Genomic DNA, 57,671 nt, shown 5'->3' on the forward strand with positions numbered 1-57,671 from the left:
GACGGGATACACCCCAGTCACGCAGGCGGTAATTGATGGTGACCTTACCTTTACCTTTTGACTGTAGTTCAGAAGAGATCGCTTTGAAGGCCATGTCGAAATCAAGGTCATCAAAGTCACCGGAATTAACCAGTACACCTTTTTCGGTGTAGGCTTCGGTGCTCAAGTCATATTCAGCATTGTCATCCGCCGGACGGATAACCTGTTGGATATTCAGCCCATATTTTGTCGCGAATTCATAATCACGCTGGTCGTGGGCAGGTACCGCCATTACAGCGCCTGAACCGTAATCCATCAGGACGAAGTTAGCCGTCCATACAGGTACTTTCTTGCCGGTCAGCGGATGCGTGGCGTCAATTCCCAGAGAGAAACCTTTCTTCTCCATGGTGGCCATATCTGCTTCAGCGACTTTCATGTTCTTGCATTCGTCGATGAAAGTGGCCAGTTCAGGATTGTTGGCAGCTGCTTGCTGAGCCAGAGGGTGTGCCGGAGCAACCGCTACGTAAGTAACACCCATGAGTGTATCAGGACGGGTAGTAAACACTTCCATCGGGCCAAAGCCGTCAACGTCGAAGCTCAGTTCAACACCCTGTGAGCGACCAATCCAGTTACGCTGCATAGTGCGTACCTGTTCAGGCCATTCTTCCAGCTGATCAAGGTCTTCCAGCAGTTCGTCCGCGTAATCGGTGATTTTCAGGAACCACTGAGGAATCTTCTTACGCTCAACCAGTGCGCCGGAGCGCCAGCCGCGGCCGTCAATTACCTGTTCGTTGGCCAGTACTGTCTGGTCAATCGGATCCCAGTTAACTTCAGCTTCTTTTTTGTAAACAACACCTTTTTCCATCAGACGGGTAAAGAACCACTGTTCCCAGCGATAGTATTCCGGATGGCAGGTAGCAACTTCGCGATTCCAGTCGTAACCAAAGCCCATCTGGTTTAGCTGGTTACGCATGTAATCGATGTTTTCATACGTCCAGCCAGCAGGCGCGACGTTGTTTTTCAGAGCAGCATTTTCCGCCGGCAGACCGAAAGCGTCCCAGCCCATTGGCTGTAGCACGTTCTTGCCTTGCATGCGCTGGTAACGGGATACTACGTCACCTATGGTGTAGTTGCGCACGTGACCCATGTGTAGTCGGCCACTTGGGTAAGGGAACATAGACAGGCAGTAGAATTTCTCTTTGCTGGTGTCTTCGGTGGCTTTGAAACTGTCGTTTTTAACCCAGTATTGCTGAACTTCGGGCTCGATCTGCTGTGGGATATATTGTTCGTTCATCTTTGCTCAGTAATAAGAAAACCGACTTTTTAACAAGGTCGGTTTTCATCTCAATTGGAAAGTTTCTGCATTGGCGCATAGCATACAATATAAGGCAACTGACAGATAGATAGACGGCGCAGATATCCCAAGGATGAGAAAACAAATCTGCGATTAAGGTTTTCTGTCAGCTTGGAGCCTCAGGAAAGGGCAGAAACAGGAGGATTTATGAGCGACAAACCTAGAGGTAAAACTGACTTATCAGATCAGTATGACCGGGTAATGAAGCGTTTGCGTAACCAACTGGAAACGGCAGAGTATCAGTCCTGGGATTTTCTTCAGGCACGGATAGAGGAGGCTGTTGAATTAGAGCTGACTGCGGAAGAGATGACCCGTGATGAAATGGACTTGCTGGCTGCCTACATTAAGAGGGATTTAAAAAAACTTGGCTTTTATGCCCACGAGACAGGCGAAGGCATCGCAGCATGGCTGAATTTTGATCTGAACATTCTGGAACATCAGATTGGCGTGCGACTGATGGATTTAGCCGACCGTACCCGGATAGGCCTGCAGGAGCTTGAACAACGTTCTCTGCAGGATGAAACTTATCTGGCGGGTGAAACAGCAGGGGCAGGCACTTTGCGTTGTCTGGCGTGTGGTGAAGACACCCGGTTAACGCGAACGAATATAATTATGCCTTGTGAGGCCTGCGGTGGAGAGCGCTTTGCCAGAAATTCAGCTTCCTGGGAAGGTAAGTCAGAAAGCTGAAGTCTAAGGCAAAAGAGTAGTGGCGTGGTTAGCGGTTTTTATGTCTGAAACTGAATAAAATACTCAGTAGTAGCAGTATACCGATGAAAAACTGCAGAGGTTTATCGCCATATTGCTGATATGGCGTTGTACCCTGCATCAGTGGTACTTCCGCATACAAAGCGTCAGTCTCAAATTGCGGCAGCTCAGCATCAATTTTGCCGTCAGGCCGCATGACGGCAGTCAGGCCGTTATTGGTTGCCCTAATCAGCCAGCGTCCATTTTCAAGTGCACGCATACGAGCTATCTGTAAGTGTTGCTGAGGCGCAATTGAATCGCCGAACCAGGCATCATTACTGACGGTGAGCATAACGTTACTGCGTACGGCATAGTTCCGCACCAGTTCCGGATAAGCAATTTCATAACAAATAAAGGGCGCCATAGCGGCATCCTTTACTTGTAATAATGACTGTTCAGCAGGGCCAAGGCTGAATTGTGACATTGGCAGATTGAAGAAGTCGATAGTGCCGCGTAACCATTTCTCCAGCGGCACATACTCACCGAAAGGGACCAGTCGCTGTTTGTGGTAACTGCCTTCTCCGTTGGCGAGTAAAGTAATGCTGTTGTAATAGGCGAGATTATTTTCCCGTAACGGATTGTTGAATACAGAAGGCATGCCGCTAACTAAAGTCCGCTGCTGGGATTCTAGCTGTTCAATATAAGGCGCGAGCATTCGTACGGCGTCAGGGTAAAAAGTAGGTACGGCCGTTTCTGGCCAGATGACCATATCAATCTCTTCATCGGTCTGACTAAGGTCGACATAACGTTGCAAAATTTCAGGTAATTGACTGCGCTGCCATTTAAGCTGTTGGGGGATGCTTGCCTGAACCAGATAAACTTTTGTGGTGCCGGTCTGTGTGGTCCAGTTTTGCGGTACTTTATCCAGCAATAACCAGGGTGCTGTAAACAGGACGATTAGTGCGAGTGCCGGCAATGGACGACGGTAGCAGCGTATTATGCCTATTGTGGCGACTCCCAGTGCAACTGTGTACAGACTGAGTAGCCAGACGCCGCCAAAAGGAGCGAATATCGACAAAGGTGTATCGGTAAGTGCGTAGCCCATATAGAGCCATGGAAAGCCTGTAAACAGCCAGCTACGCAGCCATTCAAAGCTAACCCAAATAGCTATAAACCCAATGCCTCGGTAGAAATAGCGTCGGTATAGCCAGGTCTGAACCAGCATAAACAGCGCCATGCCGGCGACAAATACAAAGGTTAGCAGTCCGGCTAGCCAAACGGGCGCATTGCCATGTTCATGAATGCTGACAAACACCCAGGATACGCCGACACCGTAAAGGCCGAGACCGTAACACCAGCCTATCAGGGCAGCGCCTCTGACGCTGCTTTCATGGAGAAGGGCGAATAGCAGAGCGGCGGAAACCGGTGCCAGATACCAGAAATCAAAAGGTGCTAACGCTAGTGGCGCTATACCGCCGGCGATGACGGCTAAAATTATCCGGAGCCAGATGAAAGCAGTTTTTTGTGGCATTGCGCAGCTATCCGTCAGGTATCAGAAAAACACTAATTGCTTGCCCGGGTCACCTGTAGCAAACGGATACGGCGGTTTTCAGCGCTGAGTACCTTAAAGGTAAATTCATCAATACTGACCACTTCATCCTTATGCGGCAGATGCCCGAACTGCTGAGTAACAAGGCCACCGACGGTGTCAAAATCGTCATCAGGCAGGCCGATATCGAAAAACTCGTTAAAGTCTTCAATCGGCGTCAGAGCTTTAACTATGTAGCCGTTTTCATCAAACGGCTTGATGTTACTTTCATCATCTTCGCTGTCGTGTTCGTCTTCAATTTCACCAACGATCTGCTCGAGAACATCTTCAATGGTGATCAGACCGGAAACGCCAGCATACTCATCAACAACCATTGCCATGTGGTTACGATTGGCACGGAATTCCTGAAGTAAAACATTTAAACGCTTACTTTCCGGAATGATAGTGGGTTTACGAAGGTGCTGGGTGATATCAAAGTTTTCCAGACCGTCTGAATCCAGGATTAGTGGCAGTAAATCTTTAGCCAGCAGTATGCCTAGCAGATCGTCTGGGTTTTCCCCGATAACCGGGAAACGGGAGTGAGCGCTGGAGATGATGATCGGGAGGAATTCTTTTGGCGTCTGGTCGGCTTCAACGACTACCATTTGTGAGCGTGGGATCATTACATCCCGTACTTTCTGGTCCGACACCTGCATTGCACCTTCGATGATGCTGTAAGCTTCCTGATCCAGAATGTTGTCGTCAGCAGCATCTTTGAGGTCTGCTAACAGATCTTCGCGGGTTTTCGGCTCATCAGAAAAAGCTTGAGTGAGTTTACCTAGCCAGTTTTTCTGTGTGCCATTGTCCGTTCGGTCTTCGCTCATGGTTTCCTTATGGATCTTCGTTGTCGTATGGGTTGCTGATCTCTAACTGAGCCAGCAGTTTGATCTCTAATGCTTCCATTTCTTCAGCATCAGCGTCATTTATATGGTCGAATCCTAACAGATGCAAGCATCCGTGAATGACCATGTGTGCCCAGTGATGCATCAGTGGTTTGTTTTGCTCAGTTGCTTCACTGCTTACAATGGGTGCACAGATGACCAGGTCACCCAGTAAATCCAGTTCGATCCCGTCTGGCACTTCGAATGGAAAGGAGAGTACGTTAGTCGGTTTGTCTTTACCGCGGTAATCATTATTCAGTTGCTGACTTTCGGCATTGTCGACGATGCGAATGGATAATTCCGCAGAATCACGATAGTCACCGATTGCCAAAGCAGCCCAGCGGGTCAGTTCAGCTTCATCAGGAAGGTTAACGTCTTCAATCTGACACTGACGGTCAACGTAGTAAGTCATACTTTAATTTCCGGAATTGTGTTGCAGGTCGAAGTCGTCATAGGCTTCAACAATGTGCTGAACCAGTGGGTGACGTACAACGTCCTTAGCCAGGAAACGGGTAAAGCCGATTCCTTCAACATCTCGAAGCACCTGTTGAGCGTGTATCAGGCCGGAGCGAACGCCTTTTGGCAAATCGATCTGAGTTGTGTCGCCGGTAATAACTGCAGTAGAGCCAAAACCGATACGGGTCAGGAACATTTTCATCTGTTCACGGGTGGTGTTCTGGCTTTCATCCAGAATCACAAAAGATCCGTTCAATGTCCGGCCACGCATATAAGCCAGCGGTGCAACTTCAATGACGTTACGTTCAATCAGTTTAGTTACCCGCTCGATACCCAGCATTTCGTAAAGGGCGTCATACAGCGGGCGTAGGTAAGGGTCTACTTTCTGGCTCAGGTCACCAGGTAAAAAGCCGAGTTTCTCACCGGCTTCAACCGCCGGACGTACCAGCAGTATACGGCTGACTTCGTCACGTTCTAACGCTTCACAGGCACAGGCAACTGCCAGATAAGTTTTACCTGTACCGGCAGGACCTATTCCGAAGTTAATGTCGTGACGCAAAATAGAGCGTAAGTATTCTTGCTGATTGGGCCCTCGTGGGCGAATCAGTGCTTTACGGGTACGGATTGAAATATCCGGCTGATAAACATCAGCAGGTTCCGTACGTGCTTTAATCTGTTCAACACCGGACTGGGATAGCAGAAGGTGGACCTGTTCAGCGGTAATATCCTCGCCGTCCTGGGATTCCTGGTACAGCTGAGAAATGACCTGTTCGCCGGCTTTAATCGAGCTGGCATCACCTGCCAGCTTAAAAATATTACCGCGATTGCTGATTTCGATACCCAGACGCTCGGCCATCAGTTTGAGATGCTCATCCAGCTGACCACAAAGGTTAGCCAGATGTTGCGGGTCGTTTGGGTGAAGACTGAAGCTAAGGGAGTCAGCAGTGTTCAATGAGGATTCCTCAGGCATCTTTTGCAAAGTTATTCAGTTCAGAGCTAACCAACTGGCCCAGCAGAGAATTGGAGTAGGCCTCAACAATTTCCACGTCGGCAAAATGGCCAATCAGATCCGGGTTATCGCAACGGAAGTTAACCACGCGGTTATTTTCAGTACGGCCGGATAGCATGCCCGGATCGCGTTTTGAGTAGTCGGTTACCAGGATGCGTTCTACGGTACCGACCATACGACGGCTGATCTGCATGGCTTGCTGGGAAATACGCTCTTGCAAAATACTCAGGCGCTGTTTTTTAGTTTCGTCGGTCACATCATCAGGTAGATCCGAGGCCGGAGTGCCCGGGCGACGGCTGTATATGAAGCTGAACGAATGGTCGAAACCCATCTGAGCAATCAAATTCATGGTTGCTTCGAAGTCAGCGTCGGTTTCACCTGGGAAGCCGATAATAAAGTCTGATGAGAAAGAAATATTAGGACGTAATGCTTTAATACGGCGTAATTTTGACTTGTACTCAATCGCTGTATGGCCACGTTTCATCGCCATCAGAATTCGATCGGAGCCGCTTTGTACAGGCAAATGCAAATGGCTTACAAGTTCAGGTACTTCCGCGTAAACATCAATCAGGCTTTCTGTAAATTCGACCGGATGAGACGTAGTGAAACGAATACGGTCGATACCGTCTACCGCTGCAACACAACGGATAAGTTCGGCCAGGTCTGCAAAGTCACCGTCATGGGTGTTACCGCGATAAGCGTTTACATTCTGACCCAGCAGGTTGACTTCACGCACACCCTGTTCAGCCAGTTCAACAACTTCTGTCAGAACATCGTCCATTGGTCGGCTAACTTCTTCGCCGCGGGTATAGGGCACTACACAGAAAGTACAGTACTTGCTACAGCCTTCCATGACAGAAACGAAAGCTTCAGCACCGTCAACTTTTGGCGCAGGCAGGTGGTCAAACTTCTCGATTTCCGGGAAGCTTATATCAACAATGCCTTTCTTGTTGTCATGGGTAAGATCAATCATTTCAGGCAAACGGTGTAATGTTTGCGGGCCGAAAATCATATCGACGTAAGGCGCACGCTTAAGAATCGCCTCACCTTCCTGGCTTGCAACACAGCCACCAACACCTATTTTCAGTTCCGGCTTGCCAGCTTTAAGCTTGCGCCAGCGGCCAAGTTGGTGGAAAACTTTTTCCTGTGCTTTTTCCCGGATAGAACAGGTGTTAAGTAGCAGAACGTCTGCTTCTTCCTGGTTATCTGTCAGTTCCAGTTCGTGGCTTTCGCCCAGAAGGTCGGCCATACGCGCTGAATCGTATTCGTTCATCTGACAGCCATGGGTTTTAATGAATAGCTTCTTCGCCATTACACACCTGTTGTAACGTTGGGATTGATCAAAGGGGCAGAAATTATACGCTAAGGTCGATAGGGTGCCTAGTTATTAATCAGCAAGATCGCATCTCTATGAATAATCATCACAGAATAGCTATCCCGTTACTTACTCTTGTATTTTAGTGCGCTGCCCGTATATTTGCTGCCTGAAATTTTTGCGATCAACTTTTGATCTTCCTGTAGTAACTGTCCGGTAACGGGCTGGCAGAGTTAAATAATGGAAAAAGACGCGATTTACCGGATTAAATTTCTCAATCAGGATGAAGTCTACGAGGTCTATGCCAAACATCTTTATCAAAGTGATTTGTGGGGCTTTCTGGAAGTGGAAGAGTTTGTCTTTGGCAGTCAGACTCAAATGGTTGTTGATCCCTCGGAAGAAAAGCTGAAACAGCAATTTGAAGATGTTGAACGCAGCTATATACCTATGCAGTCAATCATTCGAATTGATGAAGTAAAACATAATGGTGTGGCTAAAATTACGCCGGCCCGTGGCGGCAATGTTTCTGCCTTTCCAATGATGCCGCCAAAAAATAAGTAAATTAACGACTTAGCTTATATTCTCTAGTCTGATCTGAAGCAATTTATCAGGCCTTATAGCATCGACTGTAACGGCTGTTTAAATTAATCTGTCGTGATGGGTAGTCCCGCGTTGAGCGCGTCTTGTCCATTAGCTATGATGGTTGAAGCGGCTGTGCAACGCTAATAATGGGCTATAGAAAGGCCAGCGTCTGCTCACAGCTGACCGACTAATTTCAGGTACATTTTGCAGTAGGACGGTTTGTTGAGAGTTCTTATTCTCAAAGGACAAAACCGGTGCAGATGTACGCTTCGGGCGGGGAAAGGATTGAATACTCCAGATAACAGTCGTCCCAGTATAATTGCTTACCTGCAGGTATATCTGATGCCTGCGGCTGCCTATTTTATGCTGGCGCAGTTAACTGTGCTGCTGACGGCGCCTCCCGGTGAGCCGTCTATAATCTGGCCGCCGGCTGGCCTGGCTATCGTTATTCTCATGCTAATGGGTAAATCTGCGTTACCCAGCCTGTTTGCCGGAATGCTCGCGCACCAGTTGTACTTCTGGTTTCAGGGATCGCCTGACACACCTACTTACCTTAAGTTTATTTTAGGCGGGACTATTAGCCTTGGGGTGATGCTTCAGGCGGTAATTGCTGTGCGTTTAGTGAACCGTCATGTAGGACCGGATGATCCGCTTATAGACGACCGCTCGATTCTGCGTTTTTTACTGATAGTCGGCCCCCTGAGTTCACTGATTGCCTGTTCGACTGCTGTTGTCTGCTTTGCTTTGTTCAAAACAATACCAATAGCTGAACTGGGTGCCGTATGGCTGACCTGGTGGCTGGGTGACAGTATAGGCGCGATGATAGTCACTCCATTACTGCTGTCGTTAATAAAAATAAGCCCTGTGGGGCATTTTAATCGTCGGGTAAGTGTGGGGATTCCCATGTTGGGCCTGTTACTGGTGATTGGTTTATTGTTTGTTTATACCGGCGAGCGGGAAGAAGATGAGCGGAATCAGTTGTTTACCCGTCAGGCCGGAACTTTACATTTACAGTTGGTAGGTGCCTTTCAGGAGAGTTTCCAGCTGTTGAATATGACCCGCTCTTTTCTGGAAAGTGGGGGCTATGTATCGAAAGATGAATTTGCCACTTTTGGGCAAGGGCTGCTTGATCAGAGCAAAGGCATCCAGGCACTTGAGTGGATTCCTCGGGTGGCCAGCTTTAATCGTATATCCTTTGAAAATGCCAATGACGGGCCGGGAGATATTAAGGTTTTCAATGGCGATAAAGTTGAACGGGCGTCTGAAAAGCCAGTTTATTATCCGGTTAAATATGTTCAGCCGCTGATCGGTAATGAACGTGCCTATGGATATGATGTTTCTTCTAATCCGATGGCTAAAGATGCTCAGGATTATGCTTTTCTCTACAACAGCATTGGTGCGACCGCCCCGATTCGTTTGATACAGGAGTCAGGTCAGCAGGCCGGGCTGGTTGTGTATCTGTCGATGAGCCAGAAAGGCAAAGAGCATATCTGGGATAATCATCTTGGCTTTGTGGCGATGGTATATCGGGCAGAGGATTTTATTACCAGTCATTTACTTGGTCCAAATTCTGGACTGTCCCGTCAGATTTATGTCCGGATTTCAGATGTAACCGATGAAGTACCAAAGGAGCTTTATCGTTCGCCGCGTTTTGCTGAAAGTATTATGGATCCGGATGATCAGCGACGTATAAAACGCTTATTTTTGCTGGGTGGCCGGCAATGGGAGTTTGAATATCTGGCTGCTAATGAAACCCTATACAAAGACGGCGTTTCTTCCAGCTGGCTGATCCTGTCGGCAGGCATGTTGTTTGCTTCGCTTATTTGCGGTTGGTTGCTGACCCTGACAGGCCGTACTGTCAGAGTTGGCGAGTTGGTGAACGAAAAAACCGCTAATTTGCAGCATGAAATAGAAGAACGCCGTTCAGCTGAACTTGCCTTGCGGAAGCTTTCCAAAGCGGTTGAGTACAGTCCTTACATGGTGGTGATTTCCCGTTTGGATGGCATCGTCGAGTACGCCAGCCCGAAAGTACTGGAAGTAACAGGGTTCTCTGAAGAAGAGGTGGTCGGGCAGCCGATTAATATGCTGCATTACGATCAGGGTCAGGAAACGTCTTATGCCAGTATTTGGGTGATGTTGAAGAGCACCCGGGAATGGCAGGGTGAGTTACTGAATTTGCGGAAGAATGGTCAGGCTTACTGGGCGAATGTTCATATCGCGCCTATTTATGACGAAGAAGATCATGTGACTCACTATGTGTCTATTCATCAGGATATTACTGAAGCCCGGGAAATTTCTGAACAACTGAATTATCAGGCTAGTCATGATCAGCTAACTGATTTGGTGAACCGCCGGGCATTCGAACTGCTGTTAGAGAAAACCCTTGAACATAGTCAGGTTACCGGTGAGCAGCATGTGTTTTGCTTCCTGGATCTGGATCAGTTTAAGGTAGTTAATGACACTTGTGGGCATATAGCCGGGGATGAATTACTGCGACAGCTGGCGCATATGCTGCAGGAGCGGATTCGCAGCGGCGATACTCTGGCGCGCTTAGGAGGAGATGAGTTTGGTATCCTGATGCGTAAGTGTAATCTGCAACAGGCAGAGAAGGTTGCCAATGACCTGCGAGAGAAGATCGCATCGTTCAAGTTCAGTTGGGAGAGCCAGATTTTCAGCGTAGGTGTGAGTATCGGTGTGGTAGAAATTGATAAGCACAGCGTGAATAAGATTGAGCTGATGAAGCAAGCCGATTCTGCTTGTTATACCGCGAAAGAAAATGGCCGTAACCGGATTCACCTGTATCAGCAGGATGACGCTATGTTGCTGAAGCGTGAAGGTGAAATGCAGTGGGTATCTGAGATAAACGCAGCGCTGGATGAAGACCGTTTTGTATTATTCGGGCAGATAATTTTGCCGTTGCAGGACTCAAGCCTGAAGCCTGATATGGAAGTACTGCTGCGTTTGCGGGATAAAGATGGCAATTTAGTACCACCAGGTGCTTTTCTGCCAGCGGTTGAACGTTATCATCTTAGTAGCCGGGTTGATCGTTGGGTTGTAGAGCATACGTTAGACTGGCTGGAGCAAAATGCCCGGGAGTTTTCCCGTACTATTGGCCGCTGTGCAATTAATCTGTCAGGTGGGTCGCTGGGTGATAACACCATTCAGGAAGCTATTTTACAGCGTTTGGAAGCCTCAAGTATTCCAGCGTCGACTCTGAAGTTTGAGATTACTGAAACATCTGCAATCGCAAACCTGGCTGATGCCAGAGACTTCATTAACGCTCTGAAAGCCTTTGGATGTCAGTTCTCTCTGGACGACTTTGGCAGTGGCTTATCTTCATTTGCTTACCTGAAAAATTTGCCGGTAGATACTTTAAAAATTGATGGGATTTTCGTTAAAGAGATCGTCGAGAATAAGCTTGATCTGGCGATGGTCAAATCAATTAATGAAATTGGCCACGTGATGGGCATGCAGACGGTTGCTGAGTTTGTCGAAAATGACGCGATTGTTGAGCTGCTGCGGGAAATAGGCATTGATTATGGTCAGGGCTACGGTCTGGGCAGACCGAAGCCTCTGGATGAACTGCTCACCGAGCAGCAGAAAAACCGTGCACTTGAAGTAACCGATCACTCAGTCTGAGTGGTCTTGGTGCTGCTTACCGGCAATAAAGTTTTTGATGCTCTGCCAGGAATTTCCCGGGCAAGCTTAGGTACCAGATAACCAGGTAACCGACTCTGTAACTGACTCATCAGTGCCTGTGCCTGAGCATCAGCAATATCAAAATGTGCGGCGCCTGCCACCGGGTCAAAAGTAAACAGGTAATAAGGTAAAATTCCGGCTGCAAATAAATCTTCGCTAAGATTTTCCAACGCTTCAACCGAATCGTTTACGTCGCGTAACAGAACAGCCTGGTTCAGTACAGTTACATCAGCTTGCTTTAGCTGCGTTACCGCAGCTGCAACTTCAGCATCTATTTCATTCGCATGGTTAATATGCAAAACCATAACGGTTTTCAGACGGCTGTCTGCCAGACGTTGTGTCAGTTCAGGTGTAATTCGCTGTGGAATAACAACGGGTAACCGGGAATGGATGCGTAACCGCTGTAAATGATGAATGGCTTCTAAACTGCTGATGAGTTTGTCGAGACGTTTATCATTGGTCGCCAGTGGGTCGCCACCGGAAAAGATCACTTCTTTAATGCTGTTGTCGCCAGCGATGTAATCGATTACCTGTTGCCACTGGTCCGGTCCCAGGCGGTTGTCTTCATAAGGGAAGTGACGACGGAAACAGTAACGGCAGTTGATTGCACAGGCACCGGTGAGAATCACCAGTACTCTGCCTTTGTATTTGTGAATCAACCCGTCATGTGGATTACTGTCGGCTTCCGCCAGTGGATCGGTGATGTAACCGGGAACGACTTCTGTCTCTTCTGCAACAGGAAGTACCTGCCGTAGCAGAGGATCATTCAGGTCTCCGGGGTTGATACGTTGTAAATATGGAGCCGGTACCCGCAGAGAAAAGTCTTTATTTGCCTGACGTGCTGCCGGGATCATTTCATCTGGTAAATTCAGTGCGCGGATCAGCTCTGCAGGATCAGTAATAGCCTGACTTAACAGTTGTTGCCAGGTATCTTCTGTCGCAGTTGCGGGCTTGAGTTCGACCAGATTCAGAGGTTTCATCACAGGGTTACTTTAATTCGCATGGAAAATTGGCTCGCATTCTCCTTTCAAGTAGAATGGCTGTCAATTTTGTATAAGCTGACAATACTGCACAAGGTTTATCCCTGGTACACGCAGATTTCTTAACAGCTCAGATTAAGCATATTTCCTAAGGTATCGAGACAATTATGGCAAACTATTCTACTAACCAGTTTAAAAATGGTCTGAAGGTCATGCTCGACGGCGACCCTTGTTCAATGGTCGATGTTGAGTTCGTAAAACCAGGTAAAGGCCAGGCTTTTACCCGTGTTAAGATGAAGAACCTGATGTCTGGCCGTACCTGGGAACGTACCTTTAAGTCTGGTGAAAGTGTTGAAGGCGCTGATGTTATGGATACGGATATGGAGTATCTGTACAGCGATGGTGAAATGTGGCACTTCATGGATCCTAAGAGCTACGAGCAGGTTGCTGCTGATAAAACAGCAATCGGAGATGCGCACCTGTGGCTGAAAGAACAGGATGCTTGTCAGGTAACACTGTTTAACGGCAACCCTATTTCTGTTACGCCGCCTAACTTTGTTGAACTGGAAGTTGTTGAAACAGATCCAGGCCTGAAAGGTGATACTGCTCAGGGCGGTTCTAAGCCTGCGACTCTGCAGTCTGGTGCCGTTGTACGTGTACCGCTGTTCATCGAGCGCGGTGAAATGCTGAAGATCGATACCCGTACCGGTGAGTACGTATCCCGCGCATAACAGCAGGGTAATTTGAAAGATGGCAGCTTGGGCTGCCATTTTTTATGTCCCGGGTTTAGCCAGTGTAAGCTTTATCCGTGCAGTTGAGCTATATAGATGGCTGGCTGTAGTAAGCTTTGTAGTTATGGCACTTCGTCAAATACCGAATCGTTTTATGTCAGGAATATTCCCGTGTCTCAAAATATGCTTTGGAACAGTACAGCTTCGATGGCCAATTTGCGTCGCCGTGCTGAAATAATTGCTTCCATCCGGGCATTTTTTGCCAGTAGAAATATCCTTGAGGTAGATACGCCGGTAATGTCGAATGCCGCTGTCAGTGACCCTTATATTGATACCATTGAATGCCGGTATCAGCCATTAGTTGGCGGTGAAGTAGAAACTAAGTATCTGCAAAGCTCACCGGAGTATGCCATGAAGCGGCTGCTAGCCAGTGGCAGTGGCGCCATTTATCAGATCAGTAAGGCGTTTCGTAATGGTGAAGTAGGCCGTCGGCATAATCCTGAATTCAGTATGCTGGAGTGGTACCGTCCGGGTTTTGATCATCGTCAGTTAATGAATGAAGTGGCAGAGTTGCTGCTCCCTTTGCTGGGTATCGCTGAATCGAATCAATACAGTTATGCACAGGTCTTTGATACATATTTAGGAATAGATCCGCATACGGCCAGCATTGCTGAATTGCAGGCGATTGCCGCTGAACATATCGATAGTGACTTTCAGGACAACAACCGGGATAACTGGCTTAATCTGCTAATGTCTCATGTGATTGAGCCGCAACTGGCAGATGAAGGCGCGGTGTTTGTGTACGATTACCCTGCCAGCCAGGCGGCGCTGGCGAAGGTTTCACAGGATGTTCAGGGCAGAGCAGTTGCTGAGCGTTTTGAATTATTTGTGCAGGGTGTGGAGCTGGCAAACGGTTATCACGAACTGACCGATGCAGCAGAACAGGCGCGTCGTTTTTCTGAAGATAACCGTCAGCGAGGTGCAGAAAACCTTCCACAGCGCCCGACTGATGATTTGTTAGTAGCCGCACTGGAACAGGGAATGCCCAGTTGTGCCGGAGTGGCTGTGGGCATTGATCGTCTGATTATGCAGGCGATAGGTGCAAATGACATTGCAGATGTCATTGCTTTTCCTTTCCCGAGGGCCTGATCTCTGGAAGTAAATGTATTCCAGATCAGTTTGCCAAAGCTTTTCTCATACGGATTACAGCTTCTTCCAACGTGCTGCGTGGGCAGCCGAAATTAAGCCGCATGAAGTTAGCATCGCCAAAGTCACGTCCTGCAGACATGCCGACACCTGCTGCTTCGAAGAATGCCACAGGGTGTTCCAGTCTGGCGTCACTGATATCAATCCAGGCCAGATAAGTGGCTTCAAAATGTGCCAGTTTCAGGCCTGGGATCAGGTTTATTTCCTGCAGCAGAAAATCTCTGTTGGCGCGTAAATAACTTAATTGCTGTTGATGCCATTCATCACCATCTCTGTATGCGGCTAGCGCAGCGGTGTATCCCAGCAGGTTTACGTCAGGAACAACGCCTTGGCGGACTTTGCGAAAGCGACTGCGTAATGCCTGATCGGCAATGATAGCCACCGAACAGCCAAGCCCGGCAATATTAAATGTTTTACTGGGGGCCATCAGAGTGATGCAGCGTGCGGCTATTTCAGGATTTAGTGAAGCCAGTGGAATATGTTCAACGCCTGGATCAAGAATCATATCGCAATGGATTTCGTCCGAGCAGACCAGTAAATCATGCCGTTCGCAAGTGTCTGCCAGCTGTTCCAGTTCTGCCCTCCGGTAAACAGTGCCTCCCGGGTTTTGTGGATTACAGAAAAGCAGTAATCGGGTGTCAGAATTAATAGCTGATTCAAGTGCCGTGAAATCAATTAGCCAGCGTCCTTCCTGCTGGGTCATCGGAATGCTCAGGTTTTGTCCGCCGGATAAAACCGGTGCAGAACGGAAAGGTGGATAAATAGGGGTAGCTGTTAATGTAACAGGTGAAGTTACCGTTCTGCAGCTCAGGTGTAAGCCACTGACTAATCCGGGCAGCCAGACCATCCAGTCTTCTTCAACCTGCCACTGGTAAAGATGTTGTAATCGCTGTTTTACAACAGTGTTAAGTTCAGCCGGCCGTTTTGTATAGCCAAAAACACCGTGCGCGACCCGTTCCTGAAGTGCCTGAGTAATGACCGGAGCGGTGGTGAAATCTGTATCGGCCACCCACATTGGCAGGATGTCACGGTCTTTGTAGCGTTCCCACTTCATACTGGATGTTTCGCGGCGGTCTACCGGTTGATCGAATTGGTTTTTATTCACGCGTAAATTTACTCCTGATCCCAGTAACGGTGGCTGATCTAACCTGATCTGCTGATGGGGACTTACCTTGCAAATACACCCTGTAGAGTTATATTAGACTGAATCATGACAGTGGCCGGTTTTAGCCTGCTACTGCAGTAACGGGTTCCTTTTCAGATCAGCTTTACTATACATCAGGCAACTGCTTACACCAGCCAGTTCAGTAGCCTGCAGAGCGACCTCTCCAAATGGGACAACAGCCATCAGTACCTGGAGCCAAAACCATGTCTGCCAATAATCAGGTTATTATTTTTGATACAACATTACGCGACGGTGAGCAAAGCCCCGGCGCGTCGATGACCGGTGAGGAAAAACTGCGCATCGCTAAGCAACTTGAAAAAATGCGTGTTGATGTAATTGAAGCCGGTTTTGCGATTGCCAGCCCCGGTGATTTCACCGCGGTACAGACCATCGCAAATACCATTAAAGACAGCACCATCTGCTCTCTGTCCCGTGCACTGGATAAAGATATCGATCGTGCCGGTGAAGCACTTAAAAATGCTAATTCAGGGCGTATCCATACTTTTATTGCCACTTCACCCATTCACATGGAATACAAACTGCAGATGGAGCCATCGCAGGTTGTTGAACAGGCGGTGCACGCGGTGAAGCGTGCCCGTAATTTAGTTGATGATGTTGAGTTCTCACTGGAAGACGCCAGCCGTTCTGAGTTCGATTTCATGTGCCGGATTATTGAGCAGGTGATCGATGCAGGTGCCCGGACAATTAATATTCCGGATACCGTTGGTTACGCTGTACCAAATGAGTTTGGCAATACGATTGCCCGTTTGATTGAGAATATTCCGAACGCCGACAAAGCTATTTTCTCGGTTCATTGCCATAACGACTTAGGTCTGGCTGTAGCCAATTCTCTGGCAGCTGTGTCTGCTGGTGCACGTCAGGTTGAATGTACTATCAACGGTCTGGGCGAGCGGGCAGGTAATGCATCGCTGGAAGAAATCGTCATGGCGTTGCGTACCCGTCAGGATATTCTGGGCTTACACACAGCGATTGATGCAACACAAATCGTACCTGCTTCCCGACTGGTGTCAGGTGTTACAGGCTTCCCGGTTCAGCCGAATAAAGCAATCGTGGGTGCCAATGCTTTTGCGCATGAGTCCGGTATTCACCAGGACGGTATGCTCAAGCATCCGGAAACCTACGAGATCATGACCGCCGAAAGTGTCGGTTGGAAAACTAATAAAATGGTACTGGGTAAGCATTCAGGCCGGAATGCTTTTCGTGCCCGTCTGGAAGAGCTTGGTACCGTATTTGCCACTGATGCTGAACTGAATGATGCGTTTTCCCGGTTTAAGATTCTGGCGGATAAGAAGCATGAAATCTTTGATGAAGATTTACAGGCATTGGTGAGTGACACGCAAACTGCTAATCAGTACGAAAAATATAAGCTAAGCAGCTTGTCAGTAATGTCTCAAACCGGTGAAGTACCGGTGGCGTCAGTGACAATTGGTGTCGACGACAGCGAACAGCAGGCTGAAGCTTCTGGCAGTGGCCCGGTTGATGCCGCGTTTAAAGCGATCGAAGCGATGGTCGATTCGCAGGCTGCGCTGGAACTGTATTCGGTGAATGCAATTACCAGTGGTACCGACTCTCAGGGCGAGGTAACTGTACGGCTGGAAAAAGGTGGCCGGATTGTGAACGGTTTGGGCGCGGACACCGATATCATTATTGCGTCGGCTAAAGCCTATATTCATGCACTGAATATGCTGGAAACCACTGACCAGAAAGCTCATCCACAGGTATAATACCGGGTATTCACACTGACTGAGCAGGAAGGCTTCATGGAGCAACAACTAAGACACCAGTATCTGGATGCCATGGGCATTGTCAGTTGGTTGCCCCGTGAGCAGTTACCGGGGGCATTACCCACACCTGACTGGGTGTGGGAGTATTGTTCGTTACCGGATGATATGCAACCTATGGTGGCTCAGTCGCAACAGACTGCAACTCAGCAATCAGGAGCTACAGCGTCACGGTCGCACAATTCACAACAGAATCAGCAGGCAGCACAGCAAGCCCGTGCTGCTTTGGCTGCCAGTCTTGGTGACAAGCCAGCAGAGAAACCTGCAGCGAAAGCGGCGCCTGTCACGGCATCTGTTCAGAATGAGAGCAGTTTAGCTGAGCCTTCAGTGGAGCAGGCAGTTCAGCAGGTTGTGGATAAGACGACACCTGCTACAGCTGTTACTCCTCCAGCCCTGAATAAAGCCTTTGATGCGACTAATATTGCAGCACCAGAAATTGCTGAAGATGCAGATACAGATGTAAGTAACGATCTGCAAGCGCCGTTTAAACTGGCATTTGTTTCTTTTGGTGATTGTCTGGTGGTCGACACATTACCACCTCAGTCCCGTCAGGGATTATCTTTACAGCATCAGAGCCTGTTAGAAAAAATACTGCGTTCGGTTGGCTTACAGGGCGGGCAGGGCGACGTTTTCCTGCTGCCATGGCCAATGTTTGCCAGTAAGACCCTTGATCAGGGGGCTACGCAGGCGCGTAAAGCAGTCACGCATAAGCTTAATAAGAGTCTGGCCGGCCGGCCGGTTAATCAGGTGTTACTGCTTGGTGAAGCTGCGGCGCAAATGATTATTCAGCGCTCAGAGCCTTTAGAGCAATTGCGGGGCATATTATTTAGCCTGCGTTCCGATGTAAAAGTTCTGGCCAGTTCAAGTTTGTCAGAAATGATGACAGTACCTGGCTGTAAGAAAGATGTCTGGCGTGATTTGCAGCCTTTGCTTCAACATATTCAGTCAGCGGCTCCAACAGAGACTGACGAGAGCTAGTCTCTCCTAAGGAATCTTTGCATGTCACGCGTAATTCCTCTGGCGCAAGCCGACTTTGCCGCTCTGGAAGCGCTGGAACAGGCATGTTTTCAGCCCTGCTGGTCTGCAGCCACTCTTAATCTGTATCTGAATAATCCGCAGAATCTCTGTCTGGGGATGCTGGCCGATGAGGACTTGCAGGGCTTTGCGATTTTTTCAACCTTTGAGACAGAAGCCGAGCTCTTACAGATTGCCGTTTCTGCAAGCTGTCGTGGTAAAGGTATTGCCAGTCAGTTATTGAGCACGGCGCATCAGCAATTACAGCATCAAGGTGTTACGGATATTTTGCTGGAGGTCAATGCGACTAATTCAGCAGCGGTTACACTGTATAAGAAGCATCTGTATCGGCAGGATGGCTGTCGGAAAAACTACTATATAACACCCGAAGGCCGGCAGGATGCTTTACTGATGCGGCATAAGATAGATGCTGCGTAAAAAGGAGAGTTATTCATGAGCCTGACACCGGACCTGTTAAGTGGTCCATGGTTTTGGCTGGCACAGGCGGGTTATGTGTTTTTCCTGTTGTTTGCTGTATATCGTGCTCCCTGGAAAACCTTATTTAATAACCGCCAGTTACAGCATTTATTTCTGGGTGCGGCAGTCGCGCTGATGTTGCTCTGGCAACTGCGCGCGGGTATTTCTCCCGGGTTAGCAATTCATTTTGTCGGTATTACTGTTCTGACGCTGATGTTCGGCTGGGATCTGGCAATTCTGGCGGCAAGTATGGCCTTACTGGGGCTAACGGTAGTTGGGCAGGAGAACTGGCAGAGCTTTGGTGTAAACGGTTTTTGTACCATTGTTATTCCAGCTTTAGTCAGTATTGGTATTTTACGTTTTGTGGAAGCTAAGCTGGCAAAGAATTTCTTTGTATATCTGTTTTTGTGTGCTTTTATCGGTGCCGGTCTGGCTAGTATCAGTGGTGGCTTGAGTATGGCATTTATGCTGTGGATAAATGACGTATACAGCCTGGAGAAGATTCATAATGAATACATCCAGTACCTGCCGTTGATTATGTTCCCGGAAGGTTTGCTTAACGGTATTATCATGACCGCTATGATGGTGTTTCATCCGGACTGGATTCGCACCTTTGATGCGAAAGCATACATCGATGAGCAATAAGTATTGCTGAGTGGCAGCTGGCTAACAGAGGTTTATTAAGTAAAGGTTTGTAACTTAATACCCAGTAAATTATTCCTTTACCGGCCGCTTAAGCAACTTGCGTTGCAGCGTTCGCCGGTGCATTCCCAATGCACGGGCGGTGGCTGAAATATTGCCTTCATGTTCGGCCAGTACTTTCTGAATATGTTCCCATTCCAGACGGCCTACAGACATCGGTTTTTCAGCAATGTCGATGTGAGGGTCCGGTTCGCTGTGCTCCAGTTTGGCCAGAATTTCATCCGCATCTGCAGGTTTTGTCAGATAGTCTTTGGCACCCAGTTTTATAGCTTCTACGGCAGTAGAAATACTCGCATAGCCGGTCAGAACAAGAATCTTTATGGCGGGATTTAACTTGGTGAGATTGGGTATCAGAGTGATTCCTGACGCACCATCCATTTTCAGGTCTAAGGTTGCGTAATCAGGTACTTGCCGGTCTATAAGTTGCTTTGCCTGTTCAGCACTGTTTGCTACCAGTGTTTCAAATCCACGACGTTTCAGTGCCCGGGACAATACGTGAGTAAAGGTTTCATCATCGTCAACAATCAAAAATGTCATTGGAGAATTGCTCAAGATGAATGTCCTTTTCTGGCGTGGGTGTTGTCGTTAGAGCTGGAACTAGTATTAACAGACGAGGCTATCGGTAGGGATACTTCTGTAAGAGTGCCACCTTGTGGGTGATTGTAAAGGCGTACTTCACCGCCGTATATGGTCAGGGTTGATGCGGTCAGAAACAGACCAATACCCAGGCCACTGCCCTTAGTCGTGACAAAAGGCTTACCTATGTCTTCGGCCTGATCCAGCGGAATCCCCTGGCCGTGATCACGTATATTTATGCGAATTTTCTGAGCATCGTTTTCCAGGCGTAATTCCAGCGCCTGAGTAACTTTATCAGCATCGGCGGCATTGTTTAGCAGATTAATGATGGCCTGCTGTAATGGTATTGAACTGGCAATCAAAGGCTGTGGTTGTTGGGTGACTACTGGCTTGAGGTAGCGTGCAGTTGGTCGCAGCACTGACCAGCGTTCGAGCAGGTCATTGAGAAATTTATCTGCCGGTAATAACAAGGTTTGTTGCTGTTCTTCTTTGACTGATATTGCCAGTTGCTGAAGATGCCCGGTGCAATTATCTACCTGCTGGCTCAGGATATTCAGGTCGTCCTGCAGGGCCTGATCCTGTGGATAATCCAGTGAGATTTCCTTGAGCAGTACCCGCATAGTCGCCAGAGGCGTACCCATTTCATGAGCGGTGCCGGCGGCCATAGTTGCCAGAGACAGCAATTGCTGATCATGGGTAAGACGATCTTTTACCCGGTTAAATCCATGTTCTTTGCGCCGCAGATTTTCACTGATATTAACGATGAAATAGGTAATCAGCAGGGCGGTCAGAATAAAGTTTAGCCAGATGCCTGTGGTGTATAAGTCAAAATAACTGATGATTGGCAGCTGGTGACCGGTAAGCGGAGGCCGTAGCGGAATATGATAGAACAGCAGAAAGGTAAAACTGCTGGTTACCAGCATAGCGATTAGCCAGGTGTAATTACGTGGCAGGGTCATAGCGCTGATAATAAGGGAAATCAGCAGTAAGGATGAAAACGGATTACCGGTGCCGCCAAGCTGGTAGAGCAGACAAACGTAAAAGAAAATATCGGCGATGAGCTGAAATAGAAATTCCAGTTGAGTGAGTGGCAGGTTGGCTCTTAACCTGTACAGGGTTAAGAGATTCAGCATAGTCATTGCCAGTAAAGCGCCGATCGCCATCCACATGTGAATAACTATTCCGAGCCCTTCAACTGCATAAAACAGCAGGCAGGCCTGAGCAATTATTGTCACAGTACGAATATAGCTGAGCTGCAGCAAATGATGTCGCGAATCGCTGAAGTGGGGCATGGCAGTCAGGGTGTGATAGTTAACGGGACTGTTGAAAGTCGGATTATACCCGAAGCCGCTGGTAAATGATTGCGGCGCTTTGTCGCAGTAACTTTACTTAACTTTACACTGACTTTACCCAAGTTTACCTGCCAGGGCTGCATGCTTAACATCACTGCAAGCAGGTCTGGTTCCCCCCCTTCTGCTGTTGTAGCAGACCCTTCAGGCTTGTTTGCAGTTTCCTTTATCTGTTCTCGGGAAGAGATTACCGCTTAACGAATAAGTTGGCGGTAATTATGTGGGACGCGCTGCTAAATGGGGAAAGTGGCCGGGCGAACAGATGTAGAGGCTGTGGTTTCAACAGGAGGAACAGATTATGAAAGCGTTACTGGTAGCATCACTGACAGGCGTTTTAACTTTATCGGCCATGCAGGCCGCCGCACATCCGGCAAGTAGCCATCATGGTGTGAAACATTTACCAGCAGGTTCAGTTGCTGTGGTTGTATCCGGAATCAAATATTGGCTGAAGGATGATGTTTATTATCGTCAGCGGAATAATACGTATGTGAAGGTAATCAAGCCTGCTGGTGCAACGTTAACGCGGGTGCCGAAAAATGCTGTGCTGATTAAACACAAAGGTAAGCCTTATTACCGTTACAACAATGTTTACTATCACTGGGTACCGACGAAAAATCGTTATCAGGTGGTACACATGTAAGTTAAGCGCGATATTAATAATTCCAGAAAAAGCTGCGACGAAAGTTGCGGCTTTTACTTTTTCTGGTGATAAAAATAGGGGGGAGCCCCCTTATTCTTCTGTTATTTTCCCCCCATTGCTGTGTTTCAGCCTTCTTTATTATTGTTGATAACGGACTGCTTGTTATTAGCAGTCTTATTTTGTTGTCGGTGTAAAACCGTGTGCCAGCATTAGTCTGGCAGTACTTTTGTCATGGTGATTAGTCGCTGGTTTTGTGGTCCCGTACCGGCAGCCTCAATAAAAATAATTCGGAGGTTTACAATGAAGAAATGGCAAATCGCTTCCACCAGTTGCGTTGCTACCCTGGGGGTTTTTCTCGGGATGGCAACGTCTGCAAGCGGTTCAGGTCTGACATCCTGGATGTCAGGGAATAATCATAACCGCATTATTCAGGTGCAGAATGAAGGCGGTGTCCAGCAAGATTCCGGTCAGGTAGAAATCGCCTACTACGCTAACTCTGCGTTCAAAATTACGTCGCCAAAAGGCATCAGTGTAATGATCGATCCGTGGCGTAATGATCCATCAGGTGCCTGGGGACTCTGGTATCGAATGGATTTTCCTAAGGAAAATGTGGATATCGGTGCCTCGACTCATGCTCATTTCGATCATGACGCGTTGGATAAAATTGATGCCAACATGCTGTTAGACCGGATGGCCGGTACATTCACGCTGGGGGATATCACTATTCGTGGTATTGCTGATAAACACCAGTGTGTCGCGCCGGGAAGCGTGGCATGGACTGAAGCTGTGAAGCAGTTTGAAGGACGTGAGGAGATCTGTGCGCCGACTAATGCGCGGCATATGGATAATACCATGTTCGTAATTGAGACTGGTGGTATGAGTTTCCTCATGTGGGGAGACAACCGCCCGGAGCCGCCACAGGAGGTCTGGGATAAGATCGGTGAAGTAGATGTGGTCTTCGTTCCAGTCGATGGTTCTGAGCATATTCTTGATTATGCACAGGCTAACACAGTGGTAGAGAAAACCGGTGCGAAAGCAGCGATTCCACATCACTATTTAGTGCCTGAAACCACTTTTTATACCTCTACTCTGCAACCGGCTGATGACTGGGTGAAGAAGCATCCATTCACCAATGTTGATGCGCCGAGTTTTAACTTAAGTAAGGCTGATCTGGAAGGGAAGAAAGGTCATGTTTATTACTTTGGTTCCAATAATATGGTAACTGCGGAATCTGGCAATTAGTCTCGCCATTTTTTAAATGGGCGTGTGCTGTTTGCTGATAATTCTCACCTTCACCGGCAGTTAAGCTGCCGGTGCTTTCGTGGCGGAAAACTATGAAAATAATAAGCCTTTTTAAACACATTCCGCTGGTCTGTCTGTTATTGCTTATGCTGCCCTGGCAGCAGGCCAGTGCTCACTTTCAGCTGAATATTAATATCCGGGTTGTTCATGTTGAACATACCAGTGATGGGGTGCGTGTATACCTGCGTCTGCCGACCCCTTACTTGTTGGCAGATAAACTTGGTAAGACCGGTTCAGATGGCTTACCGGAAGCTGCCCCTTACAGTTATAACAGGGTAGTAAATGGCGAGTTGTTTCATTATGTTGATTATGCGCAGTTAGCTACTGATCCGAATGGCTTAGGTGATCTCGTCGCAACTGGGCATCAACTGACTGGCCCTGATGGGGTGTTAAAACCAGAGGTTGAGGCCGTGCGGGTTTATACCCAAAAACAACAATTACCTTTTGCCAGTCTGGAAGAAGCTCAACAGGCTTTTAGTATGTCGCAGCAGCTGGTTTCTGAATCAGAAGTCTATGTAGGAGACACAGTCACTGATGTACAGTTGTTTTACCCTACTGGTAATACCCTTTACGACTATCAGTTCTCAAGTAATCTGAACCCCGGCCTGGAGAACCAACAGGAAACTGCAAATCTGATTTTGGATTATTTTCCGGGTGGGACACAGATCTTCCGCGCCACAGGCTTATTAGAAAAGCCGGTAGTGGTAAACCGCTCTGCTTTTTCTGCCGCATGGACTTTTCTGGTTGAAGGGGCTGAGCACATCATGGCAGGTTACGATCATATTCTGTTTGTGGTGTGCCTGATCATAGGCGCGGCGGGTACGGCTAATCTGCTGTGGCGCGTTACCGGTTTTACTCTGGGGCACAGTGTTACGCTGATTATCGGGTTTCTGGGCTGGGTACCGGTAGCTGCCTGGTTTATTCCCAGTGTGGAAACAGGTATCGCTTTTTCTATTATTTTTGCTGCGGTAATCGCGTTACGACCTGATAACAGAAAGGGTTCATTTCTGATGACGGCAGCGATTGGTCTGTTACATGGCTTAGGGTTTTCTTTCCTGTTACGGGAGATTCTGCAAATTGATTCACCGAATCTGTGGCAGAGCTTGCTCGCTTTCAACCTGGGTGTGGAAGCCGGACAGTTGGCGATAGTGCTGCTAATCTGGCCACTGGTTTGGTATATACGTCGCTATCAGCCACAGCTGAATACCCGTATGACCTGGGCTATAGCACTTCCCTGTATTGCCATTGCCGGTTTATGGACTGGCGAAAGGTTGATGCAACTGGCAGATACTCTGATTTAAAGAAGGCAATCTAAAGGTTAAGGCTAAGACTAAAGTTAAGGGAAATGCTTAGGGGAAGCGCTTTAAACGACTAGCCATAGATACAAAAAAACCACCTGCTAAACAGGTGGTTTTTTTATTACAGATAAGAGATTAACCGGCTACGCAGCTGCGCACGCTAGAGTCTGTTTTAGCTGCAGCAGGTTTACCTGCCTTAGGATCGACAGTACGGATAGTCGCAGTCTTATTCTGAGTGAAGAAATCGATAGCGTCTTTACCCTGAACTTTGTTATTACCAACCAGAGAGCCTTTGATACCGCCGAATGGCAGATAAGGATGTGGCGCACATACACCGACGTTTACACCGATCATGCCGACATCGGCTTCGTTGATGAATTTCTCAGTGTAGTAACTGTTCTGAGTGAAGATGCAGGCACCGTTGCCCATTTCGTGATTGCGGATCATCCGCAGACCGCCGTTAATGCAGCCGACTTTCATGATGCTCAGTACCGGGCCGAAGATTTCATCTGTGGCGATTGGCATGCATGGGGTAACATCGGTGAATACCGTTGGTCCGACGAAATAACCGTCGCGGTTTGCTTCAGGTAACTCAGGGTTACGTCCATCCAGTGCCAGTTTAGCGCCAGCTTCGATACCCAGATCGATATAATGATGGATACGTTCTTTTGCCTTGGCGGAAATAACCGGACCCATGAACACATCAGGGTCCATCGCGTCACCGACGGTTAGGTTTTTAGATGCTTCTAACAGACGCTCGATGAATTCGTCATAGATCTCATCAACGACCGCAATGTTGGAAACAGCCAGGCAACGCTGGCCTGCAGAACCGTAACCGGACATCAGGACGTTTTCGATTAGCAGATCCATCGGCGCATCTTCCATCGCTAACAGGAAGTTTTTCGCACCGCCTAACAGCATGGTCTTCTTACCGTGCTTACCAGCACCGGCAGCGATAGATTTAGCTGTTGGTGTTGAACCTACCAGACAGATGCCGGCGACATTCTTATCGTCGTACCATGCTTCTACGGTTTCACGGTCACCGTGAACAATGTTTACGACGCCTTTTGGCAGGCCTGTTTCAATAATCAGGTCCATCATGCGCTGCATGAACAGCGGTGATTCTGTTGATGGCTTGTACACGAAGGTATTGCCAGAACCAATTGCGAAAGGAATGAACCAGCCGAATACCAGTGCCGGGAAGTTGAATGGCGCAACGCCACAGAAGACACCCAGTGGTGCCTTGATGACCCGGCCATTAATGTTGTTGGCGATGCCCTGAATCGTTTCGCCCTGCATCAGGGATGGGATGCTGCAGGCCATCTGCAGGATTTCAATAACACGGCCGACTTCGCCGCGGGCTTCAGCAATGTGTTTAGCCTGATCGACAGCGATAGCTTCAGCCAGCATCTCATGGTTGTCTACCATGGCGCGATGCATTTTGAAGATGTAATCCATACGCTTAGGTAATGGCATAGCGCTCCATTCAGGGTACGCTTCTGCCGCCGCTGCTACTGCCTGACGAGAGGTTTCTGCTGAAGACAGCGGCACTTCACCGATGACCGCACCGGTAGAAGGGTTCTTTAACGGTTCATATTGTCCGTTGCTTTCATCCAGCCACTCACCGTTGATGTGGTTTTTGATTTTGATGTATTGACTGCTCATTGCTGTATTTCCTACATGTCTGAAAAACTCTGTCCGGACCGAAGCATGCCGGACAGAAAAGTGAATTAAGAAACCTGGCCGGTACGGATCCGTTCACCACGGGCCCGCAAGTATTCAATGGTGAGTAGCAGCAAGGCTGATACGACTACCAGTAATACGGCGACCGCCAGAATGGTCGGGTTAATTTGCTCCCGCAGACCGGAGAACATCTGGCGCGGTATCGTGCGCTGTTCGGGGCCGGCAAGGAACAGGATCACTACCACTTCATCGAAAGAGGTAATGAAGGCAAACAGTGAGCCGGAGATCACGCCAGGACGAATCAGCGGCATTATTACTTTAAAAAAGGTATAGCTTGGCGACGCTCCCATTCCAAGGGATGCCCTTACCAGCGAGTAGTCGAAACCGCTCAGGGCTGCATTGACGGTTATGATGACGAATGGTGTACCTAAAGCCGCGTGAGCAATAATTACACCCATATAAGTACCCGCCAGTCCTAACTGGGTATAAAAGAAATACATACCCGCTGCTGTAATGATCAGTGGCACTATCATTGGTGAAAGCAGTATTGCCATGATCATCCGCTGTAATGGCATATCTGCTCTGGACAGACCAATCGCTGCCAGTGTGCCCAGTACAGTGGCGATAACAGTGGCAGCTGCACCAATCAGAAAGCTGTTCTTAATCGCCAGAATCCACTTGTCGTCATTGATAATTTCCGCATACCACTTGAGCGAGTAAGCGTCAGGGTCAAATGCCAGCATGCCTTCAGTAAAGCTGAAGTAAGGCTCAACGTTGAACGACAGCGGTATGATCACCAGTATCGGTAACATCAGAAAAGCCAGAACTGCCCAGGCGGTTAACCGCAGGCTGTGCATGCCTAACTTGTGCCAAAAATTAAAATACTTAGGAAATTGCATCGTCAGTTACCCCAGTTTGATGTTACTAACGCCGACTAAACGGTCATAGATCCAGTACAGCAATGTGATCAGAATCAGCAGGATAGAGCCCAGTGCTGCGGCTAGCTCCCAGTTGTTCGATGACTGCATATGGAACGCAATAATATTACTGATCATTTGTCCGTCGGTACCGCCTACCAGAGCCGGTGTGATGTAGTAACCGATGGAAATAATAAACACTAGCAAAGCACCGGCACTCAGGCCTGGTAAGGTCATAGGGAAATAAATCCGGCTGAACGCAGACAGAGGTTTAGCCCCCAGTGACAGTGCTGCACGGAAGTAACTTGGGTCGATACCTTTCATTACGCTGTAAAGCGGCAGAATCATGAAAGGCAACAGAATATGGGTCATCGCGATAACCGTTGAGAACTGGGTATAGAGCATCTCTATAGGTTCATTAATGATATGCAGTGTTATTAAGAAGTCGTTGATGACACCGTTAGTTTGCAGGATGGCGATCCAGGCAGTGGTTCGTACCAGTAATGACGTCCAGAACGGCAGCAGTACGAATACCATCAGCGTGTTAGCTACTTTCGCCGGTGCTGTCGCCAGGTAATAGGCCAGCGGAAAACCGATAACAGCGGTTAAAAATGTAATCAGCAATGCGATTTTCAGGCTTTTAGCAAACAGTTTGATGTAAATGTTGGTATCGCGGGCAACGATTTCGCCCTGCTCATTACGGGTCAGGTCTGTAGCTGTCAGGTAGAAACTGTCGGTAAATATTTCGCCAGAAGACTTCATCGTCCGCCAGATTTTTACTTCCTGCCATTGTTTTTTCGCTGCCAGCAGACGTTCGGCACCTTCATTCGCCAACGTCGCTTCATCAAGCTTTTTCAGTTTGCGTGCGCTGGATTTAATAACGCTTGAGCTACCGGGCATTCCGCGGTTAATTTCTTCTGCTAATTTGCCAGAGCGACGTTCTTTAGCCAGGTAATGTAATTCTTTTGCGAACAAGCTAATGGTAGCTGCATCCGGAATGTTGTCACTGGCTTCATCCCAGGACTGCAGTGCCTGCAGGGTTTCTGGGATCAGCTGGGCAACCGTCGGATGATAAACGCTGCGATACAGCATCGTGCCGATAGGTGCGATAAAGGCGATCAGAACAAAGAAGATCAGTGGTATAACGAACGCTGTGGCAATCAGTTTACGACGTCGCTGGTTGCGCTTACTCTGGCGCATTTCTTCCGGTGTCAGACCGGAATGTACCTCACTGTCTTCATTAAACGAAGCGGCGGTGGGCGCGGCGGTTAATTCAGCTTGAGACATGGAACTACCCTTTCTTATTTTTATAAGGGCACTCGACAGAGTGCCCTGGCGTCACGAATACAGCTATTGGCTTAGTTCAGCAGCCATTCGTTGAACTTTTCACCCAGAGACTCACCGTAGTCAGCCCAGAACTCACCAGATGCTTTCAGGCCTTCATCCAGATGAGCGGATGGCAGCTTAGGCAAAATTGCTTCGTCCATGTAGGCGTATGAAGACTGACGGGTAGGACCGTAAGCGACGTCCTGCATGCCACTTTCTGGCTTAGAGCTGGTGGCGAAACGAATAAATTCTTCAGCAACGGCTTTCTTTTTTGAGCCACGTACAACAGCCCATACGTCAAGATCATAGATGTGCGCATCCCAAACCATTTCGAATGGCTTGTTGTCTTTCTGAATTGCGTCGAAGATCCGGCCATTAGCTGATTGCGCCATGACAGCACCGCCATCATTCAGTAGCTGAGGCACCTGAGACCAGCTGTCGAACCACACCAGATCGTTTTTGATGGTATCCAGTTTGGCGAATGCACGGGCCTGGCCTTCGTCAGTAGACAGCAAGTCGTAGACTTCATCTTTAGGTACGCCGTCGGCAATCAGTGCCCATTCCATATTTACCTGTGGGCGCTTACGCAGGGCGCGTTTACCCGGGAATTTCTGGGTGTTGAAGAAATCACCGATAGAGTTAGGATTACCGCCTTTGATTGTGTCTCCATTGTAGGCATAGAGGACAGTCCAGATGATGTTGCCGACGCCACATTCGTTAGCCAGTGCCTGTGGAATAAAGTCGTCTTTGGCAGCAACGCCGTCATCACCTGCCGGAAGTGTGTCATGTGGGAATACTTCTAACAGGCCTTCTGAGCAGGCACGTTCAAGGTCAATTACCTCGACATCAACGACGTCCCAGAGAATATTGCCACTCTCTACCTGAGCTTTAAGCTCGGCGATACCACCGGAGTAGTTTTCAAACAGGATCTTATGGCCGGTTTTTTCCATGAATGGATCCAGCATGTGCTTTTGCTGAGCCTCGCCATATGCGCCGCCGAAGGAGACGGCAGTAAACTGCTCGGCCAGCGCCGGTGACATTGCCGTACAAAGCGCCAGAGCAGCGCCGAATCGCTTGAGATGTTTCATTTTTATTTTTCCTCTTACGTGTTTACGGATATTGCTGTGTTTGAAAACGTTAACTGGCGCGGGCCAGTGCCAGGCCACCATTACCTGCCCAGGTGAGCTGCACAGTACTGCCGGCTGCAATATGGGGTGCGTCCTGGTCATTCAGGGTTTTCACCATGATTTCGGAGCCGTCACTGAGTCGGAAGAAGTAGCGAATGGAATCGCCGACATACAGGCGGGTTATGAAGTTGGCTTCGACACTGTTAGCCAGTAACTGACCTTCTTTGGCGATGAACAGGTTTTCCGGACGGATAGTAACCACGCAATCTTCACCAACATTTGGGCAGTTAGGATTTTGCGTTGTGGTCAGTGTGCCGTCGGCGAGACGTATTTCTGCTTCACCGGTATCAACCCGGGTAACCGTACCCGGAATGTGGTTGTTTTCACCGATGAAGTCGGCAACAAAGGCGCAGCTGGGCTGCTCGTAAAGCACATCCGGCGCGGCGCATTGCTTGACGATACCGTCATCGAATACCGCAATGCGGTCTGACATTGTCAGGGCTTCGGTCTGATCATGAGTCACGTAGATAGCGGTAAAACCAAGGTCTTCGTGAAGACGTTTAATTTCAAACTGCATCTGTTCACGAAGGTTTTTATCTAACGCTCCCAGCGGTTCATCCATCAGGACAATGCTTGGCTCAAATATCAGTGAACGTGCCAGTGCGACCCGCTGTTTCTGACCACCGGATAACTGTCCCGGGTAGCGCTTGCCGAAGTCAGCCAGCTCTACTAATGCCAGCGCTTCTTTTACACGCCGGTCAACTTCACTTGCGGTTATCTTGCGAACCTTCAGTGGGTAAGCCAGATTCTCGCTGATCGTCATGTGCGGAAACAGTGCGTAGGTTTGGAATACCATTCCGATATTACGGTGGTAGGGTGCTATATCGTTGACCGGATTACCGTCGATGAGAATGTCGCCGCTGGTAACATCTTCGAATCCTGCCAGCATCATCAGGCAGGTGGTTTTACCGGATCCGGATGGCCCAAGCAGAGTGACAAATTCACCCTTTTTGATGTCCAGATTGAAATTCTTTACAACCAGGTTTTGCTGATCGTAACTCTTTTTGACGTTAACGAAGCGAACGTACTGGTCGTCGGACTGTGTGTGTGTGGCGGTTGTAACAGACATGGTGATTACTCTTTTTATTATGGTCACGGTGCCGTTTAACGTGCTGTTTTACTTTGAAACAGCCTTGTTTCTGTGCCTAATCAGGCAGGATTTACTATAGGAGAGAGGGCTTTTCGGGCTATAGACCCAACGCTGAACCGATATGTAGTTCCAGGCTGTAGATCACGATTAGCAAGGGCTGTAGCGATTCTGAATTAAATTAATATGAGGCTCTGAAGGCGGGAAATAGCTGTTGGAGGCAGATGTTAGTACCAGCAAATTGCTTGCTGGTACTGCAGAGGAGAAATAGCGGCTTAAAAGCCTTTAGTCACAAAGCTGATGGATAATGGCTGCCAGCCGGTCGATACCCGGGCGAATACGCTCGGTGGCAATGGATGAGTAACCAAGTCTGAAGTTATTCAGGGGTGGGTTTTCGTCATAGTAATAAATATCGCCGGATTCGAGCACTACGCCCTTTTGCAGAGCCAGACGTTTCAATTCCCGGGCGTCCAGATGCTCCGGGCCTTTGACCCAGTAAGCCGAGCCGCCAAATACGGGTGGTATGGCAGACTCAGGCAAACAGTCCTGCAAGGCGTCTCCGACCGCCTGCCAACGGGCTTCATAAGCCTGAATCAGATTTCGAACCAGAGAGTCATGATATCCACGGGCCAAAAATAAACCGATAGAGCGCTGGTTGTTCATCGGCGGATGCCGCAGCATCATACGGCGGAATTCACGTACTTCCCGGATCAGTTCCTTAGGGCCAACGATGTAGCCAACCCGCAGGCCTGGTGACAGCGTTTTTGACAGGCTGCCCAGATAAATGACCCGATCATTTTTATCCAGACTTTTCAGTGCCGGTGTGGGGGTATCCGCAAAGGTAACTTCGCATTCGTAATCATCCTCAATAATCAGGAAATTATCCCGGGAAGCTTGTTCCAGCAACTGACGGCGGCGTTCCAGCGGCATTGTAACAGTGGTGGGAAACTGATGACTGGGTGTGGTGAAGAGCAAATTGCAGTCGCTGAGTTGTTCACCAACGATCAGGCCGTCGCCGTCTACCGCAAGTGGTTTTATACGGGCTTCGGTACTGGCCGCCATTTTAGTTAGGTCAGGATAACCAGGTTCCTCAAGACCAAAGCAGGCATCACGGTTGAGTAACAGACGCAGAATCATATACAGCGCATGCTGGGCACCGACGGTAATTAGAATTTCTTCCGGGTCCGCCCAGACGCCCCGGCGCGGTAATAACCGGGAGTGGATTTGTTCTATCAGTAAGGGATCATCTTCATCGTAACGGTCACCTGACCAGTCGCTGATGGCTTGTACCGAGACTGATTCACGGCAGCACTCCCGCCAATGGTTAGTAGGAAACATCTTCGGGTCCAGCTGGCCGTAAATAAACGGATAGGGATAATCCTGCCAGCGGTTTACCTTATTGAGTTTATGTTCAGTGGGGCGGAATTTAAGAAAGTTTTGCCACTGAGGTGCGTCGCCCTGAATGTCTGAGCTATCTTTTTCCTGACTATTGTTACCATCAACGCTGGCACGGAGAATTTCTTCGTTGACGTAAAACCCTGCCCGTTCCCGGGAAATCAGGTAGCCATCATCAATCAGGTGTTCATATGCCAGTATCACTGTATTACGTGAAACGTGGAGCATTTCTGCCAGCTTGCGGGTGGATGGAAGCGGTACATTGCAGGGAATATGACCGTCCATAATGGCGGTGCTGATTTGTTCCCGGATCTGTTGCTGCAAGCTGGCATCGCTATCCGGCGATAAGTGAAACAAGTGGTTCAGCATAGATATGATGCTTCCTGATCCGTGTGAAACTGCAATTATTTAAGCCGAACAAATAAGCATAAATGTCAGTTTTGTTGCAACTTGGTTTCCGTAAAAACATTACTCAGATAAGCAGCATAGCAGGGTGCTTAGACTTAAGAGGGAATATTCGGTGTTTTATCTATGTCGGCACAATGTTCAGTAAAGTAAGCAAGTTACATCTGATATGTATTAAAGATTCCTGAACTGATCAATAGCATGTTGTCGTGATGAAGAGTAATCAATGATGGCGTCAGGATAGCTGCATTTTCGGCGCTGTTCGCCACTTGGGAAGTGAATGCTTCTGTCATCAAGTGATGCCAGTTCAGGTAAAAAACGGCGAATAAATCGGCCTTCGGAATCAAATTTTTCAGACTGACGAATCGGATTAAAGACGCGAAAATAAGGGGCTGCGTCACAGCCGGTTGATGCGCTCCACTGCCAGCCACCGTTATTGGCAGCAAAGTCGCCGTCAATCAGATGTTGCATGAAAAAGACTTCGCCTTTACGCCAGTCCTGAAACAGCAGTTTGGTGAGAAAACTAGCTGTTAGCATCCGTAAGCGATTATGCATCCAGCCAGTTTGCAGTAACTGACGCATTGCGGCATCAATGATAGGGAAACCGGTTTGTCCGTTGCACCATGCCCGCCAGTGGGAAGGGGTGTTATGCCACTGTAAATTCAGGGTTTCCGTTTTGAATGGCTGATGCTTATTCAGCAGCGGAAAATGAGACAGCAGTTGTCGGTAAAAATCCCGCCAGGCGAGTTCCCTTAGCCAGTCTGACTCCATCCAGTAATCGGCACCCCACTTTGAATTACGCATGGCACTTAGAAGCTCCCGAGGACCTATTGCCCCAAGCGCCAGATAGGGAGAGATCTGACTGGTAGCCGGTTCAGAAGGAATATCCCGGTGGCCGCCGTAACTGGCAAGTTTTAACTGGCAAAAATGTTGTAACCGATGATGAATACTCTTGGTATCTGCAGGCCATAAGTCATCCCGGAAATCGCTTGCCCAGTCTGGTAGCGGCATAAGCTGTGAGGTCTGAATTGTTGTTTCAGGTAAAGAACAGTGGACTGTCTGGTCGGTATTTTGCATCAGTTGTAACCAGCGTCTATAAAAAGGTGTGAATACTTTGTATGGCAGCCCTTGCTGATTGAGAACTGGTTCGCTGACTAACTGATCTACAGCTTGGATGTGGCATTGAATGCCTTTGCTTCTGAGATGTGATTCAGTTTGTAAGTCGCGCTGGCATTCGTTCCATGGGGTTTCTGTTATCCAGTGTATGTTGCTGCAATGTAATTCAGCACAAAGTTCGGCAAGGTGCTCAGCACATTCTGAAAACCAGTCTGCTTCAAGCAAATAGAGTTCGATGCCCCGGGCAGCAAGCTGTTGTTGTAACTGTTGCAACAATGCCGCTCTAAGACCTAGTTTAGCGGGTGATTCGTTATGTTGTTGCCATTGCTTTGGGGTGGCGATGTGTACTGCTGCAACCGGACTGTCTGTGCTGTGTAGACTGAGAGCCTGCTCAAAGGCAGGATGATCAGTCATACGTAAATCGTTGCGTAGCCAAACCAGTTGCGTCATGTAGCTCTCTCTTTGCCTATTGCAGCGATAGTTAGTCTGTTGATAAGTGTCTGTGTGATGGTGATACACACAGACCTCTATGGTGTGTTATACCTGATTACGTAAGCCAAGTGCCTTTGGATAAGGGCTCAGGTATCGTTGTGTCTGCACATAGTGATTACCGAACATACGTAAGTAATGATGTAGCAGGGTAAGTGCTGTCGCCAGGTTTACGTAGCCCTTTAAGTAGTTTTCGAAGGTGCCAAGAATGTCTTGTTTTACGTCTACTTCAAGATAAGGCTTCAGATAACCAAACAAATGTAGCATCACGTTGTAATGATTGCCCCGGCTGGCAGGTTTGCTAATTGCCTGCATAAAACGCTGTAGGTACAGGTCACAGAGTTCGTTGATCGGGTAATCCTGATGTGCCTGTCCCAGTAACTGTCCCAGGTTTTTATATTCGGTCTGTGAGTGGGCCATTAATGTGTATTTATACTGGCTGTGAAACGCCAGCAAGTTCTTGATGGATGGCTCTGCCATCACCAGTGTACGGAAGGTGTTGTGTGCGAAGACTCTTTGTACGAAATTTTCCCGCAGATGCGCATCATTAAGACGACCATCTTCCTCAACAGGCAGGTGCGGATAACGTTGCATCAGTGCTTTGGCGAACAGGCCTGCGGATTTTATATCATGTGGGTGACTGTTGGGCTGATATACCTTGACTCTTTCCATGCCACAGCTGGGTGAGTTTTTCGCCAGAATATACCCATCCAGATGACCGAGTTTTTCGACTCGGGCCTGATAACCGGCATGAAACTGTTCAGTGACGTCGTTATCCTGCTGACGGGTGTATACCATACGGGGATTGTGAGGGTCGCCAATCAGGCGCAGAGTCGCCCGGGGAATACCGAATCCAGCAGCAACTTCAGGACAAAACTTTTCAAAGCGAAAATAGTCCTGAAGTGGTCCACAACAATACTTTGAGCGACTGTGACCACCATTGAAGCGTACTTCTTCGCCCAGCAGGCAGGCGCTTATACCGACAAGAATATTGCTGTCAGTCTGTTTTGTTGGGGTGTCGATCTGTTTTGTTGCTATCAGTTGGCTTTTATCAGTCATGATGTTCTCCAGTTGCCAGCTGATGCATGTTGTTGAGGTGCGTCAGCCGCGTATCAGTTCACACAAGGTTCTGGCGCTGAGTAGAGCACTGTTTATATTCGCTTCTCCAAGCCAGTCTGCTGCTATACCCAGTTTCAGTTCGCTGTCCCAGAGTGCAATAGCCCCCGGGGTACGCTCATGTCTTGCAAGATTCCAGCGATGTGGCGATTGACTGGTTACATCTTCCTGCGCGAGTTGCATGATGCGGCAAAACTCCTGCTCCAGCTCCTTTTGTACCTGAGCATGATGAGAGTCTGCGTACTGTATACTCCATTCACTGTCTGCTTGGATCATCCAAAGATTAAAATTATTTTCCCGGCCAGGTTTATGGCTGTCATTTATGATGCGGGTAATGATGCTGTTATCCGGTGCTATATAGGTTGGAGCAGGCAGGTCACGGTTAACTTCTATTGCCATACACCACTGAGCCCTGCTGGTCTGGCTTGAGGTATGGCTACGGATCAGCCAGTCAGTTGAGCAGGGTGTACCAGCCAGTAAAGCGCAGGTCTGACGTGCCGGTGCGCAGATAATCAAACCTTTGCTATAACAGATGGTTTGTTCGTTGGCGTCCTTTAGCTGCCAGCTGTCACCAAGGTATTCCAGTCGTTCAACCCGCGTCAGGGTATGCATTTCTGTATCGCCAATTAAATGTCGCGTCAGGCTGCTCATACGGGGACGGCCAACATACGCAAGGTAAGGTTCATGATCTGCTTCGGGCCAGCGCTTCAATACTCCGGCGTGTTGCCATTCCATGAGCTCATCACGGAACTGTTCCGGATCAATGTGCAGGCAGGGGGAGCCAAGATCATAACTCAGGCTTTGAAAGCGACGGCTGCTGAGACGCCCGCCGGTACCACGACTTTTTTCCAGCACACAGAGCTTTGAATAACTGTTTTGCAGTTTATCTGTGCAGAAACTGCCTGCCAGGCCTGCTCCTATAATTGCGAAGTCGTATGAGTCAGACATGATTCCAGCCCCTTTTATAAACCACATTTTTATTGTGTGTTCTCATTATCTTAGCTCTTGTACGCATAAGTTGCTTTGTAAGATCAAAGAGTTGAGCTTGAGAAAATCTAATGGCTGATTGATAGATAAGGTTGTTTATCTCAGAGCAGCTATACTTTTTGAGGGCTCATAGCAGGGAACAGATGATGCAAAAAGAACAGCCAAATCCTCAGGATATTTCGTTCTGGGAAGTGTTTAAGAGCGTGATGGCGGCATTTTTTGGAGTGCAGAGTAACCGTAATCGCGAACGGGATTTTAACCAGGGAAAACCTCATCACTTTATTATCATTGGTTTACTGGCAGCGTTAATTTTTGTGCTGTTGGTATACGCATTGGTCAAGCTCGTATTACTTGTATCCGGTACTGGTTAGGTTTATTTCAGGTGACTTTTTAGATTTCTGCGCAGCGTTGTTATCGCGTGCTGCTCAGCTGTGAAATAATAGCGGCTTAAATGACTTCTTTTCTGAACAGGCTGTTCTGTGACCTTTACCCTGATTGATTTACTGGCGCTGGCCATTGCTGTTGTTGGCAGTACGCTGCAAGGCATGGTTGGTATTGGCTTCGGCTTGCTGGCGGCTCCATTGTTATTTCTTATTGACCCTGCTTATGTGCCGGTACCGGTTATCTTTGGCGGTTTCATGCTGTCGATTCTAGTGGTGTCTTCACAGCGGCATGAGTTGCACTGGCGGCGGGTAATGCCAGCCATTCTAGCGCGTATCCCCGGTTCTTATCTTGGGGTTTTATTATTGCTGGCAATGCCTCCACATATTCTGGCCATTGTGTTTGGCAGCAGTTTACTGATTGCTGTGTATGTCAGTTGTCAGCGCTTTAATATTACTGCAACGCCTTTGAACCTGAGTATTGGCGGCTTTTTATCGGGCATCGTAGGTACTGCAACTTCGGTAGGCGGACCACCTATCGCTTTGGTGTATCAGAATGAAACCCGGATAACTGCCCGTAATGAATTAGCTGCGTTTTTTCTGATCGGTTCACCCTTGTCGCTGGTGTTGTTATTTATGGAAGGCACAGTCACTGATGAGCATATGATTCTGAGCCTTAAGCTATTACCCGGCATGTTTATTGGTTGGCTGTTATCCCGTTACCTTGGCGGCAAGCTGAAACAGCAATCTGCGCGTCCCGCTTTGCTGATTATTTCTGCTATATCTGCGGTTATGGTTCTGGGTAAAGGGTTAATGGCATTATGACCAACGCATGTAAAACAGAATGGCACTGGCAAACGTTTGCTCAGTTAAGCGCTGCTGACGTTTATGAAATACTGGCCTTACGCCAGCAGGTGTTTGTGCTGGAACAGAGGTGTTTGTATGCCGATATCGATCATAAAGATCAGCAATGTTTTCACCTTAGTGGCTGGCAGGATGGCAACTTACAGGGCTATCTGAGAGTTGTCCCGCCGGGACTTGCATATGCTGAAGTCGCACTGGGTCGGATTCTGACGGCTGAATCTGCCCGTGGCACAGGCTTAGGGAAACAATTACTTCTCCGGGCTCTGGATGAAGTGTCTTTATTATATCCAGGGCAGTCTGTACGGATTTCAGCACAGCTTTATTTGCAGAAGTTTTATGTCGGATTTGGATTTAAAACGGTTTCAGAGCCATATGATGAAGATGGTATTCCGCACATAGAGATGCTGTTGAATTCTCCTTAAGCAGCTCCCTGATCAGTCCAGCACAGAGCTTTTGTTCATTTACGACATTGGTTGCTGTCTCTATCAAAATTTCCACATCTGTTCTCTTGAGCTGGCCTTCTACGCTGAGCTAAGCTGCGGCCAGAGTGAATATGATGTTTGTTACAGAATGTTATAAGAATGAGCTGTTTATATAGCGTTTTCACATTGGCTGCAGGATTTCGTGTATGGAAATTATTCAGTTAGATCATGCCATCAGCGATGCCGAACGGGCAGAGCTTTTATTCGCCGGTAACTTATTAGTGTTCCGTCAGCGCCCGGCGATGCAGCGGATGATTACCTATACCCGTGGGTTACTGGCAGAAACCTTAGCTGATCTTGATCCGGTAACCGTGCAGAATTATCTGGAGCGGGAACTGTTTCTTGAGAACGTCGGAACTGTACAGACACGTTTTCGTACCAGTGAAGAGGCTAAGCTGATTTTTTTCGATGTGCTGCGTGAATGCGGGGTCACTACTGATCACTGTTACTACGATCATTTCCCGCTCAGAGTAGTACCTTTTGATACAACTCATCGTGGCGCACACCGTGCAGCGATAGGCCATCACCGGGATACTTGGGGCAGTAATATCCAGAGCCAGCAAAATTGGTGGGCGCCTATATTTAGCCTTGAAGCCGAGCGCACAATCGCATTTTATCCGGATTACTGGGATAAGCCGCTGGCAAATAATACTAACAGCTGGAGCTTTACAGAGTATCTGGCGACCCGCAAAGATACACAGCCAGAGCGTGGAGTTGCATATCCATCGGCGCCTTCTCCGGCTGAATCTGTGGATGAGTCCGGGGTTCTTAAAGTGGTTATTCAGCCAGGGGATGTACTTGCGTTTGCCAGTGCTCACTTACATGCCAGTGTACCAAATACCACTGATGCGATTCGTTACAGTGTAGAAATGCGGACGATTCATCAAAGTGACTTATCAGCAGGGCGGGTGGCTCCGAATGTGGATAATGCTGGAACCGGTCCGATGTATCGTTGGTTTCGACATGTCGAAAATCGTCAACCTCTTAGTGTGGATGACTGAGCTGGGGTAAACTGCGTTCTTTTTCTGATTAGATTGTGACGATGCGTAAATCCGATAAAAAGTTAGATAACCAGATTTGTAAAACCCTGACCAATGTCTGTGAAACGGCTTTGGAGCATATCTTTGGATTTCAGTGGCTGACTCACCGGGTTAATTATCAGCATTTTCCGGCATCATTAATAGTTACCTGCGTATTTACGGATCAGTCAGATCTCGACCGGATCCAGCTTAATCATGAAGACAGTAGTTTACGGAATCTGATTGTTGAAGCGCTGGTGGATATCGATATCCGTTTGGATAAGCCAGAGCAGCAGATAGTTTTCGACAGTGAAGAAGCTTGCGAAGTATCACATCAGGGAAATTGGGAAAGACGTTTGGGTAGTTAAGGCTTCTGCCGTTTTTGCGTGAAGCACTGGTGATCGCTTACACTGTTGGTTCACCTGAGAACCTGAGGATACGGCAAATGTGTACCAGAGTGCCTGTCAGTGAACTTGTTGAGTTACCGATTACCTGGGTACGTGGAGATGATGCGCGTCTGAAAGATGTGTTTAAGTCTTTGAAAAACGGCGACCCGGTTAGCCAGCCAATCCGTTTACTGAACTGCGGGTGTGGTAAAACCTATATGCTGGAAGACGGTGGTCACAGAATTACAGCCGCTTATAAAATGTATAAGAAAACCGGTAAAGACATTTTAATTCCTGTGCACAAGTTTGTGTCGGACTTTCAATAATATCCAAACTACGCTGCGTAGCCGAAACAGTGCTGTGCGGTAGTATCTTGCTGAATTACATTGCTAACTTGTGACTAAATCTTTGAGTACCGGATGGGTCACTATATAAGACATTTTGGGGAGCTCGCTCAGGCGAATTCTGACAGTGTCTAATGCTTCCATTGTGTCTGCTTCCGCATAGATAATCAGATCAATATCGCCGGTGATAGAGCGGCAGTCTTTTATTTCTTCGATCTGGTTGATGAGAGGAAGCAGGCTGTCGTAATCGAGGTGGGTAAAGTTCATCTGAAAATAGGCAGCGACACTTTTTCTGGGATTGCGTAGTTCTACTTTGTAACCACTGACAATACCTTTGTCTTCAAGACGTTTAAGCCGGCCGGCGACCGCTGTTCTGGATAGACCAATTTTGCGAGCTACTTCAGCATTTGACTGACGGGCGTCTTCACTCAGATGTTGGATGATCAGTTGATCAAACTTATCCATGTCACTACTACTCGGGATTAAGATTGTTCCCTGAAACTTTAACATATTAAAAAACATACATGGTCGGTGGGCATGTTAATTCACGAAATTTGGTAAACCTTGCTAAATAGCCGGCTTTACTGGTGAATTGGTGAATTTTTATTCTCCGAAAAGGAGAAATGTAGGGTAATTATTCTTGTCTTTTGGCGAAGTGTGGCCGCTTCTGCTGTTATTCCGGATTTATGAACAGTGAAGTCGATTCGACTGCCAAAAAGATCGTTTCGGTTTTTGAATACGACGAATCGTGCTGTAAAACACTTGTTTGTCAGGGGATGATTTAAAGGTCGTATCTGATCCACTGATATTTGTCAGGCAGCAGGTTCTGAGCTGCTCAGTACGATGCATCCATAAAAAAACAATAAAGGTGCATACATGTCTAATACACTAATTGTTGGTCTTGATGGCAGCGAATCCGGTTCCCGGGCGCTGGCACACGCAAAAAGGCTCGCATCCCTTATTCCCGACTGCACGTTAGAACTTGTCTACGTCATCGAATGGACGCCTTACAGCTTCCAGACGCCTGAAGAAAATGCCACCCGTCACAAACGCCGCGAGCAGGAAATTGCCGTGGCGACTTCGCGGGTAATTGATCCTGCTGTGAGTGTTTTACATGCCGATGGTTTTACCGCCAACGGCCGGGTAATGCACGGCGACGCGGCTGAATTGCTGAATCTGGTTGCGGTAGAAGAAAAGGCCGACCAGATCGTTGTTGCACGTTCATCCAAAGGGGGTATTACATCGCGCCTGTTTGGTAGCGTGACGGCTAATCTGGTGATGAACGCAAGCGTACCTGTGACTGTGGTTAACTGAGGCAAGGTTATGAATAATAAAAACAAAATCTTCTATGCTTTGAGCTCTCTGGTACTTTTACTGCAAAGTAATATGGCCGCGGCGAGTAATATTGATCAAACTGTAAACGAAGTCTTTTCCCGGGCGACTGGCTGGTTTGTCGGTTTAATTTTTGCGCCTTTACCGGGCACCAGTTTTCCATGGATCGTTCTGTGGTTAGTGGTTGGTGCCGTCGTATTTACACTCTATTTTGGCTTTATCCAGTTCCGTGCAGTGGGGCATTCTATTGCACTGGTAAAAGGGGATTACTCTGATCCTCGTGATGCTGGTGAGGTAAGTCACTTCCAGGCGTTGGCAACAGCGCTTTCCGGTACTGTAGGGCTGGGTAACATTGCGGGTGTGGCGGTGGCCGTCAGCATCGGTGGTGCGGGGGCAACTTTCTGGATGATACTCGCCGGTTTACTAGGGATGGCATCTAAGTTTGCCGAGTGTACGTTAGGTGTGAAATACCGAAATGAATACAGCGATGGTACGGTTTCCGGCGGTCCGATGTATTACATTTCAAAGGGTTTTAAGGAGCGTGGTCTGCCTGGCGGCAAGATCCTGGCAGTGATGTTCGCTATTTTCTGTATTTTGGGCTCTCTGGGCGGCGGTAATATGTTCCAGGCGAATCAGGCGCATGCTCAGATCAGTGGCATTGTCGGTGATTTCCCGGGATGGATTACCGGTATCATATTCGCGACAATTGTTTTTGCCGTCATTGTTGGTGGTATTAAATCTATTGCCAAAGTGACTGAAAAAGTCGTGCCAATTATGGGTGTGATGTATGTCGCTGCGGCGTTGGTTATTTTGCTTATGAATGCCGATAAGATTGGCTGGGCGTTTGGTCAGATCTTTGAGGGTGCATTCACCGGGCTAGGTATAGCTGGTGGTTTTGTTGGTGCACTGATTCAGGGCTTCAAACGGGCTGCGTTCTCAAACGAAGCCGGGGTTGGTTCAGCAGCAATTGCACACTCTGCTGTAAAGACTAATGAACCTATCACAGAAGGCTTTGTATCCTTATTAGAGCCTTTCATTGATACCGTACTGATCTGTACCATGACCGCACTGGTAATCATTATTACCGGTCAACTGATGACTGATCCGGCGACTGGTCTTTATCTGGTTGGTGAAAACGGTCGTATCCTGACTGCAGACGGTTCATCAGGTGTGGCGCTGACGTCAGCAGCATTTGGTTCTGCGTTTGGCTGGTTCCCGTATGTATTGGCTGTTGCGGTCGTTCTGTTTGCTTTCTCAACGATGATTAGCTGGTCGTACTATGGACTTAAAGCCTGGACTTACCTGTTTGGTGAAGGTAAATCGAAAGAGCTGACGTATAAGGTTATGTTCTGTGTGTTCATCGTGATTGGTGCTGCAGCGAATCTTGGTCCGGTTATCGACTTCTCTGATGCGGCAATCTTCGCCATGGCGGTTGTGAATATTATTGGTCTTTACTGCCTGCTGCCTATCATCAAGCGTGAACTGAATTCTTATATGTCCCGTCTGGGCACAGGTGAGATTGTGAAGTTCAAAAACATTGCAGCGAAGTAAACACTGACAACAGATCTGCACAGCAGATACAAAAAAGGCCGCTAACTTTCGTTAGCGGCCTTTTTTAATGCCGGATCAGTTTGTAGCTGAACGTCTACTTTTTTGATTTAGCCGCTTTTTCTTTAGCATCCATGTGCGCAAGGTATTCTTCGTAAGTACCCTGGAAACTGAAAAGTTTGTTATCACGGATATCAATGATTTGAGTTGCCAGTGAAGATACGAATTCACGGTCATGACTGACAAAAATCAGTGTGCCTTCGTAGTTTTCCAGTGCCAGGTTAAGTGCCTCGATAGATTCCATATCCAGGTGGTTAGTTGGCTCATCCATGATAAGTACGTTGGTGTTGCCCATCATTAGCTTACCGAACAACAGACGGTTCTTTTCACCACCGGAGCATACCCGGGCTTTCTTTTCAAAATCATCAGCGCTGAACAGTAATCGGCCCAGAGTTGAGCGAACGATCTGATCATCATGGTTAGCTTTACGCCATTGGCTGACCCACTCAAATAAGCTCAATTCAGATTGGAACTCAGCGTTTGTGTCCTGTGGACAATAACCGATGGTAGCGCTTTCTGCCCACTGAATCGTACCGTTCTCAACCTGTAGTTCATCCATCAGGCAGCGTAGCAGTGTTGTTTTACCGACTCCGTTTTCACCAATGATGGCCAAACGTGTGCCTGCTTCCAGAATCAGGTTGCCGTCTTTAAACAACTCATTACCATCAAACCCATGGCCGACATCTTCCAGAACCACTGCCTGACGGTGAAGTTTCTTATCCTGAGTGAAACGAATGAACGGGTTAGAACGACTGGACGGTTTGATCTCATCCAATTTGATTTTTTCTAATTGTTTAGCACGGGACGTAGCTTGTTTTGCTTTAGATGCGTTAGCTGAGAAGCGGCTAACAAATTGACGCAGATCGGCCATTTGAGCGCTTTTCTTAGCGTTATCAGCCACCTGACGTTCACGAATCTGAGTAGAAGCGAACATGAAGTCATCATAGGTGCCAGGATAAACACGCAGCTCACCGTAATCGATGTCAGCCATATGAGTACAAACCGCATTTAAGAAGTGACGGTCGTGAGAAATAATAACCATGGTGCTGTTGCGTTCGTTCAATACGCCTTCCAGCCAGCGGATAGTGTTGATATCCAGGTTGTTGGTTGGTTCGTCCAGCAACAGAATGTCCGGATTAGAAAATAGTGCCTGCGCAAGCAGCACACGTAGCTTCCAACCGGGGGCCACTTCACTCATCAGGCCGAAATGTAAGCCTAACTCAATACCAGCACCCAGCAATATTTCACCGGCGCGGCTTTCAGCGCTGTAGCCGTCCATTTCTGCAAATACGGTTTCCAGTTCAGCAACTTTCATACCGTCTTCTTCAGACATTTCTGGCAGGTTATAAATACGGTCGCGTTCTTGTTTCACTTCCCACAGTTCTTGGTGGCCCATGATAACCGTATCGATAACGCTGTATTCTTCAAATGCGAACTGGTCCTGATGCAGCTTACCTAAACGTTCGTTTGGTGAGATGCTGACGTTACCGGAAGTCGGCGTCAGGCTACCGTCCAGGATCTTCATGAAGGTTGATTTGCCGCAACCGTTGGCACCGATCAGACCGTAACGGTTACCGTTACCGAATTTGACCGAGATATTTTCGAAAAGAGGTTTGGCACCAAACTGCATGGTGATGTTGGCGGTAGAGATCAAGAGTATTGTCCTGCTGTAAAGCGGTGGATTCTGGCCGCGAGTCGGAAATAGTCCCGTTGGGCCGCAAAAGCCCGACACTATAGAGTTTTGCCCGCCTGAGGTCGAGTGAATTTGTGTGAAATTTGTACACAAAACCCGTCTATAATTCTGAGTCTGAAATTTACCTGCTTATTAACAGAGACATTGTGAAAATCTATTTACTTACTCATCCAAGAGAACTGCCAAAACCAACCAATACCGGCAAGCTGGTACTGGAGGTATTAGGAACCGCTGCACGGTTGGTGGAATGGTCCAGAGTCGAACCGGATGAAGAACTTTTAAATCTGACGGAGCAGGGACAGCTGGCCCTACTGTACCCAGGAGAAGGCAGTGTTGAGTTATCAGAAATGCTGGCTGGTCTGGAAACTGGAAAGCCCTGTGAGGCTGGTATACAAGGCTTAGTGGTATTAGACGGCACCTGGCAGGAGGCCCGTAAAATCTATAATAAAAGCCCGTACCTGCATAACCTGCCACGCATAGCGTTAAAAGTTAATAGTGGGTCCCGTTATAACTTGCGGCGTAATCAGTTAGAGGAAGGCTTATGTACCGCGGAATGCGTTGCTCATTTATTGCAGGCGTTGGGTCGGGAAAGTGAAGCAGGCAAGCTGAATATACGTTTGGATGAGTTTATCGCGAGCAACAAGTGTTGATTTCAAACAACTTATAGAACATAAGTCCACGGGATGGGTATAGGGATTATTGTACTTTAAACGGACTCTCATATACTCGGATGATTACTTTATGACCTGGTAAGGGATGTTACAGATGGAAGATACCCAATATCGACTCGTTACCCGCAGTGATTTTGATGGTTTGGTCTGCGCTGTATTGTTGAAGCATATAAATCTGGTTGATGACATTAAGTTTGTTCACCCGAAAGATATGCAGGATGGAACCGTAGATACTACCGACCGGGATATCACTACGAACTTACCCTATGTCGATGGGGTTCATTTGGCCTTCGACCATCACTTTTCTGAAACCCTGCGTAATGAAGCACGTGAAAATCATATCATTGATCCGAAAGCGCCGTCTGCTGCACGGGTTGTGTTTGATTACTATGGTGGTTTCGATACGTTCCCGCGTGCCTGGGATGACATGATGCAAGCGGTGGATAAAGGCGATTCTGCAGATTTTAATATGCAGGAAGTGCTGGAACCGGCGAACTGGGAACTGCTTAATTTCCTGATGGATGCCCGTACCGGGTTAGGCCGTTTCCGTGATTTCCGTATTTCAAATTATGCACTGATGATGGATCTGATTGATTACTGCCGTCATCACAGCATTGAAGACATTATTCGGTTGCCGGATGTGCAGGAACGGGTTGAACTGTACTTTGAACAACAACATAAGTTTAAAGATCAGATTGAACGTTGTGCCACAGTGCATGGCAATCTGGTGGTGCTGGATCTGCGTAATGAAGAAACAATTTATGCGGGTAACCGTTTTATGATTTACGCGATGTATCCGCAATGTAATATGTCGATTCATGTCCTTTGGGGACTGAAACAGCAGAACACTGTGTTTGCGACCGGTAAGTCGATTTTTGATCGCAGTGCTCAGACGGTAGTTGGTAGCCTTATGCTTAAATACGGCGGTGGTGGTCATGAAGCTGCGGGTACCTGTCAGGTTGCCAATGATCAGGCGATAGAGGTACTGGGCGAGTTAATTACACAGATTAATGCCGACGGCTGATTATAAGTGCGAATAATACAAAGCCCGGACAGTGCAAACTGTCCGGGCTTTTTGTTGTGTAGGCATTAATGAAACAGGGCATGATTTTGGTCAGTCTCTTGGTAAGAGCTTCCAATAAAATGTTTTGATAAACACTCTTTATGGATAAACGCCAGGATAAGTGATGTATTCCGAGTGCTTATCAGTGCAGGCTTAGTGAGTTTCGTTAAGTGCATCTACCGCCGGAATTTCGGTTTCACGACGGGCAATGAAGTCCATTAGTTCATCGTTTTTCGCTTCATCCATTTTAGGTTCCTGATATTCGCTTAGTAGTTTCTTCGCGTAATTCAGAGCCCGTTCGGTGATCTTTTTAGCGCCTTCAGCTTCCCATTGCTCGTAAGAATTATTGTCGAACAGTTTAGGCATGTAGAAAGCCCGCTCGAAGTTCTCCATTGTATGAGCATGGCCAAGGTAGTGACCGGCCGGTCCGACATCACGGACAGCCGCCAGCGCTTCGTCGAAGTCATCCCAGCGCAGGCCTTCTGCCATCCGGTAACCCATGCCGCAGACATCGGCGTCTACTACAAATTTAGCCATAGAGCAGTGCATACCTGCTTCGTTCCAGCCGGCTGAATGCCAGATATAGTTGGCACCGGACATCAATACGGCATTCATCGTCATAGCACTTTCGTAACCCGCCTGGGCGTCAAAAGTTTTTGCGCCGCCCAGAGTGTTAGATGTACGCCATGGCACATCGTAGTGCCGGGCCATCTGACCGATCATAAAGTTCATCAGGCTGATTTCTGGTGTACCGGCCATAGGTGCGCCGGATGCCATAGAAACGGTTGATAGGTAATGTCCGTAAATCGCCGGTGTGCCTTTACGTACCAGCTGAGTATAAGCAAGGCCTGACAGAGCTTCAGCATTGAGCTGAACAACAGTTGGAACCGTTGAAGCTGGCGTGTTAGCGCCGCCAAGTACGAAAGGGGAGCAAAGTACTGGCTGGTTATACTTAGCAAAAGCACGCATCGCACCCAGCATGGTTTCATCCCATACCAGTGGCGAGTTGCCGTTGATGTTACCTGTCGTCACGGGGTGAGTTTGCATGAATTCTTCGCCAAACAGAATTGCACACATTCTCATGACGTCTTCAGCATTTTTACCGGAAGTGGTCATACCCATGAAGGTTTTATCCGAGTTCTTCATGGAAGAGTAGGTAATGCGCAGATGGCGGTGCGATACCGGGTGGTCCATTGGCTCAACAATGTGATGTGCTGTGGAGTGCAGTGCTGGCAGCATATGCGCCAGTTTGTGGAAGTCGCCCAGATCATTAAGTGTTGGCCAGCGGCGTTTATCTTCCAAATCCCGTAAGAAGGGAGCGCCGGTCATAGGTACAAAGATTGATTTATTGCCGCCAAGGTCAACGTTCTTTTCCGGATTACGGGCATGGTAGGTAATCTCGGATGGAATGGACGAAATCAGTTCTCTGATCATGCCACGTTCAAACTTAACCAGTTCACCTTCAACGTGGGCACCAGCATCTTTCCATTGTTGCAGGGCAATAGGGTCACGGAATACAACGCCGACTTCTTCCAGAATGCGCATGGATTCATGATCAATACGTTTGATCTGGTCTTCATCCATAGGTTCGGTCAGAGGCAGACCACGGGTCAGACCTGGCAACATGGTATCAACGGATCGGGTGCGTAATTCTCGTAACGAGGTACGGGCGCTACCGCGACGGCGGCGAGGTTTTTCTGCAACAGACATGGCGGGCTGACTCCGAAAATTTTTGTTATGTGGACAGCAGAGCTGTGATGAAGAAAACTTTACAGAGCGTCCACCTACCCGTAAATTGAGTAATTTATATAGTTGCTATGAGGAATTCTTGTGGCCAGTGTTATCAATATGGACATTTCTGCTTTGCGCAGTTTTGTTTTGGCGGAAAATCTGGGGTCTTTTTCGGCGGCTGCTAATGGTTTGCACTGTTCGCAGTCGGCTTTGTCGCTGCGGATTAAAAAACTGGAAGAACAGCTGGGCTGCGAATTATTTCACCGTAATTATCACACGCTGAAACTAACCGCCGACGGCGCGATGTTATTGCCTGAAGCTGTGAAGGTACTGGCGGGTCATGATGCGATGATTCAGGTGGCGCAAAATAACGGCAGTAGCGAGATGATCCGGCTGGGTATACCGGAGGATATGACAGCGGGATTCTTTCATAACTTTCTGGCTACTCACGAAGAATATGTGGATAAGATAGAACTGAGCATGCACCTGTGTCGTGATCTGGTGCAGATGCTGTGTGAAGGCGAGCTGGATATAGCCTTGATTAATGCCATGCCTGATTATCAGGGAGGGGAGGCGATTGCTTCCCGTGAACTGAAGTGGGTATGTGCTCCAGGATTTGAGTATCAGCCTGAGCAACCGTTACCACTGGCGTTGCATCCGGAAGGATGTATCTTTCGGGAGCATGTTTTTAAAACACTGAATGCATTAGGCAGGGCCCATCGGGTGACTTTTTCGGCACAGGGCTCTATTAGCGTCCAGGCGGCGGTGAGTGCAGGCATGGGCTTGTCGGTGATGGCTGAAGGTATTATTCCTGATTCTCTGGTGGAAGCTCCAAACGATTGGCGTTTACCTGCCCTCGGGCAAGCGGATATTCGCATTTATCAGATGGGCCACGGCTCGCCATTTTTAGCTGATTTTATTGAGACGCTACGCCATCAGTTACCTAAAGTAATGTAAGTTTCAGTTTTCTGGATCAGTTTCTGGCATTCCTGATAATCACTGCTATTGTTTTGTGTCGGCCTGAGACTCAGCGTTCAAATTCTTAGCCTGACATAACTGACAGTGATGTTACTAAAGAGTCATGCTGAGGCAGGAGAATGCTTATGAGTTTGGAAATTTGGTTAGCCTTTGTGATGGCTACGGTGGTGTTTTGTATCATTCCGGGACCGACCGTTATTCTGGTGATAGGTCAGGCGATTGCCCACGGTAAAAAGTCGGTAATACCTCTGGTGGCGGGTGTACTGGCTGGTGATTTTACGGCAATGACGTTATCAGTCATTGGACTTGGCGCTATTCTGGCCGCGTCCGCGAGCCTTTTTCTGGTTCTGAAGTGGTTTGGTGTGCTGTATCTGATTTATCTGGGAATCAAAACCTGGCGGCAAGTTCCTCAGCAGTTTGCCGATGCTGATTTTAGCAGCACACAAGCTGTTGGGCGGGAGCAAGGTAGGAATATGTTCCGCTCAGCGTTTCTGGTGACAGCCCTGAATCCGAAAGACATTATCTTCTTTGTGGCGTTCTTGCCGCAGTTTATTGATCCCCACACAGCGGTATTTCCACAATGGCTTATTCTGATGGTAACGCTGCTTTGTCTGGTGGGGATAAATATCAGTGCTTATACATACTTTGCCGGCACGGTGCGCCAGCATATCCAGAGTTATCAGGCTCGAAAGCGGTTGAACCGGATCGGCGGCACTGCGTTGGTCAGTGCCGGGTTGATTACTGCAACCTTACAGCGCAGTTAGCTTTGTACAGCAGTATTGGGTAGAAGGATCAGTCAGCGTTGGGCTGATCTTTTTTGGCTACTTCCTTTTCAGTAACAGTTTTCTCAGCAACAGCTTGTTCAGCAACCTGTTCGGTGACAGTGTCTTCTTTAATATCCATCTTACGAATGATGATGAATGAAACACCTTTAAGCGAGACATAATAGAAGGCTGCAAAGGCGATTCGCAGAGTTGAATCCACGTCACGGGACAATAGCAGTTCATTCATAATGATCAGCGGGATCAGCCCGACCACCAGAATTAGCCAGCTAACCTTAGTGGTTTTTTTCATTTTAAACATCGTAGCTCCATGTTTATTCGGTGACGATCGCAGCGATCTCTGTTGCCCGTACTGAAGCCCTTAATGAAGGTTTGGCCGGTGCGCATATGTGAAGCCGGATTCTGCCACAATTACGATACTTTTTCCTGTTCTCCTGCTGCTGAGTTTTAGCCCTTTGGTTGGCTTGGCTATGGGAGTATCTGCTGTTTTTCTGAGCTGACCGAAAACGACCTGAAAGGTCCGTCCAGCCTGCGCCGGTTGACTTTTTTCTAGGCACATGAGATTTTTGTTAAATGATCATTTAATTAAATGGTTATTTAAATTAAAAAATGCAGTTAATTCAGTTATTTATCTCGTTTTATGGAAGAAAATAGATTTTATATCTGCGCAATGATTGTGCAAATCGGATGCTGTTTCTGCAAAAAAATAACAACAACCGCAAGGAGTGTTTATGAACACTTTACTGAGTGCAGGGATAATTTTTACCCTGCTCGCAATCGTGTTTTGTCTCTATCGCTGGGGTAACTTGAAGTGCGTTGGGGTGACGCCGGTAAAAACTTTTACCTTCATCGCCATTCTGTTTACGTCTGGTCTGGATGTTGGGCTTATCATGTTCCCGCTGACCGAGTTTGCAGGATATGCCGACACTGCTACCAGCCCTGAATATGCTTTTAGTAATCCGCTGGCAATTGAGTTTGCTTACTGGGGATTTCTGATCTGGGGATTTTACTTTCTAACCAGTTTTTATTTCTGTGTTATTGAGCCACGGGTTGGCTTCTTTGAAATCCCGGTGGTTAAGTGGATCAATAACGTCGTCATCATCGGTACCTGTGCGTTTACAGCTTATCTGTTACTGACGAACCTGCCCTGGTATTTACCGCAGCTCAGTGAAGAAGGCAGCATTGTAACTACCTTCTATGTCATTGTGTTTGCAGTGATAATGGCTGCAGTGTTCTCCAGTACAGATATTAAGTATGTGCGCATCCTGAGCCTTGCATCTACCTGGTTGTTCCTGGGTTTGATAGCAGTAATGTGGGTTCTGGCTGCAATGGGGCCAAACGAAATGCTGGATGCAGCTAATCTGATCGGTAACTATTTTGTGAATATTCACAAGTTTGTGCTGCCGCTGAATGATTACCACGCCTTCTACCTGTTCTGGTGGTTTGCATGGAGCATCATGATTGGACAGTTTACCTCGCGGTTTGTTGGTGGCTTGCGTACCTGGCAGGTACTGGCAGCGTTGCTGATCTTTCCGTCGATTCCGCTGGGAATCTGGTTCGCTGTTCTCTACTTCTATCATGAAAATGGTTTAGACAGCGCTGGCTTTGTTGGTATCTCAATGGTGGTTGTGGGTATTACTTTCGTAATTAACTCACTGGATTCTTTGATCCGCCTGTATACCGATAACCTGAATCTGACCGCGTCACGGATTGGTAAAGCTAAGTACATCATCGGTAACCTGGTTGCTCTGTGTGTGCTGACTATGCTGTTCAAACTGAACTTCCTGGAAATTCAGTGGGTAGGCGCACTGGTTATTGGCCTGTACTTCAGCTGCTTCGCTTACATTTTGCTGAAAAAACGTAAGGAAGTTGCAGCGATTCAGAGCTCACCGGAAGGTCGGGAACTGAACTTCGATAAGATCGAAAGCGTGCATTAAGCAAGATTTTACATCAACACAGAAAACCGCTGTTCTTAGGAATAGCGGTTTTTTTTCGTCTTTCTTACATCTTATGAACTGTTTTACTATCTGGATAGTCGAGCTATTTAGCACAAACAAAAACGCCCTGCAGAGCAAGGCGTTTGAGGTATTAAGAGGCGGATAATAGTACTTACCTGGCTCTTGAATGTTAGCTCTTAAATGTTAGCTCTTAACAGCAGCTGCTTCTTTCATTGCGTCTTCGCCTTTCTTCCACAGGTTACCTTGCCAAAGTTCTTCCAGACCTGTTTCACCACAAGCACCTTTGGTTGTCAGGTAATCGTAGTAAGACGTTGGCTTGTGGCCTGTAAGGTTGTAGAAGTCCGGGCTGCAGCGGCAGTAGAAACCGTTTACCAGATACTCGAAGAATTCAGCACGGGTTGCACCGAAATCGCTTTCAAAGCTTTCCATAGACTGAGCACGGTACTCGATGTCTTTATCCATGGCGCGACCCAGGTCAGCAGCGATTTCTGCCATTGTCTGTGGCTGAGGACCAGTGATGTCGTAGAACTTATTACTGTGACGCGCAGGACCTTCGCTCAGAACAACAGCAGCTGCTTCAGCAATGTCACGGGTCGCAACAAAAGAGTTACGGGCTTTACCCAGAGGGTTAGTGAACCAGCCTTCCTGTGCAATGTTATCGCAGTCAGTTTTCAGCAAGTGGTTCATGAAGAAGTTGTTACGCAGTACGGTTACGTTCAGACCTGCATCAATCAGGGCTTTTTCACCCCACCAGTAGTGTTGCAGCATCAGTGGAATAGATGCGCCTTCACGTGAAGAGTGCTGATCAGCTTCATAAGAAGCTGTATTTGTATCAGCGCCCATGCAGCTGACACGTACAACGTGCTTGATGCTGTCGGTACGCTTGCCAAGCTCTTCGCAGAAGTTAAGGTGACCTTCCAGCATTGGGTCCAGAGATGCAGAGTAAATAGCGCTGACGCCTTCCAGAGCAGCATCCCAGGTAGCTGAGTCATTCAGGTCAAAGAATACGGTTTCATCAGCACCAACTGCTTTCAGATCAGCAACTTTAGATTCGCTGTGAAAACAGGCACGAACTGTGAATTCACCTGCCTGAGACAGGCGGGCAACCAGTTCTTTACCAATACGGCCAGTGGCTGAAGTAACCAGAACAACAGGTTTGGTCATGGGGAGTATCTCCGGGTGTAAGTGTGAAATTTGTGTGTGCGGTATGGGCTCATATTCAGGCAGCTAATCTGCCCTGAGCCGGATATGTGCATGTACCCTATGACACCATGATCGGTCTGGGTTGGTCTTTGGTGTAGGGCCAGATTGATTGCTGTCGTAGGGCCTGTCGCAGAGGGGCATAAAAAACTACGTGCCGGGCTTAATAAACTTCAGTTTCGGTTGGTTTTGAATTGTATGAAATTGATAGTTATTATCATTTGCATGAATTTAGATTTTAACAGGAGCCTTCATGAGTCATGAATCATTGGAAAACCTCAAAACTACAGAGATTAAAGCGTTTGTGCCGGCAAAAAAATTTGCGAAGTCGAAACAGTTTTATTCTGATCTTGGCTTTACTCAGGCTTCAGATGTAGGGGGTATTGCTTACTTCTATTATGGCAACTGCAGTTTCCTGCTACAGGACTTTTATGAGCCGGTACACAGTGAAAACTTTATGATGCATCTGCTGGTGGAAGATGCCGCGGCATGGCACCGTCAGGTTAGCGCCAGTGGCATAACAGAGAAGTATGCCGTGGAGGTCTCAGAGCTGGCAGAACAACCCTGGGGGATGCTGGATTTTGTGGTGACGGATCCCAGTGGTGTGCTCTGGCGAATTGGTCAAAGTATATAATGCTGCAAAATTATCCCATACCGGGTAATGGAATGTCCGGTTTGAACGTGCCATATCGGCTTACTGGTCTACAGTAAGGGTAAGACGCTTCAGCAATCAGCTGAGGCCGGTTATCCAGGAAGGACTCCATGAGTAGCCAGAGTTTATTAGATGAGTTAAGCAGTGCGTTAAGTGAAGCCTGCCAGTTCATTCAGGGGAAAGAGGTGCTTCAGGCAACTGAAGCCAGCGATAACAGTGAACCTGATATCACCGCAGAAGACATTTTATGTCTTCGTCAGGCGCTGCAACTTTCGCAGTTAGAATTTGCCGCTTTATTACACACCAGTGTCACAACGCTAGAGTCCTGGGAGCATGATCTGGCCAAGCCAAATGATCAGGCAGTAACCTTATTGCGCTTGATTAAGAATCACCCGGATACCCTGGCGCATATTGCGGATTTGGAATGATCTCTATTTATAGTGATTTAAGCTTATGCGAGTGAATAAACAAGCTTGTTAAAGTTTAATGTGAAGATATTTGCAGATGCATATTTAGCGACTAAAAACCTGGCATTTGCCAGGCTTAATTGTCGGTGTGATAGCTATTGGAGATTAGTTATCAGTTTCAAGCTTTGTTTCAGCCCAGCGTGCAAAGCGTAATACCGGATAGCAGTAGAGGAAATACATTGCAGCTATCGCCATGTAAATGAACATGGTATCCCCAGGCAGGCGTAAGATCGTCGTTTCCCCCTGGCGTGTTAGTTCAGACAGTCCAATCACTGACAGTACCGCAGTACTCTTAATCACGATCACATAAACGCTGGCCATTGGTGGCACAGTCAGTTTCAGCGCCTGAGGCACAATAATATGATACAGGGCCTGAGCTTTGCTCATACCGCAAGAGCGGGCGGCTTCTTCCTGGCCGTGAGGAACTGCGTGAATCGCTGAACTTACAATCGCTGTGACATAACTAGCGGTATATAACGTCAACGAAACAATTGCCGCGGTATAGCTTTCAAATTGCAGCCAACTGATGTTTAACGAAGGCAATACGAAGTACACCATATACAGTTGCACCAGATACGGCGTACCACGGAACAAGTGCAGGTATATATTAATAGTCCAGGACAGTAACCGGGACTTCAGTGTTTTTAGAACACCCAGTACGGCGCCGAGGACGCTACCCAGTACAATGGCAATAATAGATATTTCAAAGGTAATGAGTAAGCCGTCGAGTAAAAATGGCATGACACTCTGTAGTACCTGCCATTTGGTAATTAACCATTCCATCTTCAGGTCTCCTTATGCCAATTGTGCGGATGTGCCGCCAAGTTTACGTTCAACAATGCCGGATATAATTAACAGCATCATATAAATAGCCAGATAGCATACGGCAGTTGTGAGGTAACTCTCGGTGGCGACGACTGTGTCGGAGAACATCAAAAGACCTGCGCCCATCAGTTCAAACACTGCGATGATGCTTAGTAATGAAGTGTCTTTCAATAAGACGACTGTCTGACCCAGAAGAGGCGATATAACTTTGGCAATCGCCTGCGGAAGAATCACGTGATACATGGTCTGAAAGCGGTTCATACCTACAGCCATCGCGCCTTCTGTTTGGGTGCGTGGAACTGACATAATGCCGGTACGGAGTATTTCTGCCATGTAAGGTGTTGTATGTATCGTTAGGGCAATGATCCCTGTTTGTGTTTCGTCGAAGAAATTACCGATCAGGTTTGGCAGGCCGTAGTAAATCAGATAAATCTGAATTAATAATGGGGTAGACCGTATGAATTGAATATACGCTGCAGCAGTACGCCAGATAATACCTTTCTCAGACATGCGCATTAATGCGACAAAGACACCAAAGAACAGTGAAAGAATCAGGCAGATTAGCGATATCCAGACAGTTGCGATAATGCCATCCAGGAAAACACCTGAATACTCAGCAATCAGACGCACATTAATTAAATCATACAGCCAAGACATAATGGGTCCTTGATAGCAGATTCCTGAAAACAGGATGTTGGAACGGGATCAAAAATCCGCAATAAAAGAAAAACAGGCGCAACTTGCGCGCCCGATTTTTTGCAAAGCAATGCTGCTTAGCAGGCCTAAATATTACTTGTGATCAGCTTCCCAATCGGTGCTGTTCCACCAGTAATCAAGCATCTTTTCTTTGCTGCCGTCGTGTTCCATCAAGTTCAGGAAGTTATTCAGGGCCAGCAACAGGTGCATAGAATCAGGACGAACTGCAAAGCCTAATGGCTCTTTACGGATGAAACCGATAATACCCAGCTCTGGGAATTGCTTCAGAGATGTTGCTAAGTTTGCACGGTCAGAAATACCAGCATCAACACGGCCATTCAGTACTGCCTGAATCGCTTGTGGATTACCACCGGCATATTCTTTCAATTTTGCATCTGGCAGTAATTCTTTAGCCAGAGTGGAATAGCTTGATGCCTGAGTAACACCTAAAGTGTAATCACCGCTGTTTAGTGTTTTCCAGTCAGTAATGCCTTTTTCTTTCAGGGCATAGGCGACGTTCTCTGAATAGAATGCCGGATCTGTAAACAGTACCTGCATATGACGTTTAGCAGTTGGTGTCATGTCAGCAGCAATGAAATCTACCTTGCCTGAACTCAGTGCAGGAATCAGACCTTTCCAGTCATAATCCTGAACAATCAGCTCTACACCCATGTCATCGGCAAACTTCTGAGCCATATCAAGTGCTAAACCTGTACGTTCACCGTTCTTGTTAATGAAGCTGACCGGTGGTCCCTGAGTTTGTACGGCAATACGCATTTCGCCGGACTTAACAATTCGTTCCATTGTGGTTTCTGCAAAAGCAACAGTGCTCATTGTTGCGGCTGCAAACCAGGCAAAAACGACTAAAAATAAACGTTTGATACTGAGCATTTTTATATCCTTTTTATTCTCGGTTTAGATACAGATCTGCGGTTATTAGCTAAAAAACCGAACCATCTGCGGGTTTCTTTTGTTAAAGAATTTGTTCCAGAAATTTCTTTGCCCGGTCACTCTCAGGATTATCGAAAAACTCTACCGGTGTGTTTTCTTCTATGATCCGGCCGCCATCCATGAATATGACCCGATCAGCAACTTCACGGGCAAAGCCCATCTCGTGGGTGACGACAGCCATTGTCATGCCATCGGCGGCTAACTGTTTCATCAGTTCCAGTACGCCTTTAACTGTTTCCGGATCCAGTGCAGAAGTTGCTTCGTCAAATAACATTACTTTAGGTTTCATCGCCAGAGCCCGGGCGATGGCAACCCGCTGCTGCTGACCGCCGGAAAGCTGGCGAGGGTAGTTGTTCTCCCGGTCAGGAATACCAACCTTGTTTAACAACTCACGGGCGATTTCACGTGCCTCTTCCGGATCACGATTAAGCACAACTGTTTGCGGCAGGACGATATTTTCCAGACAGGTTTTATGCTGAAAAAGGTTAAAGTGCTGGAAAACCATGCCTACTTCAGTACGCAGTTTATCCATGTTGGTGTTTTTAGCTGTGAGGTCGATACCATCAATGATGATATGGCCTGTATCAATACTTTCTAAACCGTTAAGGGTACGTAATAAGGTACTTTTTCCTGAGCCACTGGGGCCAACGATGACAACTACTTCACCACGGTCGATGTGATTCGTAACATCATCAAGGGCGAGGATGCTTTGATTGCTACCGCTGACTTTAAAGCGTCGGGAAACCTGGTCGATATTGATAATAGGTACTGATTGACTCATTAATCCTTCCTTCATAATCAGGCCAGCAGATGGCCGCTAAAGCAGTATTCAGCAGGGCCGGCCATCAGCGCGCTGTGATCTTCTCGGATGTAAACTTCTATAGTACCTGCAGGCACTTCAACCCGTACTCTGGATGCAGTAAGCCGGCCGGTAAGCCTGGCAGCTTCAACTGCAACACAGGCACCGCTACCGCAAGCCCGGGTCAGAATGCCGGGGCGCTCAAATACATGCATCCGTATTGAATCGGGCCCTGTAATTTGAGCGACACCTACATTTACCTGCTCTGGAAATAAAGGGTTGTCCTGAATTGC

56 protein-coding genes (2 of these 56 only partly in view) are annotated in these 57,671 nt (G+C 47.8%); 27 read left to right on the forward strand and 29 right to left on the reverse strand.

All coding sequences use genetic code 11. The features are described from left to right. Window positions 1-1,273, reverse strand: partial view of a leucine--tRNA ligase gene (leuS, locus tag OCU49_RS04970; RefSeq protein WP_261843879.1) — the beginning only. 1,319 nt of this gene lie to the left of the window's left edge; the window shows 1,273 of its 2,592 coding nt (coding positions 1-1,273); the start codon lies at window positions 1,271-1,273; its stop codon lies off the left edge, out of view. Between the two features lie 207 nt (window positions 1,274-1,480). On the opposite strand from leuS, the gene OCU49_RS04975 reads away from it, so the two are divergent. Further along, window positions 1,481-2,020 (forward strand): zinc ribbon-containing protein, encoded by a 540-nt coding sequence (locus tag OCU49_RS04975; protein ID WP_261843880.1) that lies wholly within the window; start codon window positions 1,481-1,483, stop codon window positions 2,018-2,020. A gap of 28 nt (window positions 2,021-2,048) precedes the next feature. Here OCU49_RS04975 and lnt read toward each other — a convergent pair whose 3' ends face one another. From lnt to miaB, 5 genes are read right to left on the reverse strand one after another with little or no spacing between them, the layout of a single operon-like run. Beyond that, complete coding sequence (gene lnt / locus OCU49_RS04980) at window positions 2,049-3,548, reverse strand: apolipoprotein N-acyltransferase (protein ID WP_261843881.1); 1,500 nt, start codon at window positions 3,546-3,548, stop codon at window positions 2,049-2,051. A gap of 32 nt (window positions 3,549-3,580) precedes the next feature. Next, a complete protein-coding gene (locus OCU49_RS04985) occupies window positions 3,581-4,429 on the reverse strand; it encodes a CorC family transporter (protein WP_261843882.1) in 849 nt (282 codons plus the stop codon). 7 nt (window positions 4,430-4,436) lie between these two features. Continuing rightward, window positions 4,437-4,898 (reverse strand): rRNA maturation RNase YbeY, encoded by a 462-nt coding sequence (ybeY, locus tag OCU49_RS04990; RefSeq protein WP_261843883.1) that lies wholly within the window; start codon window positions 4,896-4,898, stop codon window positions 4,437-4,439. Window positions 4,899-4,901: 3 nt separating this feature from the next. After that, window positions 4,902-5,894 carry a PhoH family protein gene (locus OCU49_RS04995; protein ID WP_261843884.1) on the reverse strand — a complete coding sequence of 331 codons (993 nt, stop codon included), beginning with the start codon at window positions 5,892-5,894 and terminating at the stop codon, window positions 4,902-4,904. A 10-nt stretch (window positions 5,895-5,904) separates the two neighbouring features. Next, a complete protein-coding gene (miaB, locus tag OCU49_RS05000; protein ID WP_261843885.1) occupies window positions 5,905-7,263 on the reverse strand; it encodes a tRNA (N6-isopentenyl adenosine(37)-C2)-methylthiotransferase MiaB in 1,359 nt (452 codons plus the stop codon). Between the two features lie 243 nt (window positions 7,264-7,506). Between miaB and OCU49_RS05005 the strand changes: the two genes are divergently transcribed. Then, window positions 7,507-7,827, forward strand: coding sequence for a DUF1820 family protein (locus OCU49_RS05005; RefSeq protein ID WP_261843886.1), 321 nt, complete (start codon window positions 7,507-7,509; stop codon window positions 7,825-7,827). A 306-nt stretch (window positions 7,828-8,133) separates the two neighbouring features. Continuing rightward, on the forward strand, window positions 8,134-11,487 hold the full coding sequence (locus OCU49_RS05010) for an EAL domain-containing protein (protein WP_261843887.1): 3,354 nt from the start codon (window positions 8,134-8,136) through the stop codon (window positions 11,485-11,487). On the opposite strand, the gene epmB is transcribed toward OCU49_RS05010, so the two are convergent. Next, on the reverse strand, window positions 11,475-12,527 hold the full coding sequence (epmB, locus tag OCU49_RS05015) for an EF-P beta-lysylation protein EpmB (protein WP_261843888.1): 1,053 nt from the start codon (window positions 12,525-12,527) through the stop codon (window positions 11,475-11,477). The genes OCU49_RS05010 and epmB overlap by 13 nt on opposite strands. A 167-nt stretch (window positions 12,528-12,694) precedes the next feature. Here epmB and efp point away from each other — a divergent pair, with 167 nt between their 5' ends. Further along, window positions 12,695-13,258, forward strand: a complete 564-nt coding sequence (gene efp / locus OCU49_RS05020; protein WP_261843889.1) for an elongation factor P — start codon at window positions 12,695-12,697, stop codon at window positions 13,256-13,258. A gap of 171 nt (window positions 13,259-13,429) precedes the next feature. After that, window positions 13,430-14,407, forward strand: a complete 978-nt coding sequence (gene epmA, locus OCU49_RS05025) for an EF-P lysine aminoacylase EpmA (protein WP_336605368.1) — start codon at window positions 13,430-13,432, stop codon at window positions 14,405-14,407. A gap of 25 nt (window positions 14,408-14,432) precedes the next feature. On the opposite strand, the gene OCU49_RS05030 is transcribed toward epmA, so the two are convergent. After that, window positions 14,433-15,569 (reverse strand): MalY/PatB family protein, encoded by a 1,137-nt coding sequence (locus tag OCU49_RS05030; RefSeq protein ID WP_261843890.1) that lies wholly within the window; start codon window positions 15,567-15,569, stop codon window positions 14,433-14,435. Window positions 15,570-15,832: 263 nt separating this feature from the next. On the opposite strand from OCU49_RS05030, the gene OCU49_RS05035 reads away from it, so the two are divergent. The 4 genes from OCU49_RS05035 to OCU49_RS05050 are packed head-to-tail and all read left to right on the forward strand — an operon-like array spanning window position 15,833 to window position 19,567. Beyond that, a complete protein-coding gene (locus OCU49_RS05035) occupies window positions 15,833-17,374 on the forward strand; it encodes a 2-isopropylmalate synthase (protein WP_261843891.1) in 1,542 nt (513 codons plus the stop codon). Between the two features lie 36 nt (window positions 17,375-17,410). Then, a complete protein-coding gene (locus OCU49_RS05040; RefSeq protein WP_261843892.1) occupies window positions 17,411-18,409 on the forward strand; it encodes a uracil-DNA glycosylase family protein in 999 nt (332 codons plus the stop codon). Window positions 18,410-18,430: 21 nt separating this feature from the next. Next, window positions 18,431-18,883: a ribosomal protein S18-alanine N-acetyltransferase gene (gene rimI / locus OCU49_RS05045; protein WP_261843893.1), complete on the forward strand. Its 453-nt coding sequence runs from the start codon at window positions 18,431-18,433 to the stop codon at window positions 18,881-18,883. Between the two features lie 15 nt (window positions 18,884-18,898). Then, window positions 18,899-19,567: an energy-coupling factor ABC transporter permease gene (locus OCU49_RS05050; protein ID WP_261843894.1), complete on the forward strand. Its 669-nt coding sequence runs from the start codon at window positions 18,899-18,901 to the stop codon at window positions 19,565-19,567. Window positions 19,568-19,636: 69 nt separating this feature from the next. Here the strand turns inward: OCU49_RS05050 and OCU49_RS05055 are convergent, their stop codons facing one another. Together OCU49_RS05055 and OCU49_RS05060 are read right to left on the reverse strand one after the other, a co-directional pair. Then, the gene (locus OCU49_RS05055; protein ID WP_446680419.1) at window positions 19,637-20,176 is read right to left on the reverse strand and encodes a response regulator transcription factor; all 540 of its coding nucleotides are present in this window, start codon (window positions 20,174-20,176) and stop codon (window positions 19,637-19,639) included. After that, window positions 20,173-21,492: an ATP-binding protein gene (locus OCU49_RS05060; protein WP_261843895.1), complete on the reverse strand. Its 1,320-nt coding sequence runs from the start codon at window positions 21,490-21,492 to the stop codon at window positions 20,173-20,175. The genes OCU49_RS05055 and OCU49_RS05060 overlap by 4 nt, the downstream gene beginning before the upstream one ends. A gap of 355 nt (window positions 21,493-21,847) precedes the next feature. Between OCU49_RS05060 and OCU49_RS05065 the strand changes: the two genes are divergently transcribed. From OCU49_RS05065 to OCU49_RS05075, 3 genes are all read left to right on the forward strand, one after another. Then, a complete protein-coding gene (locus tag OCU49_RS05065; RefSeq protein ID WP_261843896.1) occupies window positions 21,848-22,189 on the forward strand; it encodes a DUF6515 family protein in 342 nt (113 codons plus the stop codon). Window positions 22,190-22,489: 300 nt separating this feature from the next. Next, a complete protein-coding gene (locus OCU49_RS05070) occupies window positions 22,490-23,431 on the forward strand; it encodes an MBL fold metallo-hydrolase (protein ID WP_261843897.1) in 942 nt (313 codons plus the stop codon). A gap of 92 nt (window positions 23,432-23,523) precedes the next feature. Continuing rightward, window positions 23,524-24,792: a HupE/UreJ family protein gene (locus tag OCU49_RS05075; RefSeq protein WP_261843898.1), complete on the forward strand. Its 1,269-nt coding sequence runs from the start codon at window positions 23,524-23,526 to the stop codon at window positions 24,790-24,792. A gap of 132 nt (window positions 24,793-24,924) precedes the next feature. On the opposite strand, the gene OCU49_RS05080 is transcribed toward OCU49_RS05075, so the two are convergent. The 9 genes from OCU49_RS05080 to OCU49_RS05120 form a co-directional block, all read right to left on the reverse strand. Further along, on the reverse strand, window positions 24,925-26,454 hold the full coding sequence (locus OCU49_RS05080; protein WP_261843899.1) for an aldehyde dehydrogenase family protein: 1,530 nt from the start codon (window positions 26,452-26,454) through the stop codon (window positions 24,925-24,927). A gap of 65 nt (window positions 26,455-26,519) precedes the next feature. Continuing rightward, entirely contained in the window at window positions 26,520-27,371 is an 852-nt protein-coding gene (locus tag OCU49_RS05085) for an ABC transporter permease (RefSeq protein ID WP_261843900.1), read from the reverse strand. A 6-nt stretch (window positions 27,372-27,377) separates the two neighbouring features. Beyond that, window positions 27,378-28,676 (reverse strand): ABC transporter permease, encoded by a 1,299-nt coding sequence (locus OCU49_RS05090; protein ID WP_261843901.1) that lies wholly within the window; start codon window positions 28,674-28,676, stop codon window positions 27,378-27,380. 71 nt (window positions 28,677-28,747) lie between these two features. Next, window positions 28,748-29,803 (reverse strand): ABC transporter substrate-binding protein, encoded by a 1,056-nt coding sequence (locus OCU49_RS05095; protein WP_261843902.1) that lies wholly within the window; start codon window positions 29,801-29,803, stop codon window positions 28,748-28,750. Between the two features lie 49 nt (window positions 29,804-29,852). Then, window positions 29,853-30,971 (reverse strand): ABC transporter ATP-binding protein, encoded by a 1,119-nt coding sequence (locus tag OCU49_RS05100; protein WP_261843903.1) that lies wholly within the window; start codon window positions 30,969-30,971, stop codon window positions 29,853-29,855. Between the two features lie 303 nt (window positions 30,972-31,274). Then, window positions 31,275-32,753: a MocR-like pyridoxine biosynthesis transcription factor PdxR gene (gene pdxR, locus OCU49_RS05105; protein ID WP_261843904.1), complete on the reverse strand. Its 1,479-nt coding sequence runs from the start codon at window positions 32,751-32,753 to the stop codon at window positions 31,275-31,277. 210 nt (window positions 32,754-32,963) lie between these two features. Further along, window positions 32,964-34,355 carry a cryptochrome/photolyase family protein gene (locus OCU49_RS05110; RefSeq protein ID WP_261843905.1) on the reverse strand — a complete coding sequence of 464 codons (1,392 nt, stop codon included), beginning with the start codon at window positions 34,353-34,355 and terminating at the stop codon, window positions 32,964-32,966. A gap of 87 nt (window positions 34,356-34,442) precedes the next feature. Beyond that, window positions 34,443-35,453 carry a YbgA family protein gene (locus tag OCU49_RS05115; RefSeq protein WP_261843906.1) on the reverse strand — a complete coding sequence of 337 codons (1,011 nt, stop codon included), beginning with the start codon at window positions 35,451-35,453 and terminating at the stop codon, window positions 34,443-34,445. A 42-nt stretch (window positions 35,454-35,495) separates the two neighbouring features. After that, a complete protein-coding gene (locus OCU49_RS05120) occupies window positions 35,496-36,458 on the reverse strand; it encodes an NAD(P)/FAD-dependent oxidoreductase (protein WP_261843907.1) in 963 nt (320 codons plus the stop codon). A 182-nt stretch (window positions 36,459-36,640) separates the two neighbouring features. On the opposite strand from OCU49_RS05120, the gene OCU49_RS05125 reads away from it, so the two are divergent. From OCU49_RS05125 to OCU49_RS05150, 6 genes are all read left to right on the forward strand, one after another. After that, the gene (locus OCU49_RS05125) at window positions 36,641-36,868 is read left to right on the forward strand and encodes a DUF2970 domain-containing protein (RefSeq protein ID WP_261843908.1); all 228 of its coding nucleotides are present in this window, start codon (window positions 36,641-36,643) and stop codon (window positions 36,866-36,868) included. A gap of 108 nt (window positions 36,869-36,976) precedes the next feature. Continuing rightward, the gene (locus tag OCU49_RS05130) at window positions 36,977-37,702 is read left to right on the forward strand and encodes a sulfite exporter TauE/SafE family protein (protein ID WP_261843909.1); all 726 of its coding nucleotides are present in this window, start codon (window positions 36,977-36,979) and stop codon (window positions 37,700-37,702) included. Next, the gene (locus tag OCU49_RS05135; RefSeq protein WP_261843910.1) at window positions 37,699-38,163 is read left to right on the forward strand and encodes a GNAT family N-acetyltransferase; all 465 of its coding nucleotides are present in this window, start codon (window positions 37,699-37,701) and stop codon (window positions 38,161-38,163) included. Before OCU49_RS05130 ends, OCU49_RS05135 begins: the two co-directional genes overlap by 4 nt. Window positions 38,164-38,369: 206 nt before the next feature. Beyond that, the gene (locus OCU49_RS05140) at window positions 38,370-39,224 is read left to right on the forward strand and encodes a phytanoyl-CoA dioxygenase family protein (protein ID WP_261843911.1); all 855 of its coding nucleotides are present in this window, start codon (window positions 38,370-38,372) and stop codon (window positions 39,222-39,224) included. A gap of 41 nt (window positions 39,225-39,265) precedes the next feature. After that, entirely contained in the window at window positions 39,266-39,610 is a 345-nt protein-coding gene (locus tag OCU49_RS05145; RefSeq protein WP_261843912.1) for a Fis family transcriptional regulator, read from the forward strand. A gap of 77 nt (window positions 39,611-39,687) precedes the next feature. Then, window positions 39,688-39,954, forward strand: a complete 267-nt coding sequence (locus tag OCU49_RS05150) for a hypothetical protein (RefSeq protein ID WP_261843913.1) — start codon at window positions 39,688-39,690, stop codon at window positions 39,952-39,954. A gap of 63 nt (window positions 39,955-40,017) precedes the next feature. On the opposite strand, the gene OCU49_RS05155 is transcribed toward OCU49_RS05150, so the two are convergent. Then, a complete protein-coding gene (locus OCU49_RS05155) occupies window positions 40,018-40,437 on the reverse strand; it encodes an Lrp/AsnC family transcriptional regulator (RefSeq protein WP_261843914.1) in 420 nt (139 codons plus the stop codon). A gap of 411 nt (window positions 40,438-40,848) precedes the next feature. Here OCU49_RS05155 and OCU49_RS05160 point away from each other — a divergent pair, with 411 nt between their 5' ends. Beyond that, on the forward strand, window positions 40,849-41,286 hold the full coding sequence (locus OCU49_RS05160) for a universal stress protein (RefSeq protein ID WP_261843915.1): 438 nt from the start codon (window positions 40,849-40,851) through the stop codon (window positions 41,284-41,286). A 9-nt stretch (window positions 41,287-41,295) separates the two neighbouring features. Beyond that, window positions 41,296-42,855 carry an alanine/glycine:cation symporter family protein gene (locus OCU49_RS05165; RefSeq protein WP_261843916.1) on the forward strand — a complete coding sequence of 520 codons (1,560 nt, stop codon included), beginning with the start codon at window positions 41,296-41,298 and terminating at the stop codon, window positions 42,853-42,855. A gap of 94 nt (window positions 42,856-42,949) precedes the next feature. On the opposite strand, the gene OCU49_RS05170 is transcribed toward OCU49_RS05165, so the two are convergent. After that, complete coding sequence (locus OCU49_RS05170; protein WP_261843917.1) at window positions 42,950-44,566, reverse strand: ABC-F family ATPase; 1,617 nt, start codon at window positions 44,564-44,566, stop codon at window positions 42,950-42,952. A gap of 185 nt (window positions 44,567-44,751) precedes the next feature. Here OCU49_RS05170 and OCU49_RS05175 point away from each other — a divergent pair, with 185 nt between their 5' ends. Continuing rightward, window positions 44,752-45,255, forward strand: coding sequence for a tRNA-uridine aminocarboxypropyltransferase (locus OCU49_RS05175; RefSeq protein WP_261843918.1), 504 nt, complete (start codon window positions 44,752-44,754; stop codon window positions 45,253-45,255). Window positions 45,256-45,370: 115 nt separating this feature from the next. After that, on the forward strand, window positions 45,371-46,300 hold the full coding sequence (locus OCU49_RS05180; RefSeq protein ID WP_261843919.1) for an exopolyphosphatase: 930 nt from the start codon (window positions 45,371-45,373) through the stop codon (window positions 46,298-46,300). Window positions 46,301-46,492: 192 nt separating this feature from the next. On the opposite strand, the gene OCU49_RS05185 is transcribed toward OCU49_RS05180, so the two are convergent. Further along, on the reverse strand, window positions 46,493-48,049 hold the full coding sequence (locus OCU49_RS05185; protein WP_261843920.1) for a trimethylamine methyltransferase family protein: 1,557 nt from the start codon (window positions 48,047-48,049) through the stop codon (window positions 46,493-46,495). 120 nt (window positions 48,050-48,169) lie between these two features. Between OCU49_RS05185 and OCU49_RS05190 the strand changes: the two genes are divergently transcribed. Together OCU49_RS05190 and OCU49_RS05195 are read left to right on the forward strand one after the other, a co-directional pair. Further along, window positions 48,170-49,027 (forward strand): LysR family transcriptional regulator, encoded by an 858-nt coding sequence (locus OCU49_RS05190; protein ID WP_261843921.1) that lies wholly within the window; start codon window positions 48,170-48,172, stop codon window positions 49,025-49,027. Between the two features lie 146 nt (window positions 49,028-49,173). Further along, window positions 49,174-49,812, forward strand: coding sequence for a LysE family translocator (locus OCU49_RS05195; RefSeq protein WP_261843922.1), 639 nt, complete (start codon window positions 49,174-49,176; stop codon window positions 49,810-49,812). Between the two features lie 28 nt (window positions 49,813-49,840). On the opposite strand, the gene OCU49_RS05200 is transcribed toward OCU49_RS05195, so the two are convergent. Then, the gene (locus tag OCU49_RS05200) at window positions 49,841-50,131 is read right to left on the reverse strand and encodes a hypothetical protein (RefSeq protein ID WP_261843923.1); all 291 of its coding nucleotides are present in this window, start codon (window positions 50,129-50,131) and stop codon (window positions 49,841-49,843) included. Window positions 50,132-50,561: 430 nt separating this feature from the next. On the opposite strand from OCU49_RS05200, the gene OCU49_RS05205 reads away from it, so the two are divergent. Then, on the forward strand, window positions 50,562-51,767 hold the full coding sequence (locus OCU49_RS05205) for a BCCT family transporter (RefSeq protein WP_261843924.1): 1,206 nt from the start codon (window positions 50,562-50,564) through the stop codon (window positions 51,765-51,767). Between the two features lie 204 nt (window positions 51,768-51,971). On the opposite strand, the gene OCU49_RS05210 is transcribed toward OCU49_RS05205, so the two are convergent. After that, window positions 51,972-52,952, reverse strand: coding sequence for an NAD(P)H-binding protein (locus OCU49_RS05210; RefSeq protein WP_261843925.1), 981 nt, complete (start codon window positions 52,950-52,952; stop codon window positions 51,972-51,974). A gap of 289 nt (window positions 52,953-53,241) precedes the next feature. Between OCU49_RS05210 and OCU49_RS05215 the strand changes: the two genes are divergently transcribed. Beyond that, window positions 53,242-53,622, forward strand: coding sequence for a VOC family protein (locus OCU49_RS05215; RefSeq protein ID WP_261843926.1), 381 nt, complete (start codon window positions 53,242-53,244; stop codon window positions 53,620-53,622). A 128-nt stretch (window positions 53,623-53,750) separates the two neighbouring features. Next, window positions 53,751-54,068: a helix-turn-helix domain-containing protein gene (locus tag OCU49_RS05220; RefSeq protein ID WP_261843927.1), complete on the forward strand. Its 318-nt coding sequence runs from the start codon at window positions 53,751-53,753 to the stop codon at window positions 54,066-54,068. Between the two features lie 144 nt (window positions 54,069-54,212). On the opposite strand, the gene OCU49_RS05225 is transcribed toward OCU49_RS05220, so the two are convergent. The 5 genes from OCU49_RS05225 to dapF form a co-directional block, all read right to left on the reverse strand. Next, complete coding sequence (locus OCU49_RS05225; protein ID WP_261843928.1) at window positions 54,213-54,890, reverse strand: amino acid ABC transporter permease; 678 nt, start codon at window positions 54,888-54,890, stop codon at window positions 54,213-54,215. A 12-nt stretch (window positions 54,891-54,902) separates the two neighbouring features. Beyond that, window positions 54,903-55,589 (reverse strand): amino acid ABC transporter permease, encoded by a 687-nt coding sequence (locus tag OCU49_RS05230; protein ID WP_261843929.1) that lies wholly within the window; start codon window positions 55,587-55,589, stop codon window positions 54,903-54,905. 132 nt (window positions 55,590-55,721) lie between these two features. Beyond that, window positions 55,722-56,519, reverse strand: a complete 798-nt coding sequence (locus OCU49_RS05235) for a substrate-binding periplasmic protein (protein ID WP_261843930.1) — start codon at window positions 56,517-56,519, stop codon at window positions 55,722-55,724. 82 nt (window positions 56,520-56,601) lie between these two features. After that, a complete protein-coding gene (locus OCU49_RS05240; RefSeq protein WP_272885323.1) occupies window positions 56,602-57,360 on the reverse strand; it encodes an amino acid ABC transporter ATP-binding protein in 759 nt (252 codons plus the stop codon). 17 nt (window positions 57,361-57,377) lie between these two features. Continuing rightward, window positions 57,378-57,671, reverse strand: the 3' end of a protein-coding gene (gene dapF / locus OCU49_RS05245) for a diaminopimelate epimerase (protein ID WP_261843931.1). Its footprint extends 543 nt past the window's final position; 294 of the gene's 837 nt are visible here — the last part of the coding sequence; the start codon falls outside the window, past its right edge; its stop codon occupies window positions 57,378-57,380.

It is taken from the genome of Aliamphritea ceti, assembly GCF_024347215.1.
Classification (GTDB): Bacteria; Pseudomonadota; Gammaproteobacteria; order Pseudomonadales; family Balneatricaceae; genus Amphritea; species Amphritea ceti.

Excerpts from the sequence above, each read along its gene's own strand:
- OCU49_RS04975 (WP_261843880.1), top strand. The coding sequence starts at position 1,481 with ATGAGCGACAAACCTAGAGGTAAAACTGACTTATCAGATCAGTATGAC.
- lnt (WP_261843881.1), bottom strand. The coding sequence starts at position 3,548 with ATGCCACAAAAAACTGCTTTCATCTGGCTCCGGATAATTTTAGCCGTC.
- OCU49_RS04985 (WP_261843882.1), bottom strand. The coding sequence starts at position 4,429 with ATGAGCGAAGACCGAACGGACAATGGCACACAGAAAAACTGGCTAGGT.
- ybeY (WP_261843883.1), bottom strand. The coding sequence starts at position 4,898 with ATGACTTACTACGTTGACCGTCAGTGTCAGATTGAAGACGTTAACCTT.
- miaB (WP_261843885.1), bottom strand. The coding sequence starts at position 7,263 with ATGGCGAAGAAGCTATTCATTAAAACCCATGGCTGTCAGATGAACGAA.
- OCU49_RS05005 (WP_261843886.1), top strand. The coding sequence starts at position 7,507 with ATGGAAAAAGACGCGATTTACCGGATTAAATTTCTCAATCAGGATGAA.
- epmB (WP_261843888.1), bottom strand. The coding sequence starts at position 12,527 with ATGAAACCTCTGAATCTGGTCGAACTCAAGCCCGCAACTGCGACAGAA.
- efp (WP_261843889.1), top strand. The coding sequence starts at position 12,695 with ATGGCAAACTATTCTACTAACCAGTTTAAAAATGGTCTGAAGGTCATG.
- OCU49_RS05035 (WP_261843891.1), top strand. The coding sequence starts at position 15,833 with ATGTCTGCCAATAATCAGGTTATTATTTTTGATACAACATTACGCGAC.
- OCU49_RS05040 (WP_261843892.1), top strand. The coding sequence starts at position 17,411 with ATGGAGCAACAACTAAGACACCAGTATCTGGATGCCATGGGCATTGTC.
- rimI (WP_261843893.1), top strand. The coding sequence starts at position 18,431 with ATGTCACGCGTAATTCCTCTGGCGCAAGCCGACTTTGCCGCTCTGGAA.
- OCU49_RS05050 (WP_261843894.1), top strand. The coding sequence starts at position 18,899 with ATGAGCCTGACACCGGACCTGTTAAGTGGTCCATGGTTTTGGCTGGCA.
- OCU49_RS05060 (WP_261843895.1), bottom strand. The coding sequence starts at position 21,492 with ATGCCCCACTTCAGCGATTCGCGACATCATTTGCTGCAGCTCAGCTAT.
- OCU49_RS05065 (WP_261843896.1), top strand. The coding sequence starts at position 21,848 with ATGAAAGCGTTACTGGTAGCATCACTGACAGGCGTTTTAACTTTATCG.
- OCU49_RS05070 (WP_261843897.1), top strand. The coding sequence starts at position 22,490 with ATGAAGAAATGGCAAATCGCTTCCACCAGTTGCGTTGCTACCCTGGGG.
- OCU49_RS05075 (WP_261843898.1), top strand. The coding sequence starts at position 23,524 with ATGAAAATAATAAGCCTTTTTAAACACATTCCGCTGGTCTGTCTGTTA.
- OCU49_RS05080 (WP_261843899.1), bottom strand. The coding sequence starts at position 26,454 with ATGAGCAGTCAATACATCAAAATCAAAAACCACATCAACGGTGAGTGG.
- OCU49_RS05085 (WP_261843900.1), bottom strand. The coding sequence starts at position 27,371 with ATGCAATTTCCTAAGTATTTTAATTTTTGGCACAAGTTAGGCATGCAC.
- OCU49_RS05090 (WP_261843901.1), bottom strand. The coding sequence starts at position 28,676 with ATGTCTCAAGCTGAATTAACCGCCGCGCCCACCGCCGCTTCGTTTAAT.
- OCU49_RS05095 (WP_261843902.1), bottom strand. The coding sequence starts at position 29,803 with ATGAAACATCTCAAGCGATTCGGCGCTGCTCTGGCGCTTTGTACGGCA.
- OCU49_RS05100 (WP_261843903.1), bottom strand. The coding sequence starts at position 30,971 with ATGTCTGTTACAACCGCCACACACACACAGTCCGACGACCAGTACGTT.
- pdxR (WP_261843904.1), bottom strand. The coding sequence starts at position 32,753 with ATGCTGAACCACTTGTTTCACTTATCGCCGGATAGCGATGCCAGCTTG.
- OCU49_RS05110 (WP_261843905.1), bottom strand. The coding sequence starts at position 34,355 with ATGACGCAACTGGTTTGGCTACGCAACGATTTACGTATGACTGATCAT.
- OCU49_RS05115 (WP_261843906.1), bottom strand. The coding sequence starts at position 35,453 with ATGACTGATAAAAGCCAACTGATAGCAACAAAACAGATCGACACCCCA.
- OCU49_RS05120 (WP_261843907.1), bottom strand. The coding sequence starts at position 36,458 with ATGTCTGACTCATACGACTTCGCAATTATAGGAGCAGGCCTGGCAGGC.
- OCU49_RS05125 (WP_261843908.1), top strand. The coding sequence starts at position 36,641 with ATGATGCAAAAAGAACAGCCAAATCCTCAGGATATTTCGTTCTGGGAA.
- OCU49_RS05135 (WP_261843910.1), top strand. The coding sequence starts at position 37,699 with ATGACCAACGCATGTAAAACAGAATGGCACTGGCAAACGTTTGCTCAG.
- OCU49_RS05140 (WP_261843911.1), top strand. The coding sequence starts at position 38,370 with ATGGAAATTATTCAGTTAGATCATGCCATCAGCGATGCCGAACGGGCA.
- OCU49_RS05145 (WP_261843912.1), top strand. The coding sequence starts at position 39,266 with ATGCGTAAATCCGATAAAAAGTTAGATAACCAGATTTGTAAAACCCTG.
- OCU49_RS05150 (WP_261843913.1), top strand. The coding sequence starts at position 39,688 with ATGTGTACCAGAGTGCCTGTCAGTGAACTTGTTGAGTTACCGATTACC.
- OCU49_RS05155 (WP_261843914.1), bottom strand. The coding sequence starts at position 40,437 with ATGGATAAGTTTGATCAACTGATCATCCAACATCTGAGTGAAGACGCC.
- OCU49_RS05160 (WP_261843915.1), top strand. The coding sequence starts at position 40,849 with ATGTCTAATACACTAATTGTTGGTCTTGATGGCAGCGAATCCGGTTCC.
- OCU49_RS05165 (WP_261843916.1), top strand. The coding sequence starts at position 41,296 with ATGAATAATAAAAACAAAATCTTCTATGCTTTGAGCTCTCTGGTACTT.
- OCU49_RS05180 (WP_261843919.1), top strand. The coding sequence starts at position 45,371 with ATGGAAGATACCCAATATCGACTCGTTACCCGCAGTGATTTTGATGGT.
- OCU49_RS05185 (WP_261843920.1), bottom strand. The coding sequence starts at position 48,049 with ATGTCTGTTGCAGAAAAACCTCGCCGCCGTCGCGGTAGCGCCCGTACC.
- OCU49_RS05195 (WP_261843922.1), top strand. The coding sequence starts at position 49,174 with ATGAGTTTGGAAATTTGGTTAGCCTTTGTGATGGCTACGGTGGTGTTT.
- OCU49_RS05200 (WP_261843923.1), bottom strand. The coding sequence starts at position 50,131 with ATGTTTAAAATGAAAAAAACCACTAAGGTTAGCTGGCTAATTCTGGTG.
- OCU49_RS05205 (WP_261843924.1), top strand. The coding sequence starts at position 50,562 with ATGAACACTTTACTGAGTGCAGGGATAATTTTTACCCTGCTCGCAATC.
- OCU49_RS05210 (WP_261843925.1), bottom strand. The coding sequence starts at position 52,952 with ATGACCAAACCTGTTGTTCTGGTTACTTCAGCCACTGGCCGTATTGGT.
- OCU49_RS05215 (WP_261843926.1), top strand. The coding sequence starts at position 53,242 with ATGAGTCATGAATCATTGGAAAACCTCAAAACTACAGAGATTAAAGCG.
- OCU49_RS05220 (WP_261843927.1), top strand. The coding sequence starts at position 53,751 with ATGAGTAGCCAGAGTTTATTAGATGAGTTAAGCAGTGCGTTAAGTGAA.
- OCU49_RS05225 (WP_261843928.1), bottom strand. The coding sequence starts at position 54,890 with ATGGAATGGTTAATTACCAAATGGCAGGTACTACAGAGTGTCATGCCA.
- OCU49_RS05230 (WP_261843929.1), bottom strand. The coding sequence starts at position 55,589 with ATGTCTTGGCTGTATGATTTAATTAATGTGCGTCTGATTGCTGAGTAT.
- OCU49_RS05235 (WP_261843930.1), bottom strand. The coding sequence starts at position 56,519 with ATGCTCAGTATCAAACGTTTATTTTTAGTCGTTTTTGCCTGGTTTGCA.
- OCU49_RS05240 (WP_272885323.1), bottom strand. The coding sequence starts at position 57,360 with ATGAGTCAATCAGTACCTATTATCAATATCGACCAGGTTTCCCGACGC.